Annotated in this window: 50 protein-coding genes and 1 other RNA gene (1 of these 51 cut by a window edge); 33 read left to right on the forward strand and 18 right to left on the reverse strand. The window is 69.6% G+C overall.

Going from position 1 to position 57,096, the window contains the following annotated elements; genetic code table 11:
• Positions 1-82, reverse strand: the beginning of a protein-coding gene (locus ABD093_RS02550) for a glycerophosphoryl diester phosphodiesterase membrane domain-containing protein (protein ID WP_343922225.1). The gene continues 1,055 nt to the left of window position 1, outside the view; only the first 82 of its 1,137 coding nucleotides appear in the window; the start codon lies at positions 80-82; the stop codon falls past the left edge of the window.
• Positions 83-278: 196 nt separating this feature from the next.
• Between ABD093_RS02550 and mtrA the strand changes: the two genes are divergently transcribed.
• The 7 genes from mtrA to secA all read left to right on the forward strand — a co-directional run bounded on the left by mtrA (position 279) and on the right by secA (position 10,915).
• Positions 279-974, forward strand: a complete 696-nt coding sequence (mtrA, locus tag ABD093_RS02555) for an MtrAB system response regulator MtrA (protein WP_193117392.1) — start codon at positions 279-281, stop codon at positions 972-974.
• Between the two features lie 16 nt (positions 975-990).
• Entirely contained in the window at positions 991-2,775 is a 1,785-nt protein-coding gene (mtrB, locus tag ABD093_RS02560; RefSeq protein WP_193117391.1) for an MtrAB system histidine kinase MtrB, read from the forward strand.
• Positions 2,772-4,475 (forward strand): LpqB family beta-propeller domain-containing protein, encoded by a 1,704-nt coding sequence (locus ABD093_RS02565; RefSeq protein WP_193117390.1) that lies wholly within the window; start codon positions 2,772-2,774, stop codon positions 4,473-4,475. Before mtrB ends, ABD093_RS02565 begins: the two co-directional genes overlap by 4 nt.
• Before the next feature lie 107 nt (positions 4,476-4,582).
• The gene (locus ABD093_RS02570) at positions 4,583-5,458 is read left to right on the forward strand and encodes a ComF family protein (protein ID WP_226850023.1); all 876 of its coding nucleotides are present in this window, start codon (positions 4,583-4,585) and stop codon (positions 5,456-5,458) included.
• A 164-nt stretch (positions 5,459-5,622) separates the two neighbouring features.
• Positions 5,623-6,315 (forward strand): ribosome hibernation-promoting factor, HPF/YfiA family, encoded by a 693-nt coding sequence (gene hpf, locus ABD093_RS02575; RefSeq protein ID WP_343922230.1) that lies wholly within the window; start codon positions 5,623-5,625, stop codon positions 6,313-6,315.
• Positions 6,316-6,406: 91 nt separating this feature from the next.
• Complete coding sequence (locus tag ABD093_RS02580) at positions 6,407-7,750, forward strand: winged helix-turn-helix domain-containing protein (RefSeq protein ID WP_193117388.1); 1,344 nt, start codon at positions 6,407-6,409, stop codon at positions 7,748-7,750.
• A 138-nt stretch (positions 7,751-7,888) separates the two neighbouring features.
• Positions 7,889-10,915: a preprotein translocase subunit SecA gene (secA, locus tag ABD093_RS02585; protein WP_193117387.1), complete on the forward strand. Its 3,027-nt coding sequence runs from the start codon at positions 7,889-7,891 to the stop codon at positions 10,913-10,915.
• A gap of 247 nt (positions 10,916-11,162) precedes the next feature.
• Here the strand turns inward: secA and ABD093_RS02590 are convergent, their stop codons facing one another.
• Positions 11,163-11,564, reverse strand: a complete 402-nt coding sequence (locus ABD093_RS02590; protein WP_193117386.1) for an Rv3235 family protein — start codon at positions 11,562-11,564, stop codon at positions 11,163-11,165.
• Entirely contained in the window at positions 11,564-12,607 is a 1,044-nt protein-coding gene (locus tag ABD093_RS02595) for a LysM peptidoglycan-binding domain-containing protein (RefSeq protein WP_343922234.1), read from the reverse strand. The genes ABD093_RS02590 and ABD093_RS02595 overlap by 1 nt, the downstream gene beginning before the upstream one ends.
• A gap of 299 nt (positions 12,608-12,906) precedes the next feature.
• Between ABD093_RS02595 and ABD093_RS02600 the strand changes: the two genes are divergently transcribed.
• Positions 12,907-13,452: a hypothetical protein gene (locus ABD093_RS02600; protein ID WP_193117384.1), complete on the forward strand. Its 546-nt coding sequence runs from the start codon at positions 12,907-12,909 to the stop codon at positions 13,450-13,452.
• Positions 13,453-13,513: 61 nt separating this feature from the next.
• Here ABD093_RS02600 and ABD093_RS02605 read toward each other — a convergent pair whose 3' ends face one another.
• Positions 13,514-13,753, reverse strand: coding sequence for a helix-turn-helix transcriptional regulator (locus tag ABD093_RS02605; RefSeq protein ID WP_193117383.1), 240 nt, complete (start codon positions 13,751-13,753; stop codon positions 13,514-13,516).
• 214 nt (positions 13,754-13,967) lie between these two features.
• Between ABD093_RS02605 and ABD093_RS02610 the strand changes: the two genes are divergently transcribed.
• From ABD093_RS02610 to ABD093_RS02620, 3 genes are read left to right on the forward strand one after another with little or no spacing between them, the layout of a single operon-like run.
• Positions 13,968-14,609, forward strand: coding sequence for an SAF domain-containing protein (locus ABD093_RS02610; RefSeq protein ID WP_193117382.1), 642 nt, complete (start codon positions 13,968-13,970; stop codon positions 14,607-14,609).
• A complete protein-coding gene (locus ABD093_RS02615) occupies positions 14,606-15,829 on the forward strand; it encodes a CpaE/TadZ family protein (protein ID WP_193117381.1) in 1,224 nt (407 codons plus the stop codon). The genes ABD093_RS02610 and ABD093_RS02615 overlap by 4 nt, the downstream gene beginning before the upstream one ends.
• A 43-nt stretch (positions 15,830-15,872) precedes the next feature.
• Positions 15,873-16,355, forward strand: a complete 483-nt coding sequence (locus ABD093_RS02620) for a DUF6912 family protein (protein ID WP_193117380.1) — start codon at positions 15,873-15,875, stop codon at positions 16,353-16,355.
• Positions 16,356-16,460: 105 nt separating this feature from the next.
• On the opposite strand, the gene ABD093_RS02625 is transcribed toward ABD093_RS02620, so the two are convergent.
• A complete protein-coding gene (locus ABD093_RS02625) occupies positions 16,461-16,967 on the reverse strand; it encodes a DUF2505 domain-containing protein (RefSeq protein WP_193117379.1) in 507 nt (168 codons plus the stop codon).
• 99 nt (positions 16,968-17,066) lie between these two features.
• On the opposite strand from ABD093_RS02625, the gene ABD093_RS02630 reads away from it, so the two are divergent.
• Entirely contained in the window at positions 17,067-18,557 is a 1,491-nt protein-coding gene (locus ABD093_RS02630) for a sensor histidine kinase (protein ID WP_193117378.1), read from the forward strand.
• A gap of 124 nt (positions 18,558-18,681) precedes the next feature.
• Here the strand turns inward: ABD093_RS02630 and ABD093_RS02635 are convergent, their stop codons facing one another.
• The gene (locus tag ABD093_RS02635) at positions 18,682-18,930 is read right to left on the reverse strand and encodes a WhiB family transcriptional regulator (RefSeq protein ID WP_193117473.1); all 249 of its coding nucleotides are present in this window, start codon (positions 18,928-18,930) and stop codon (positions 18,682-18,684) included.
• A 393-nt stretch (positions 18,931-19,323) separates the two neighbouring features.
• On the opposite strand from ABD093_RS02635, the gene ABD093_RS02640 reads away from it, so the two are divergent.
• A complete protein-coding gene (locus tag ABD093_RS02640; RefSeq protein ID WP_193117377.1) occupies positions 19,324-19,779 on the forward strand; it encodes a hypothetical protein in 456 nt (151 codons plus the stop codon).
• 156 nt (positions 19,780-19,935) lie between these two features.
• Here the strand turns inward: ABD093_RS02640 and ABD093_RS02645 are convergent, their stop codons facing one another.
• The 6 genes from ABD093_RS02645 to ABD093_RS02670 form a co-directional block, all read right to left on the reverse strand.
• The gene (locus tag ABD093_RS02645) at positions 19,936-22,449 is read right to left on the reverse strand and encodes an ABC transporter permease (protein WP_193117376.1); all 2,514 of its coding nucleotides are present in this window, start codon (positions 22,447-22,449) and stop codon (positions 19,936-19,938) included.
• Complete coding sequence (locus ABD093_RS02650; RefSeq protein WP_193117375.1) at positions 22,449-23,201, reverse strand: ABC transporter ATP-binding protein; 753 nt, start codon at positions 23,199-23,201, stop codon at positions 22,449-22,451. Before ABD093_RS02650 ends, ABD093_RS02645 begins: the two co-directional genes overlap by 1 nt.
• 224 nt (positions 23,202-23,425) lie before the next feature.
• On the reverse strand, positions 23,426-24,115 hold the full coding sequence (locus tag ABD093_RS02655; protein WP_193117374.1) for a response regulator: 690 nt from the start codon (positions 24,113-24,115) through the stop codon (positions 23,426-23,428).
• A complete protein-coding gene (locus tag ABD093_RS02660; RefSeq protein ID WP_343922240.1) occupies positions 24,112-25,518 on the reverse strand; it encodes a sensor histidine kinase in 1,407 nt (468 codons plus the stop codon). The genes ABD093_RS02655 and ABD093_RS02660 overlap by 4 nt, the downstream gene beginning before the upstream one ends.
• Before the next feature lie 76 nt (positions 25,519-25,594).
• Positions 25,595-26,341 (reverse strand): SOS response-associated peptidase, encoded by a 747-nt coding sequence (locus ABD093_RS02665; RefSeq protein ID WP_343922242.1) that lies wholly within the window; start codon positions 26,339-26,341, stop codon positions 25,595-25,597.
• Between the two features lies 1 nt (position 26,342).
• On the reverse strand, positions 26,343-27,536 hold the full coding sequence (locus ABD093_RS02670; RefSeq protein WP_343922244.1) for a YihY/virulence factor BrkB family protein: 1,194 nt from the start codon (positions 27,534-27,536) through the stop codon (positions 26,343-26,345).
• Positions 27,537-27,684: 148 nt separating this feature from the next.
• Here ABD093_RS02670 and ABD093_RS02675 point away from each other — a divergent pair, with 148 nt between their 5' ends.
• The 13 genes from ABD093_RS02675 (at position 27,685) to smpB (ending at position 39,186) form a co-directional block, all read left to right on the forward strand.
• On the forward strand, positions 27,685-28,911 hold the full coding sequence (locus tag ABD093_RS02675) for a TadA family conjugal transfer-associated ATPase (protein WP_343922246.1): 1,227 nt from the start codon (positions 27,685-27,687) through the stop codon (positions 28,909-28,911).
• A complete protein-coding gene (locus tag ABD093_RS02680) occupies positions 28,908-29,780 on the forward strand; it encodes a type II secretion system F family protein (protein WP_193117356.1) in 873 nt (290 codons plus the stop codon). Before ABD093_RS02675 ends, ABD093_RS02680 begins: the two co-directional genes overlap by 4 nt.
• Positions 29,777-30,721 (forward strand): type II secretion system F family protein, encoded by a 945-nt coding sequence (locus ABD093_RS02685; protein WP_193117355.1) that lies wholly within the window; start codon positions 29,777-29,779, stop codon positions 30,719-30,721. Before ABD093_RS02680 ends, ABD093_RS02685 begins: the two co-directional genes overlap by 4 nt.
• Before the next feature lie 165 nt (positions 30,722-30,886).
• On the forward strand, positions 30,887-31,153 hold the full coding sequence (locus ABD093_RS02690) for a hypothetical protein (protein ID WP_343922249.1): 267 nt from the start codon (positions 30,887-30,889) through the stop codon (positions 31,151-31,153).
• Positions 31,154-31,178: 25 nt separating this feature from the next.
• A complete protein-coding gene (locus tag ABD093_RS02695) occupies positions 31,179-31,643 on the forward strand; it encodes a TadE family protein (protein WP_343922251.1) in 465 nt (154 codons plus the stop codon).
• A gap of 170 nt (positions 31,644-31,813) precedes the next feature.
• On the forward strand, positions 31,814-32,206 hold the full coding sequence (locus ABD093_RS02700) for a hypothetical protein (RefSeq protein WP_319021628.1): 393 nt from the start codon (positions 31,814-31,816) through the stop codon (positions 32,204-32,206).
• Between the two features lie 38 nt (positions 32,207-32,244).
• Positions 32,245-32,652: a pilus assembly protein TadG-related protein gene (locus tag ABD093_RS02705; protein WP_264298768.1), complete on the forward strand. Its 408-nt coding sequence runs from the start codon at positions 32,245-32,247 to the stop codon at positions 32,650-32,652.
• Positions 32,649-33,875: a glycerate kinase gene (locus ABD093_RS02710; protein ID WP_193118389.1), complete on the forward strand. Its 1,227-nt coding sequence runs from the start codon at positions 32,649-32,651 to the stop codon at positions 33,873-33,875. The genes ABD093_RS02705 and ABD093_RS02710 overlap by 4 nt, the downstream gene beginning before the upstream one ends.
• A 133-nt stretch (positions 33,876-34,008) precedes the next feature.
• Positions 34,009-35,124, forward strand: a complete 1,116-nt coding sequence (gene prfB, locus ABD093_RS02715; protein WP_193118388.1) for a peptide chain release factor 2 — start codon at positions 34,009-34,011, stop codon at positions 35,122-35,124.
• 157 nt (positions 35,125-35,281) lie between these two features.
• Positions 35,282-36,202 (forward strand): cell division ATP-binding protein FtsE, encoded by a 921-nt coding sequence (gene ftsE, locus ABD093_RS02720; RefSeq protein ID WP_193118387.1) that lies wholly within the window; start codon positions 35,282-35,284, stop codon positions 36,200-36,202.
• Positions 36,199-37,116, forward strand: coding sequence for a permease-like cell division protein FtsX (ftsX, locus tag ABD093_RS02725; protein WP_193118386.1), 918 nt, complete (start codon positions 36,199-36,201; stop codon positions 37,114-37,116). The genes ftsE and ftsX overlap by 4 nt, the downstream gene beginning before the upstream one ends.
• A gap of 2 nt (positions 37,117-37,118) precedes the next feature.
• Complete coding sequence (locus ABD093_RS02730; RefSeq protein ID WP_343922259.1) at positions 37,119-38,459, forward strand: M23 family metallopeptidase; 1,341 nt, start codon at positions 37,119-37,121, stop codon at positions 38,457-38,459.
• A gap of 220 nt (positions 38,460-38,679) precedes the next feature.
• Positions 38,680-39,186, forward strand: coding sequence for an SsrA-binding protein SmpB (gene smpB, locus ABD093_RS02735; protein WP_193118384.1), 507 nt, complete (start codon positions 38,680-38,682; stop codon positions 39,184-39,186).
• Between the two features lie 11 nt (positions 39,187-39,197).
• Here smpB and ABD093_RS02740 read toward each other — a convergent pair whose 3' ends face one another.
• Positions 39,198-39,761, reverse strand: a complete 564-nt coding sequence (locus ABD093_RS02740; protein ID WP_343922262.1) for a tetratricopeptide repeat protein — start codon at positions 39,759-39,761, stop codon at positions 39,198-39,200.
• Positions 39,762-39,994: 233 nt separating this feature from the next.
• Between ABD093_RS02740 and ssrA the strand changes: the two genes are divergently transcribed.
• Positions 39,995-40,365: a transfer-messenger RNA gene (gene ssrA / locus ABD093_RS02745) on the forward strand.
• A 119-nt stretch (positions 40,366-40,484) separates the two neighbouring features.
• Here ssrA and ABD093_RS02750 read toward each other — a convergent pair.
• The gene (locus ABD093_RS02750) at positions 40,485-42,515 is read right to left on the reverse strand and encodes a glycoside hydrolase family 3 protein (protein WP_343922264.1); all 2,031 of its coding nucleotides are present in this window, start codon (positions 42,513-42,515) and stop codon (positions 40,485-40,487) included.
• A 227-nt stretch (positions 42,516-42,742) separates the two neighbouring features.
• Complete coding sequence (locus ABD093_RS02755) at positions 42,743-43,612, reverse strand: sugar phosphate isomerase/epimerase family protein (RefSeq protein WP_193118312.1); 870 nt, start codon at positions 43,610-43,612, stop codon at positions 42,743-42,745.
• 197 nt (positions 43,613-43,809) lie between these two features.
• Here ABD093_RS02755 and ABD093_RS02760 point away from each other — a divergent pair, with 197 nt between their 5' ends.
• A complete protein-coding gene (locus ABD093_RS02760; RefSeq protein WP_343922266.1) occupies positions 43,810-44,946 on the forward strand; it encodes a phosphotransferase in 1,137 nt (378 codons plus the stop codon).
• Between the two features lie 34 nt (positions 44,947-44,980).
• Here the strand turns inward: ABD093_RS02760 and ABD093_RS02765 are convergent, their stop codons facing one another.
• From ABD093_RS02765 to tdh, 3 genes are all read right to left on the reverse strand, one after another.
• Positions 44,981-45,628, reverse strand: a complete 648-nt coding sequence (locus tag ABD093_RS02765) for a hypothetical protein (protein ID WP_193118311.1) — start codon at positions 45,626-45,628, stop codon at positions 44,981-44,983.
• 166 nt (positions 45,629-45,794) lie between these two features.
• Positions 45,795-47,009 (reverse strand): glycine C-acetyltransferase, encoded by a 1,215-nt coding sequence (locus ABD093_RS02770; protein WP_343922269.1) that lies wholly within the window; start codon positions 47,007-47,009, stop codon positions 45,795-45,797.
• A gap of 109 nt (positions 47,010-47,118) precedes the next feature.
• Complete coding sequence (tdh, locus tag ABD093_RS02775) at positions 47,119-48,183, reverse strand: L-threonine 3-dehydrogenase (protein WP_343922321.1); 1,065 nt, start codon at positions 48,181-48,183, stop codon at positions 47,119-47,121.
• Between the two features lie 291 nt (positions 48,184-48,474).
• On the opposite strand from tdh, the gene ABD093_RS02780 reads away from it, so the two are divergent.
• The 5 genes from ABD093_RS02780 to ABD093_RS02800 all read left to right on the forward strand — a co-directional run bounded on the left by ABD093_RS02780 (position 48,475) and on the right by ABD093_RS02800 (position 56,966).
• Positions 48,475-49,089: a M23 family metallopeptidase gene (locus ABD093_RS02780; RefSeq protein ID WP_343922271.1), complete on the forward strand. Its 615-nt coding sequence runs from the start codon at positions 48,475-48,477 to the stop codon at positions 49,087-49,089.
• Positions 49,090-49,182: 93 nt separating this feature from the next.
• Entirely contained in the window at positions 49,183-53,070 is a 3,888-nt protein-coding gene (gene hrpA, locus ABD093_RS02785; protein ID WP_343922273.1) for an ATP-dependent RNA helicase HrpA, read from the forward strand.
• Positions 53,071-53,561: 491 nt separating this feature from the next.
• Complete coding sequence (locus ABD093_RS02790; RefSeq protein ID WP_343922275.1) at positions 53,562-54,164, forward strand: hypothetical protein; 603 nt, start codon at positions 53,562-53,564, stop codon at positions 54,162-54,164.
• 173 nt (positions 54,165-54,337) lie between these two features.
• Entirely contained in the window at positions 54,338-55,795 is a 1,458-nt protein-coding gene (locus ABD093_RS02795) for an NAD-dependent malic enzyme (RefSeq protein WP_343922277.1), read from the forward strand.
• Between the two features lie 133 nt (positions 55,796-55,928).
• Entirely contained in the window at positions 55,929-56,966 is a 1,038-nt protein-coding gene (locus ABD093_RS02800) for a D-glucuronyl C5-epimerase family protein (protein WP_343922279.1), read from the forward strand.
• The last annotated feature ends 130 nt before the right edge of the window (positions 56,967-57,096 follow it).

Genomic DNA, 57,096 nt, shown 5'->3' on the forward strand with positions numbered 1-57,096 from the left:
CGTCCGGGGGTCCGTCGGCGCGGCCGGTGGAGGGCAGGTCGGTGCTCTCTGTCGATCCGGGTGCGATCCAGCCGGTGCTCATCGGTCCTCCTGCAAGTCGTCCTGCCGCGTCGTGCCGCCCTCGGCCCGACGGAGGCCGGCGGGGCATTTCGAAGTCCTGGAGGACAACTTACGGACCCGGAGGGGTTTCACCGATCCGACGAACGTCGATGACCTCGCATCTTCCGGACACCCCCGCAAGGAGCGGATGCGAGGAAGGAGACCCCTGCGGTGGCACAATGGCCACCATGACGACGCCTTCACGGATACTCGTGGTTGATGACGACCAGGCGATCGCCGAGATGGTCGGGATAGTCCTGCGCGGCAAGGGCTATGAGGTCGCCACCTCGCCCGACGGCGCCTCCGCTCTGGAGACGTTCCCTCGACTGCGACCGGACCTGGTGCTCCTCGACCTCATGCTCCCCGGCATGGACGGCATCGAAGTATGCCGTCGACTGCGCCGGGAGTCCGGCGTGCCCATCATCATGCTCACGGCCCGCACCGACACCGCCGATGTGGTGGAGGGGCTCGAGGCCGGGGCCGACGACTACCTCACCAAGCCCTTCGAACCCGAGGAGCTGGTGGCCCGGATCAAGGCCCGCGTGCGCCGTGTCGATCCCCCCACCACCGAGCAGCTGGCGATCGGAGACCTGGTCATCGACGTCGACGGCCACGAGGTGAGCCGCGGCGGCGAGCTGATCTCCCTGACCCCGCTCGAGTTCGATCTGCTCACCCAGCTCGCCCGCAAGCCCTGGCAGGTCTTCACCCGCGATGTGCTGCTGCGCGATGTCTGGGGGTACCGCCACAGCGCCGATACCCGCCTGGTCAACGTCCATGTCCAGCGGCTGCGTTCGAAGATCGAGCACGATCCCGAGAACCCCAGCATCGTGGTGACGGTCCGGGGCGTCGGCTATCGCGCCGGGGGCGCGTCCTGAGAAGGTCGGACCGGCCATGAGCAGCCCGGCGAGCAATGCGGCGGGAGGGCCGACGCAGGAGACCGGTTCGGCGCTGAGATCACGGACGGTCGACCCGCGCACCTGGCCCCTCGCTCTGAGGGTCGTGCTGGTCACGACCCTGCTGTCGATCGTCGCGATGCTCGCCGTGGGCGCCTACCTGTCCTCGGTGATCGCGGACGGTCTCTACGAGCAGCGGCGGGACCGTGTGCTCGAGGAGACCGTGGAGGTGCGCCGTGATCTCACGGATAACCTGACCCAGCTGTCCGGCGCGACCACGACCCAGCGCCAGGATGCCGTCAACGCCTTCGTGCAGTCCGCAGGTGGCCAGGGCGGCGGCGACCGGCGGGAGGTGGCCCTGGTGCCGGTGGAGACCTCCGGGACGGTGTTCCCGGTGGCCTCCTCGGATCGCACGCTGCTCGAGGAGGTCGACGACGAGCTCGCGGCCGCCGTGGCGGCGAGCCCGGACTCGGTCTCCTGGCGATCGATCGGCCGTGAGGATCTCGAAGGGAACACGGTGCCCGCGCTCCTCGTCGGCACCCGGGTGATGGTGCCCGGCGTCGGGTCCTACAACCTCTACCTCGTCTACTCGCTCCAGGAGGAGCAGCAGACCCTCGCCTTCGTGCAGCAGGTGATCCTCGGCGGAGGTGGCGTGCTCCTGGCCTTGATCGTCGGCATCGCGATCGTGGTCGCCCGGCTGGTCACGACGCCGCTCAAGCATGCCGCGCACGCCGCGGAGCGCATCGCCGGCGGCGACCTCGACAGCCGTGTGGAAGTCTCCGGTGCGGACGAGCTCGCACGGGTCGGGGAATCCTTCAACGACATGGCACGCAGCCTCGCCCAGAAGGTCGACGACCTCACGGAGCTCTCGCGGGTCCAGCAGCGCTTCGTCTCCGATGTGTCCCATGAGCTCCGCACACCGCTGACGACCATCCGGATGGCATCCTCCGTGCTCGACGGACGGCGCGACGAGCTGCCCGGGGAGCTGCAGCGGACCTCCGAGCTGCTCTCCACCCAGGTGCAGCGCTTCGAGGTCCTGCTGACGGACCTGCTGGAGATCTCCCGGTACGACGCCGGCGCCGTCGAGCTCGAGGCGCACCGCGAGGATCTCGACGCGCTCGTGGTGCGGGCCATCGACGACGTGCGCCCGCTGGCCGGGGCGCGCGGCTGCCTGCTGGACGTGCACCTGTCGGGACGCGGTATGCACGCCGTGGTCGATGCACGCCGCATCGATCGGATCCTGCGGAACCTCCTGACCAATGCGATCGAGCACGGTGCCGACGGGCCGGTGCTGGTGCAGACCGCCTCGCACGAGGACGCGCTCGCCGTGGTGGTGCAGGACTACGGCCATGGGATCTCCCCGGAGGCGGCTCTGCGCGTCTTCGACCGCTTCTGGCGCGCGGACCCCTCGCGCGCCCGCACCCTCGGAGGCACCGGACTGGGGCTGTCGATCTCCGCCGAGGATGCGAGGCTGCACGGCGGATGGCTGCAGGCCTGGGGGCAGGAAGGCCGGGGCGCGGTGTTCCGGCTGACCGTGCCGCGCCGCCCCGGCGGGACTTTTCTGCGCTCGCCGCTGCGCCTGGAACGGAGCTTCGACCGTGACGCCGTCGGGGAGTATTCGGTGACGCCCACCGGCGAGATCCCGATCGCGCCGGGCCTGCTCCCGGACCTCTCGGGCACGTCGGCCGATCCGGAGGCGGAGGCCGATGCCGGTTCCGGCCAGGGTTCAGATCCGAGCTCCACCCGCGACCAGGAACCGCCGATGATCGGAGGCAGCCGATGAGTCCCGACCGTCGAACCGTGCTGCGCGCCGCCGGAGCGGCCACCGTGCTCGGACTCGGTGCCGCGTGCGCGCGCATCCCCACCACGTCCCCCATCGACAGCCGCCCGCTGGCAGGCCGCGCACAGCCCGGCGCGCCCTATGTGCAGGCGCTCCCGCCTCCGGAGGATGCCACCGCGGAGCAGGTCGTCTCCGGGTTCGTGCAGGCCGGGGTCGGGTCCGAGGAGAATTTCGGCGTGGCCCGCTCCTATCTCACGGAGGAGCTGAGCGGAGCCTGGAACCCGACCGCCGGCATCACGATCTATTCGAGCAGCCAGGAGCTGCAGGTGAAGGACGCCGGCACGTCGGAGATGGTCCTCGTCCTCCAGGTGCTCGCACTCGTCGACGGGGGCGGCACGCGCAGCCTGCTGTCGGGTCCGGTCGCACGGGACGTCGAGCTCACGATGGCGCAGGTGGATGGGCAATGGCGCATCAGCGCGGTGCCCGACGGAATCTTCCTGTCCGAGGCCGCGTTCGAGACGCTCTACTCACCGGCACGGCTCTACTTCCTCGACGCACGCACCCGGCACCTCGTCCCGGACCATCGCTGGTTCTCCCTGCAGCGCGGCGCCTCGGCTGTGCTCGAGGCGCTCGCCGACGGGCCGGCGGCCTTTCTCCGACGAGCAGTCCACAACGAGGTGCCCGACGTCCTGGGCGTGCTGGACGCAGAGGTCACCAGCGGGGCGGACGGGACGCCGGAGGTCACGGTGCCCGAAGCGATCCTCGACCTCGCTGCACAGCCTCGGGCGGCGGCTCTCGCCCAGCTGGAGTCCTCCCTGCGGTCCATGCGGACCCTCTCGGGCATCCGCCTGGTGCGGGACGGCCAGGAGTACGCCCCGGAGGACGAGGACGCGATCGAACGGGCGCTGCCGGGGCATCGTGCCATCGCCGCCGGCCCGACCGGCGTGATCCTGCTCGCCGATCCCACGACGGACGCGCCGGCCGACCAGCTGGTCCCGGACCTCGCGGACCTCCCGCTCACCTCCCCGGTGATCGCCCAGGACGGGGTGCTGGCCGCTGCGCTCGTCGACGGCGCCTCGAAGGTGCTGATCGCCTCGACGGACGGGTCCGTGCCGCTGCGTGAGGCCGCCACGGGAGGGCTCTTCGTCCCGCCCCGGATCGACGATGCCGGTTACGTCTGGACCTCGACCGTACGCAGTGCCGGCGTGCTGCTCGCTCTCGCGGGGCGGGGGCCGGCGGACGACGCCAAGGTCGATGCCCCCTGGCTCGTCGGCCGGGAGGTGCGGGCGCTGGACATCGCGGCCGATGCGACCCGCATGCTCGTGCTGTCCGCCGATGCCGCCGGGACTCGGCTCGACCTGTGCGCGGTGGTGCGTGACGAGCATGGTGCTCCGACCTCGCTCACCGAACCGGTCCAGGTACGGACCTTCCTGTCGGAGGAGACCCAGGCCAGCTGGTACGACGAGACGGCGGTGATCATGCTCGGCTCGGACCCGGGGACCGACGAGCTCCGCGGCCAGCTGGTCGACTTCGAGGCCGGGCGGGAGCCGCTGCCGGCGCTGCGTGCGGACACGGATCGCATCGCCGGGACGGTCATCGGCGAGACGATCTGGATCGGGGCCGCCGATGGATCACTCCAGCGCAGCGATGGCAGCGGCTGGGTCACCGTCGATCTCGACGCGCACGACCCCTGGTTCTACTGAGGCGTCCTGGGCCGGTCCGTCCTGGACCGTTCCTCCACACCATCCCTCGGTCCACAGCGGGGCCGCTCGGCCCCGCCGAGGGCGCGTGACGGTGCTGGAATCACCCCATGGACCATGCGATCACCACGACGGCCCCTGACGGCACGATCGGCGTCACTGGCGGGGCTGACCCTGCAGGCGCGGGCACCGAGGGCGGTTCGAGCAGCACCACCTGGAACCCGCTGCCCCTGATCCGGGAGATCGCCGCACAGACCTGCTCGCTGGTGACCCCGCGCCATTGTCCCTGCGGGGAGGAGGGCACGTGGCTCTGCCGCCGCTGCGCCGGGCTGCTCGCCGCGCCCGCGATCCGAGTCGAGTCCTGCTGCGATGCGCTGCAGCACCTCACCGCGGCCCGGGTGCATGCGGAGCAGCACGGCGGAGTGCTCCTCCCCGCCGGGGTGGACCACACGCCCATCCTCCCGGTGCTGGCGCTGGGGGAATACTCCGGACCCCTGCAGCGTCTCGTGCTCGCGTGGAAGAACGGCGGCATGCTGCACCTCGGAGCTCCCCTGGCACGAGCTCTCGCGCCCGTGATTGCGCGCCTCGCCGCCGATGCGGAGCAGACCTGCCCAGCGCTGGTCCCGGTGCCCTCCCGACTCGGCGCCCGGCTCCGCAGAGGGGAGGACCACACAGCCGAGCTGGTAAGAGAGCTCGCGCGCACCGGTGCCGGACGCCCGCTGCTGCTGCGCTCCACGCCGACCACCGCGCAGGAGGGGCAGGGGTCCAGGCAGCGTCGGACCCGGCAGATTCGCCTGGCGGGCCACGCCGCACGGCGAGCCGGCCAGGAGCGGAGCGCGGTGATCATCGTCGATGACGTCGTCACCACAGGATCGACTCTGCGGGGGATGCATGAGGCGCTCACCGGGGCGGGGATGACCGTGCTGGGCGCCGCGGTCGTCGCCTCGGCCCGACTCCCGGTGCGGGAGCAGGGAGAAATCTTCTGACCTGAGAGACGAACGGCCAGGAAACGTTGAGCAAAACATGGCATGCTGATGTGACTCGGCACACTCCGCCGAGTCTTCCTCTGATCAGGAGGTGCGCACCCCAGTCGACGAGCCACTGCGGCCGGGCTCAGAGCGGCCGCACCCGGATAGGAGGAGAACACCTCATGGAGATCAATGTCGTCGGACGTCATATGGACGTCCCGGACCGATTCCGTCGTCACCTCGAGGACAAGCTCGACAAGGTCACCCAGCTCGCGCCGGCGGCGCTGAGGGTGGATGTGGAGATCTCGCAGGAGAAGAACCCCAGGCAGGCGGAGCTCAGCGATCGCGTGGAGCTCACCGTGCACGACAACGGGTCCATCGTCCGCTCGGAAGCTCGTGCGGATGACCTCTACGGTGCCCTGGACATCGCCTACGGGAAGCTGCTCGAGCGTCTGCGCCGCGCACGGGACCGCCGCAAGGACCGCCATCGCGGTCGTGGCCGTTCCCATCAGGCATCCGGTGACAGCGTGCGCACCTTGCCCGCCGACCAGGATCTGCCCGCCACGCTCCCGGAGACCCTGTCGGAGCCCGACGATGCGCAGACCTCCCAGAACTCTCGAGCCGCGGAGACGGCCGAGGAGCCGGTGGTGACCGAGCAGGATCTCGCTCAGGCCGGCAGCCCCGTCGTGATCCGCGAGAAGAAGCACTCCGCGAAGCCCATGTCCATCGACGACGCTCTCTATCAGATGGAGCTCGTCGGGCATGACTTCTTCCTCTTCGTCGACGCCGAGTCCGGACACCCCAAGGTGGTCTACCGCCGCAAGGGATGGAACTACGGCGTGATCGAGCTCGACGCCGAGCTTCCGACGTCCTGACAGGTTCGACGGATCCGGGTGGGTGCACGCCGAGGCGTTCACCCACCCGGATCACGTCTGTCGCCCGACCCCATGCTGGAGAGAACTTCTGATGAGCACCGCACTGAGCTGGACCACGGCACGACGCATCGCGCTGCGTGCACAGGGGATGGGGCGCTCACGCCGCACCGAGATCCCGTCGCGTGCGGTCAGCAGGCGGTCGCTCCAGGCCACGGTGGAACGCACCCATCTGCTCCAGATCGACTCGGTGAACATCTTCGAGCGCGCCCACCACCTGCCCGTCTTCACCCGATCGGGCAGCTGGGACACCGCGGTGCTGGACCGGCACTCACGGCCGGGCCCATCCCGACTGGTGCGAGAGGCACTGGCCCATGAAGCCACCTTCGCCAGCCACGAGGTGCACTCCCTGCTCGACTTCCGCCGCCGCGCCGCCGCCACGAAGGACTGGGGAGAGGTCCGGGAGGCAGCGGCCTCCACACCGCAGCTGTTCTCCCGCATCTACGGAGCACTCGAGGAGCTCGGCCCGTCAAGCGCCTCCGCCGTCTCCCGGCACCTGGGAGACACCGAGCGGGGCGAGGGCTGGGGATGGCGGCGCACCTCCAGCCAGTGGGCGGTCGAGTACCTGTTCCGCGCGGGCGGCCTGGACTGCGTGGGCCGCAGCTCCCAGTTCGAACGGCTCTACGTCCCGGCGGAGGATCCCGGCTCCTGGCTGGTCGACAGAGGCGTCGGACCGGAAGGCGGTGCGCTCGAGTCGCAGGACGGTCGGGCCGGCACGGTCGACGCCGAGTCGCACGACCGAGACGCCTCGATCCTCGCCCTGATGGGACTGGCCGCGAAATCCTTGGGCATCGCGGAGGTCAGCTCGCTCGCCGACTACTTCCGCATCAGCGTCCGGGATGCCCGCACCGCCGTCGACCAGCTCCTGGCGGAGGACGTCATCACGCCGGTCCTCGTGGACCACCCGGCTGGGCCGCGGGAGATGATGCTGCATCGGGACGCGCCCTCGCCGTCCCCGCTGCGAACCGCCGCGCTGGTCAGCCCTTTCGACCCGATCGTGTTCCATCGCCCCCGTCTCTCGCGCCTCTTCGACGTCGAGTACCGCATCGGCATCTATACGCCGGCCGCCCAGCGCGCCACCGGCTACTACGCCCTGCTGTTCCTGCTCGGCGACGTCTTCCCCGCCCGGGTCGACCTCAAGGCCGATCGTGCGCGCGGGGTGCTCGAGGTGCGCGGCACCTTCCGCGAGGAGCTGCCCCACCTGCCGTCCCGGCAGCGCCCCGCGGACGGCGCGGTGGTCGAGGCGCTGCTCGGAGAGCTGGAACGTGCCGTGATCTGGCAGGGCCTGGACCGGATCGAGGTGCGCACCGGGCCAGGGACCGGGGCTCTCTCCACGGAGCTGGCCGCTGTGTGCGCGACGCGAGGAGTCGGCGTCTGACCGCGTCCCCGCGCCGCTCGGACCCCGTCGGGGACGTGAAGAAATGCGCGGGGAGTCACCTCTCCAGGCGGTGACCCTTACGATGGGTCAGGCATCAACTGTCCGCAAGGACGAATCCACAGAACTTCGGGAGCACGAGTGGTCAACCTCTTCGACAAGATCCTGCGCGCCGGCGAAGGCCGTGAGGTGCGTCGGCTCGAGTCCATCGCCAAGAAGGTAGGCGAGGTCGAGGACGTCTTCACCGACCTCAGCGACGACGAGCTGCGCGAGGAGACCGACCGTTTCAAGGAGCGGTTGGAGGACGGCGAGACCCTCGACGACGTCATGATCGAGGCCTTCGCCGCAGTGCGTGAGGCCGCTCAGCGCACGCTGGGCCAGCGCCCTTACGACGTGCAGATCATGGGCGGTGCCGCTCTGCACCGCGGCCGCATCGCCGAGATGAAGACCGGTGAGGGCAAGACCCTGGTCGCGACGCTGCCCGCATACCTCAACGCGCTCTCCGGCAAGGGTGTCCACGTGGTCACCGTCAACGACTACCTCGCGGGCTACCAGAGCGACATCATGGGCCGCGTGTTCCGCAGTCTGGGCCTGACCACGGGCGTCATCAAGTCGGGGATGACCCCGGCCGAGCGTCGCGAGCAGTACGCCGCGGATATCACCTACGGCACGAACAACGAGTTCGGCTTCGACTACCTGCGCGACAACATGTCCCTCTCGCCCGAGGACCGGGTGCAGCGCGGCCATAACTTCGTGATCGTCGACGAGGTCGACTCGATCCTCATCGACGAGGCCCGGACACCGCTGATCATCTCCGGCCCCGGCTCCGGTGACGCCAACAAGTGGTTCAGCGAGTTCGCCAAGGTCGTGAAGCTCCTGCGCCGGGATCGCGACTACGAGGTCGACGAGAAGAAGCGCACGGTCGGCGTCCTGGAGTCAGGGATCGACACGGTCGAGGACCACCTGGGCATCGACAACCTCTACGAGTCCCTGAACACCCCGCTGATCGGCTTCCTCAACAACGCCATCAAGGCGAAGGAGCTCTTCAAGCGGGACAAGGACTACGTGATCATCAACGGCGAGGTCATGATCGTCGATGAGCACACCGGCCGTATCCTCGCCGGGCGCCGATACAACGAGGGCATGCACCAGGCCATCGAGGCCAAGGAGGGGGTGAAGATCAAGGCGGAGAACCAGACTCTCGCCACGATCACCCTCCAGAACTACTTCAAGCTCTACGAGAAGCTGTCGGGCATGACCGGCACGGCCGAGACCGAGGCCGCCGAGTTCATGAACACCTACAAGCTGGGCGTGGTGCCGATCCCCACGCACCGCGAGATGCAGCGCGACGACGAGCCGGATCGTATCTACCGCACGGAGAAGGCCAAGTTCGACGCCGTGGTCGAGGACATCGTCGAGCGGCATGACCGCGGCCAGCCCGTGCTGGTCGGCACCACCAGCGTGGAGAAGTCGGAGTACCTCGCCAAGCTCCTCAGCGCGCAGGGCGTGAAGCACGAGGTGCTCAACGCCAAGAACCACGCCGGTGAGGCCGCGATCATCGCGATGGCCGGCGCGAAGGGCGCCGTCACCGTGGCCACCAACATGGCCGGGCGAGGCACGGACATCATGCTCGGCGGCAACGTCGAGTTCATGGCGCACGCCGCCCTCGAGGAGCGCGGCCTGGACGCCGAGGAGGATCCCGAGGGCTACGAGGCCGCATGGGACGAGCAGCTCGAGAAGGCCAAGGCGGCCGTCGCCGAGCAGCACGACGAGGTCGTGGAGCTCGGCGGACTCTATGTGCTCGGCACCGAGCGTCACGAGTCCCGCCGCATCGACAATCAGCTGCGCGGCCGTTCCGGCCGACAGGGAGACCCGGGCGAGTCCCGTTTCTATCTGTCCCTGCAGGACGATCTGATGCGTCTGTTCAACTCGGGCGCGGCGGAATCGCTGCTGGCCCGCGGCGGCGTGGACGAGTCGGTGCCGCTGACCGGCCGTATGGTCTCCGGCGCCATCCAGCGTGCCCAGAACTCGATCGAGTCCCGCAACGCCGAGATCCGCAAGAACGTCCTGAAGTACGACGACGTCCTCACCAAGCAGCGCAAGAAGCTGTACGAGGAGCGAGGCCGGATCCTGGAGGGCGAGGAGCTCGACGAGCACGTCGAGCGCTTCATCGACGAGGTCATCGGTGGCACCGTCGAGTCGCACACCAAGGGCAAGAACCCCGAGGACTTCGACTTCGAGGAGCTGTGGGGCGCGCTGCGCCCGGCGTACCCGGTGTCGATCACGGCCGATGAGCTCATCGCCGAGGTCGGCGGCAAGGAGAACCTCGGCGCGGATCTGCTCAAGGAGGAGATCCTGGGTGATGCCCGCGTGGCGTACGAGACCCGTGTCGAAGAGCTCGGCGACGAAGGCCTGCGTCAGCTTCAGCGCCGTGTCCTGCTCTCGGTCATGGATCGCCGGTGGCGCGAGCACCTCTACGAGATGGACTACCTGAAGGAAGGCATCGGCCTGCGAGCCATGGCCCAGCGCGATCCGCTCATCGAGTACGAGCGCGAGGGCCACCTGATGTTCAACGACATGATCGCGGGCATCAAGGAGGATGTGGTCGGCTACATCTACAACCTCGAGGTCCAGGTGGAGAAGGCCGAGCCCGTCGTGCCCAAGGCGGTCAGCGACCTGCTGCAGGCCGGCACCGGGAAGAGCAAGCTCGCGACGGCTCTTGCCCAGGCCACCTCTGGTGCGGGGGCCTCGCGACCGGCCTCGGCAGAGTCGGCGACGACGGGGACGACGAGCCCGGTGGAGGATTCGTCGGAGAAGCCGGCGAACACATCGTCGGAGGTCGACGAGGAGCCGAATGGGTCCGCAGGGGAGTCCGAGAAGGACTCCGAGGAGAGTTCTGCATCGGATCCGCTCGACGAGGAGAGGAGCGTGGTGCTGACCGCCAAGGGCCTCGATGATGGCCCGAACTCGCGGCAGCTGCGCTACTCCTCCGCCGAGGGCAGCGGAGTCCAGGATGATGCGACGCTCTCCCGCGCCCAGCGCCGCCGTCGGGCGAAGCAGAGCGCCCGGGTCGATTCGGCCGCCGCGGACAAGACCTCCGACAAGCCCGAGGGTGCGCCGGTGGCGGAGAACCGCGGGCCCCGCCGAGGCAGGCGACGCAAGAGCTGAGGCGATGTCGGGGCGAGGCGGCTGAACCGCTGAGACCCTGATGACGAAGGGCAGGGACGGCTCCCGTCCGCTCATCGCGGACAGAAACCGTCCCGGCCCTTCGTCGTCCTCGGGGGAGCGGCGAGCAGCGCTGATGGACGCGCTGTACCGACGTGCGGGCGGGACCTCGCCGGAGCTTTAGTGACCCGGAGCGGCAGCGCCCCAGAGCGGTAGCGACCCGCGCCGGATAGCCCGGCCGCGCCGTACGTCAGCCCATCTCGAGGACGGTGACCCGCCATCCCGAGTGCCGCAGCTCCCACCGCATCGCGAGGAACCGCGCCCGCTCCGGTTCGCGTAGCACGCAGCTCGCTTCGACGGTGTGCTCGTTCACGATGCACGTGCGCACTCCGCTGACCTCCAGGCGCGTTGGCGGGGCGTAGCCGGTGGCAGCCCGAAGCCGACGCGTCAGCGCGGCCCGTCGGGACAGCAGCTTCTCCACCTCCGGAGTCACTATCCGGGTCAGGGCGTTCTCCGGGCGCATGTCGCGCACGATCTCCACGGCTCGACGAGCGACAGGCTCGACCATCCGCTCGACCACTCGGGGATCGCTGAGTTCGAGGCGTTCAGACGTATCGGGTGTGGCATTCGGGTGCTGGTCGGTCGTCGTCATCACTGCTCCTGGGAGGAAAGGGGTGCGGGCACGAGAAGCTCCTGCCCGGGTTCGAGAAGATCTGGGTCTGTGCCGATCACGTCGAGATTGGACTCATGGAGGAGGGGCCACACCGCAGCGATCTCGGACGGCGAGTCCGGGACCGGACCGAGGAGGTCGTCCGTGATGCTCCACAGGGTGTCGCCGGACTGCACCACCACGGTGCTCGGGGCCGGCGCGGACTGCGCAGGCGCAGGGGAAGAGTCATGTCCGGGAGGGGAAGGCTGGACAGGCAGACGAGGGTCGGCGTCGGTCGTGGACGACGGTGCGGACTCGCCGGCCTCGTTCTCTGAGCTCTCGGGGGCTGCGGCTCCCGAATCCTCTGCGCCGTCGCCCTCCGGCTCGGAGGGCACCTCACCCTGGTCCTCGCCGCCCCATCCCAGCGCGGGCAGTGGGCCCGGCTCCGTCCCCTGGCCATCAGACGCAGCGGTCGAGGAGGGGTCGTCGGCCCCGGTGCCTGCTTCGGTATCGGTATCGGTATCGGTATCGGTATCGGTATCGGTATCGGTATCGGCTTCGGTTTCGGCCTCGGCACCGGTGCCGGGCTCGGAGCTGTCCGACGGGGTGAGTTCGGAGGACACGGCAGCAGGGATCGGGGACACGGCGTCGGCGCCGAGCGAGCGATCCGCCGCTGTGGCGGGAGCCAGGGCGAGTCCGGTCGCTGTCGCGGCAAGTGCGGTGCTGACGACCACGCGCCGCGCGACCCGAGGCGCGAGGACACGCAGCGCGATGAACAGTGCGGCTCCGAGACGGCTGGCGGGCCCTGCGGCCATGACCGCGGCGGCGAGCCCCCAGATCACCGTCAGGTACACGCAGAACAGCACGCCGATAGCCGCGCAGGCGACGAGGACCCAGGCGATCAGGACATCTTCGCCGAGCACATGTGACACCGGAGGGCGCAGCGTGTGCGCCGCGCCCGCCATCGCCAGGGCGGCCGCCCCGGAGAGCAGCGCACCCGCCAGAGCTGTCGCCGGCTGTGCCGGTTCAGGTGCGTCGTCGTCCATGGGTTCCTCCCGGTGGGCACTCTTCGCACTGCAGACCATGTCGTTTGATGCAGTTTGATGTGCTTCGTGTGTCGTGACGCCAAGTTAGTGTGTCATGGGGCACAGTGCAAGGCTTGCTGGTCACCGTGTGGATGGCGCGGCACTGGGGAGGAATGGTCCGGGACATCCGCTCCGGCCAGCACTCGCCCGTGCCCCGGAACGCGGACTCCTGGTCGTCCGGTTGCTTGGCCGCCCGCGCGCTTCTGTCGGAGTTCTCCATGAGCCGCCATCACCCGTGCGGGGCGGAATAGGGTGTCGGCATGCGATTCGAGCGGATCTTCGACGACCTCGAGGGTCGTTTCGCCCATCAGGAACGGGAGGAGATGCGTGCAGTCTCCGAAGACCTGGCGCGCGCCGAGCGGGCACAGCTCTCGCTCGCGGACCGCCTCCGAGGCGCAGGAGCCCACTCGCTCACGCTCCACCTGGGTGCCGCACTGCGCCTCGAGGGGACCGTCGAGGAAGTGGGGGAGGGCTGGCTCTCGATGCGCGAGGCAGGTGCCCGTCAGCGAGCCGTGGTGCCCCTGCCGGCGATAGCCCTCGTCCAGGGGCTGCCCACTCGGGCGCGACCGGCCGAGGAGACCCTGAGGTCACCTCTCGGTCTGGGATCCGTGCTCCGCGAGATCGCCAGGGATCGCAGCGTGGTGCGTCTGGAGACCACGGCGGGCGGGATCACCGGCCGGATCGCAGCGGTCGGCGCGGATGCGCTGGACGTGCAGTCCTTGCCCACCGGTGAACGAGGGACGGTGCCTGGGTCGTCGCGCGTCACCGTGGCCACCGCATCATTGCTGGCGATCACTGCACGCTGATCGGTCCCCGGGGGTCTGATCGGACCCGAGCCGTCGTGCCGCTGGGTGTCGGGCCGCTGGGTCAGTGCTTCTGGTCGTGCTTCTGACGGTCGAGCTCACGCTCGTGGGCCAGGATCGACGCGGTTGCGGCATAGCTGCGCTCGATGTAGGACTCGATCTCCGTGACCTCGACCCGCCACTGCCCTCGCCCGCCGACCTTGATGGCCCGCAGTTCCCCGGAACGGACCAGGGCGTATGCCTGCGATGCGGAGATGGAGAGCATCTCGGCGACATCGGACAACGGGACGAATCGCGGCGCCATCGACGTACCTTTCCGGTCAGGGAAGAAACCTTGTGACACGGATGCTCTCATACCCTCCCGTGCCCAGCTGGGGGCGCGATGTGGAGGAACAGCCTCGCCGCCTCCTTCGACGAAGTTTTCCACAATTGTCGGAGTGGGCCTCCCCGCAGTCCCCCGTCCCGTAGCCTCTGGCAGAACTCGGTCACGGGGATCGGGCAGGGAGCTGGAGGACGACGTGGCGGGTGCTGCACCGGTGATGAGACTGCGCCGACCACGGTGGAAGGATCCTCGGCTGATCGTGGGCATCGTGCTCGTCGTCGCCAGCGTCCTGATGGGGGCGCTGCTGGTCTCCCGCCTGGCAGAGACCACGCCGGTCCTGGTGGCGCGCTCACCGATCGTCCCGGGGGACGTCATCGGGCCCGAGAATCTTGCCACGGTCGAGATGCGACTGGGCGAGCAGGACGGCCTCTACGTCGGAAGCCTCGACGCCGTCCCGTCCGGAGCGGTGGCCACTCGAACCGTCCAGGCGGGGGAGCTGATCCCGCTCTCTGCCGTCGGTCAGGCCTCCGACGTCCCGCTGCGGCCGATCGTGATCCCGGTGGACGCGACCGTCGCCGAATCCGTGGCTCCCGGCGCGACGGTCGAGCTGTGGCACACCAGTCCTGAGGCTGACGACGGCACCAGCGCCGACGCCGAGCTGCTGGTGTCCGCGGGCATCGTCCGGAACATCGACGAGGGAAGTTCGCTGGGAATGCGGTCCATGGCCGTCGAGGTGCTGGTTCCCCAGGCGGATCTTCCTGCGGTGCTGAAGGTCCTCTCCCGTGATGAGCGCCTGGACGTGATCGGCGTGCCCGGAGCGCATGGGGTCGCCCCGTGATCGATGTCGTCCTGTGCGCCTCCGGGAGTGACGAGGTGCGCATCGTGCATGACCTGGCCCAGGAGAAGAGCGGCACGGCCAGAGTGGTGCGTCGATGCGCGGATCTCGCCGAGACGATGGCCGTGGTCGCCGCCGGCGTCGGGGACGTCGTCCTGATCGATGTCTCGGTCCGTGGTCTGGGGCGAGATCCTTTGGCGACGCTGATGCGTGGAGCAGCCGTGGTGGGGCTGCGTTCCGAGGAGGCGCCGGACCAGACGTCGCTGGGCCTGCGTCACCTGCTCCCGTCCTCCGCGCCCATCGCCGAGATCCTCGCCGTGCTCGACGCCGCCGTCGCGCCGACGGAGCGCGAGGAAGCCTGGGTGCAGGAGCCGGCGATCGATGGCCCTGACGAGGCGGGCCGCCTCGTCGTCGTCTGGGGCCCCGGAGGTGCTCCCGGGCGGTCGACGATCGCGGTGAACCTGGCAGCAGAGGCTGTGCTGGCCGGAGAGCAGACCGTCCTGGTGGACGCCGATACCTATGGTCCGGCGCAGAGCCAGATGCTCGGGGTGCTGGACGAGACTCCGGGACTGGTGGCGGCCTGCCGAGCGCACGACCGGGACACGCTCGACGCGGAATCGCTCGAGGCGCTGCTCCCCAGCGCTCAGCCGGGGCTCCGACTGCTGAGCGGGATCGGGGTCCCCGCTCGCTGGTCCGAGGTGCGTCGCACCTCGATGGATGGCCTCTGGCAGGCGCTGGCACGTCGTGGCGACCTCGTCGTCGCCGATGTCGGACCGGTGCTCGAGGAGGACGAGGAGCTCAGCTACGACACCGCTGCGCCGCAGCGGAATGCCGCGACGATCAGCGCCCTGGAGAGCGCCGATGTCGTGATCGCCGTGGTCGCCGCCGACCCCGTCAGCATCACCCGTCTGCTGCGGGACCACTCCCGGCTCGAGGAGCTCGGGGTCCACGAACTCCATGTCATCGTCAACAGGGTCGGCTCGCCGATCCCCGGCGATCGGGTGCGGGACCTGATCACGTCCCGGATGCAGGTCGCCTCGGTGCACCTGCTCCCGGACGATCCCATCGCCTGCCGGACCGCGGCATGGGATGGCGCCCTGCTCTCGGAGTCCGCGCCCCGTTCGGCTCTCCGCAGAGCGCTGCGCGATATCGCAGCCTCCGAGGCGATCCTCGGGGCGAAGGAGACCGATCCGGTGGTCGTGGACGCGACATCCGAATCGTGAGGCTGCCGAGGGAGATGGGTGCAAGGGTGAGAAGATGGTGGCCATGAGGATCTACCTGCCGCTGAGCGCCGAGGACCGGACCACCCTGGAGAACTCCTCCTCGGGGCTCGAGCTGATCGCGGGGCGAGCAGCCTGGGGCGTCACGGGGCCTGCGCGCACCGGCAACCCAGATCAGGACGAGGAGGATCTCGAGTACGAGGCCATGCAGGACGCCGTGCACGTCGCTCTGCTCTCCGCCGACGCAACGGCCCGCGCTCTCGTGATCGCCGCCGATGCCCCCGATGGGGACGTCGCGGCCGCCGAGGAGAACGGCGGTGCGTTCGGTGTCGAGATCCGTGGGACGACGCGGGCACGCATCGCCAGCTTCCACGTGACCGAGCTGGACGCTGCCGCCGCAGAGCAGGACGACACCGACCCTGCCCTGCTCTGGTTCGACGCCTCCGAGGGAGCTGACGCGCTCGCATATCTCGAGGGCTCCGCCGGGAGCGGGGCGGTCCCGCCTATCCCGAACGCCCCCCTGGCCTGAACCCGCAGGAATCTCCGGCCTGGACGCGGGCATCTCCGGCGAGAGACCGCAGGCCAGGCAGGTCCCGACGGGCGCCCGTGACGCCCGTCGGAGTGCGAGCGCGGATCAGCTGCTGGCGCGATCCTGGTACTTCTTGGCGGACTTCTCCTCGGCGCGCAGCACCTTCGAGACGTAGGGGAGAGCCGCCTTCTCGAGCTTGGAGCCGAGCAGCGGGATCTTGGCCACCAGATCGCCGTCGATGTCGACGCTGCTGGTCAGCTCGCCCGTGGGGGCGAGCCGCAGCGAGGCCTTCATCCCTGCGGGGGTGCCGACCACCTCGAGCGTCATGGTGCCTGTGCGGCTGCCGTCCGGTTCCGGCGCGGACCAGGACTGCTCCTCGCGGATCGTCACCGAGGATCCGACGAACGGGCGCACGATGTCCGGAACCTTGTCCGTGGGCATCGCGAGCTCGGTGCGCACGGTGAAGGCTCCGATCGGATCCCCTTCGACCGTCGCGGCGGCGCTCTTGGCTCCGAGCGTCTCCTTGCGGATCGCGGTGTACTCCTCGTCGGCGTACATCGTGGCAGCGGTGCGCGCGGACAGCGGCAGGTTCAACGTCTCGCGAAGCTTCATTCCTCGTCCTCCCCGGTGGATCGGTCGGTCTCAGCCTATGTCAGGAGCGCCCGTGGGCACGACGTGCTCGTCCCTCGTCCTGGCCACTATCCTGATCCCATGCCGAGCCTGTCCAAGTTCCTCTCCGACAACCGTGGACTCTCCGAGAAGGAGGCCGACTGGTTGCAGCATCTCGTCGGGGACTGGAACCTCGTCTCCGACCTCCTCCGCGCCGACCTCGTGCTCTGGATCCAGGGGGTGGAGGGTGCTCACGCCGTCGCCCACTGCCGGCCAGCGACCGGTTCGACCGTCTACTACGAGGACCCCGTAGGGATCGTGATCACGGACGAGCAGGAATCCTCGATCCCGTCCCTTCTCGCCGGCGCCGAGCCCACCAGGGAGCCCGAGCCCATCGAGCGCGAGGGCCGCGAGGCCACCGGCCTGCTGGTCCCTGTGCGCAAGGACGGGCGAACGCTGGCGGTGCTCGCCGCGGAGAGTCCCCTCAGCGACGGTTCCCGCTCGGCGAACGAGGTGCACCAGCACGAGCTCGGGCGCCGCCTGCTGCGGATGCTCGAATCCGGGGCGTTCCCCATCGAGGGGGCCCCGATCCCGCCGCGACGCGGTGCGCCGCGCGTCGGCGACGGCGTCGTGCAGCTCGACGCCAACGGCGTGGTCCGCTGGGCCTCTCCCAATGCGCTCTCCGCTTTCCACCGATTCGGCATCGACGGCGCGATGGAGGGAATCACCCTGGCCGAGCTGTCCACGGACGTGCTGCAGTCCCGATCGCCCGTGGACGAGTCCCTGCCCCTGGTGCTGATGGGTCGCGCGGCCTGGCGCTCGGACATGCAGGCACGGGGAGGGACGCTGTCCTTGCGCGCCGTCCCCTTCACAGAGCGCGGCGTGCGCACCGGTGCCGTGATCCTGGTGCGCGATGTGACCGAGCTGCGCCGCCGCGAACGGGAGCTGATCACCAAGGACGCGACCATCCGCGAGGTCCACCACCGGGTGAAGAACAACCTGCAGACGGTCGCCGCGCTGCTGCGCATGCAGTCGCGTCGGATGAAGTCCGATGAAGCGCGTGAGGCGCTCAGCGAGGCGATGCGCCGGGTCTCGACCATCGCCCTGGTCCACGAGTCCCTGCTGCAGGGATCGGAGGAGGCGGTCCACTTCGATGAGGTGATCGATCGCTGCCTGCGGCTCGCCGTCGATGCCGCCAGTGCCACGGTGCACAGGGCGGGGGCGCCGCGTCTCACCGAGACCCAGGTCGAGGTGCACACCGAGAAGATCGGTCGGGTCGGCTCGATCCGTGCGGAGGAGGCGACACCATTGGCCCTGGTGGTCACGGAGCTCGCCACGAACGCGGTCGAGCACGGGCTCTCGGAGACCGGCGGAACGCTCACGGTGCGCAGCGAGCGCGTGGGGTCCCATCTCGTGATCAACATCGAGGACGATGGCGACGGGATGGGAGCGGCCAAGCCCACGGGGCTGGGCACGAACATCGCGATCACCCTCGTGCAGGGTCAGCTGGGCGGGACGCTGACCTGGCAGGTCCGCCCGGGGGGCGGTACGTGCGCTGTCGTCGACGTCTACCTGGACCCGCTCAGCCTCTGATCGGGTCAGCTGCAGGCAGGACTCGCGTCGGAGTCTCCACCGGGGTGTGCTTCGGCGCGGGGGTGTCCCGCGGCGCTGGAGTGTCCTGCGGCGCCGAGCAAGGTCGCGCCGCAGGACGAAGCGGTCAGCTCGCGCGGCGGGCGCGGGCGTTGCGGCGCTTGAGGGAGCGGCGCTCGTCCTCGGACAGGCCTCCCCAGACACCGGAGTCCTGACCGGACTCGAGAGCGAACTTGAGACAGGCGGTCATGACGTCGCACCGCTGGCACACCGCCTTCGCCTCCTGAATCTGGGTGATCGCCGGGCCGGTGTTCCCAATCGGGAAGAACAGCTCGGGATCATGGTTGAGGCACTCGGCACGGTGGCGCCAGTCCATCGTCACTCTCTCTTTCCAGAACGCCACGCCTCACCCCTCGGGGCGCGACGCGGCGAGGGTCGCTCCGGGTGGGGCGTTCTCGGGTCTCCGGCTCTGGGGCGCGGCTCCGAGGGCGGCTGATGCTGCTGCGGAGCGCGGCGTCGTGGACGAGCCGACTTCCATTCTCTGGGCCGGTTGCGGCCTCGACAAGGGCTTGCGTGCCCGACCTGGGTGGCACTTCCCACACGGGTCCGCAGGGGCGTGATGCCCCGCACTCAGGCGTTGCGAAAGCGCTCGCGGAGTGCTTGGGGTGTGCTCCAGCTCGGCGTCAGGCTGGCGTCGGGCTGGCTTCGGGTCGTCGTCGGGCCTGCGCCGAGGGCGGGTCCCGACGGTCTGCCCGGATACAGTTCCTCCATGCCCATCGATTCCCAGACTCCTGGATCCGGCGCGTCCCGACGCGCCGGTGAGCGACCGGCGGATGCCGACGATCCCGGCCCGCGCACCCGTCCGACGGTCGCCGCGCTGCTCGGCGTCGAAGCCCTCATGCTGGCTGCCGCCGCCACCTACTGCTTCCTGCTGGTCCCGGCGGGGGAGATCCCCTCCAAGCTCCTGACCGGTCTGGGGATCTTCCTGCTCGTCTTCGCCCTGGGAGCTGCCTTGGCGGCGCGGTCGATCCTGGTGAGAGGCCGTTTCGGTCTGGGCTATGGCATCACCTGGCAGCTGTTCCAGGCACTCGTGGGCGTGAACATGCTCCGCGGAACGCTGTACTGGCAGGGCGCGCTCGCCCTGGTCCTCGCCGTCGTGCTGTTCCTCCTCCTCCTGCGCCTGGTGCGTTCCACGCCCCTGCCCGAGAGCGTGCGCCGGAGCTGACCCTCCAGCCTGGGCCAGGGCCAGGGCCAGGGCCAGGGCCAGGTCCGGTACCGGTGTCGATGACGGCGTTCCGCGTTCCGGGGCCTGGGGCCAGCAGAGTGCGGGTCCCAGGCCCCGTCCGGCGCACCACCGCGTGGGGCGGGCGGGTTCAGGCCCTCATTCGTTCGCCGCCAGTGCAGCGGCGGGAGCCGTCCGGGCCGCGGTGCGTCCCGGCAGCACCGAGGCCAGTCCTCCCGCGAGGACGGCCAGCACCAGCACCAGGCCCACCTGCGCCCACGGGATCGTGATCGAGACCGGATAGGCCGAGCCCAGCAGCGCCTCGATGCCGAGCACCCCGTAGGCGCTGCCGAGGACGATGCCGAGCACCGCTCCGACCAGCGCGAGCAGCATGCCCTCCCAGCCGAGCATCGCCCGCATCTGACCGCGGGTGGTGCCCAGTGCCCGCAGCAGGGCGTTCTCCCCGGTGCGTTCGATGACCCCGAGGCTCAGCGTGTTGGCGACGCCCACCAGGGCGACCAGCACCGCGACGGCGAGCAGGCCGACGGTGATGCCGAGCAGGATCGTGAGGATCTGCCCGTAGGACTCCCGTTCCATGCCTCCGAAATCTGCGGATGCCTCCGAGTACCCGTTGCCGTTGATCTGCTCGTTCACGGCGTCGACGAGGTCCAGTGCGGCCACGCCCTCACGGGCCGGCGTGCCCGGGTCCGCGAAGTCGGCGAGCACCACCGGTGAGGTCTCGTCCCCGTGCAGCTGCTCCAGGGTGGAGGGCGTCACGAGGGACATCTGCAGGTTCGCATCGATCTGCACCCGCAGCTCGTACGGGGAGCCGTCGGCTCCGTCGACCGACAGCACCTGGCCGTCGGTGACGCCGAAGCTCTCGGCACGTTCCTGCCCCAGGAGCACCACACCGTCCACGAGCTCGTCGGCCATCTCCGGTCGATGCGAGACCTCCCGCACCGTCTCGGGGGTGGCGCTGTAGAGGGTCATCGGCTCCGTGGACCCGACCTCGATGTCGCCGCGGGCGGAGGCGATGGCGGTGTCCATGCCCCGGATCGCCATGATCTGCGCGGCGGCGTCCTGCGGCATGTCGGCTGCGGAGACCACCATGTCGATCGGGCGGCGGGAGTCGAGCTCCGAGGTGAGGGTCTCCTCGGCGGTCCGGGCCCCGACGGCCATCATGGTCATCAAGGTGGTGCCGATCAGGAGCGCTGCGATGGTGGCGGCGCTGCGTCGGGGGTTGCGGGCCACGTTCGCGCTCGCGATCCTCGCCGGGAGGCCGCCGACGCGACTGATGATCCGGCCGACGATGGCCGACAGCGGGCGGGTAATGATGACCAGCGTGAGCAGGACGCCCGAGAAGCTGATGACGCCTCCGGCCAGCGCGAGGAGGATCCCGAGCGAGGCGACCTGGTTCACGGCGAGGACGGTGCCCGCCACCATGATGGCGATGCCTGCCGCGACACCGATCAGGCCCAGCATGCCCCGGATCCCGAGTCCACGACGCAGGACCGGCGGAGCCGGGCGCAGCGCCTGCAGCGGTGCCACCCGGGTGGCGGAGCGCATCGGGGCGAGGCTCGCCGCGAGCGTGATCGCCACGCCGGCGAGCACCGGGAGCGCCACGGACCAGAGGCCGAGGGGGACCAGCAGGACGCCATCCAGCCATCCGAGCCCCGCGGCGGCGGCGAGCGCGGCCTGCGTGAGGAGGTGCCCTCCGAGCATGCCGAGCACCGCACCGATCACTCCGACGGTCAGGGACTCGCGCAGCACCACGCCGCGCACCTGTGACCGGGTCGCGCCGAGGGTGCGCAGCAGCGCGAGGCTGCGGGTGCGCTGGGCGACGGTCACCGCGAAGGTGTTCGCGATGACGACGGCGCTGGTGAACAGGGCGATCACCACGAAGACGGCGAGCATCATCGCGAGGGCCCCGAAGCCGCGCATGATCTGCGAGGCGGACTCCTCCTCGGCCTCGTCGACGGTGCGCACGGTGGTCCCGTCGCCCGCGGCCTGTGCCGCGACGGTCGCAGGATCGGTTCCCGCGGGAACGCTGGCGAGCCAGCGGTCGGTGATCGCCCCGGCCGTCGGCCCGAGCAGCGCCTCGGCGTTCGCCTCGGAGACCAGGATCTGCGGGGTTCCCCCGAAGACGGCGCCCGTGGGGGCCGGGGCGATGCCGACGACCGTGAAGCGGTGCTCCGCGCCGCTGGCCGAATGATCGGCGGGCAGCACGACGGCGTCGCCGACTGCGACCTCGAGCGCCTCGGCGGCGTTCTCGTCGAGCACCACCTCGGAGGCGGACGAGGCGGCCGTCCCCTCGGAGAGGCCGTCCTGGCCCGACGCGCCCGGCGGACGCATCGAGGCCGAGAGGACGGCACTGGAACCGGTCGCGGAGTCGAGCTGGATGTAGTCCATCAGCTGGGGCCAGACGGCGTCGGCCCCCTCGATCTCGGGCGGAGCAGGCGGGGTCTGCGAGGACCACTGCTCGTCGGTCATGGGACGCTCGATCGCGAGATCGGCGCCCTCGTACTGCTGAGAGGCCTGGGATCGCAGGGACGCCTGCATGAGGTTCCCGGCCAGCACCATCACGGCGACGAAGGCGCAGGACAGGGCGATGGTGACGACGGCTGCGAGATGCCGGCGCAGCGGGGTGAGCTTGACGGGGACGCGGCGGGCCATCAGCGCTGCCCCCGCAGGTCCTCATCGCTGGCGATCCGACCGTCGGCGAGGGTGACGATCCTGTCCGCACGCTCGGCGGCATCCCGCTCATGGGTGACCATCACGACGCTCTGGCCGAACTCGTCGACCGAGAGCCGCAGGAACTCCAGGACTTCCTCGGTGGTGCGCGAGTCGAGGTTGCCGGTGGGCTCGTCGGCGAAGACCACGGCGGGGGACGTGACCAGCGCGCGGGCGATGGCGACGCGCTGCACCTGGCCGCCGGAGAGCTGCGAGGGGAGATGGGTGAGGCGGTCGCCGATCCCGAAGGCCGAGGTGATGGTGTCCAGCCAGGCACGGTCCACCCGTTTGCCGGCGAGTTCGAGGGGCAGCAGGATGTTCTGTTCGGCGCTGAGCATCGGCAGCAGGTTGAAGGACTGGAACACGAAGCCGATCCGTTCGCGGCGGAGCTTCGTGAGGGCGTCGTCGCCCAGTGTGGTGATCTCGGTGCCGTCGATGCTGATGGAGCCGCCATCGACGACGTCGAGCCCCGCCAGCGTGTGCAGGAGCGTCGACTTGCCCGAGCCGGAGGGGCCCATGATCGCGGTGAACGCGCCGCGGGCGACGTCGAGATCGACCGCATCCAGGGCGGTGACGACGCCGGCACCGGTGCCGTAGGTGCGGGTGACCCCGCGGGCGACGATGGCGGGGGCGGTGGACGTCGCGCCGGTGGGGTCGCCGGGGGAGGGCTGTGCGGCGAGGGACTGGGCAGTCATCGGGATCCTTCACGAAGAGGTAGGCGGTCATCGACCATGCTCCTGCCCCGATCTGCTCCGCGTCGTCAGTCCGTGGTCCCGTGCAGGGCAGCGTTGTCCGACCTCAGGATGCTGTCATGTCATACCCGGGAATGACGCGCGAGGCAGATCCCGATGCTGCATGGCGGCAGACGGGGTCGCCCGCTCTGAAGCATGTGGCCGTCGGCCCACGCCTGTCCGTCGCCTCAGCCGGCGCCGGGGCTCACCAGGCCGGTCTCGAAGGAGACGATCACGGCCTGCACCCGGTCCCGGGCGCCGAGCTTCGCGAGGACACGGCCCACATGCGTCTTGACGGTCGCCTCGGCGACGAACAGCTCCGCGCCGATCTCCTGGTTGGAGTAGCCACGGCCCATGAGCGCGAGGACCTCGCGCTCGCGCTCGGTGAGCACGTCGAGCACCGAGGTGTCCTTCTCCTGGGGCTCAGGAGCGGCGATCACGCGGGCGAGCAGGCGGCGGGTGGCCGACGGGGCGATCACCGCGTCGCCGCTGTGCACCGTGCGGATCGCGCCGAGCAGGTCCTCGGGCTGCGCATCCTTGAGCAGGAAGCCGCTGGCGCCGGCGCGGATCGCGGAGACCACGTACTCGTCGAGGTCGAACGTGGTCAGCACGATGATCTTCGGGGCACGGCCCTCGGGGGACTGGGCCAGGATCCGAGAGGTCGCCTCGATGCCGTCCATCCGGGGCATGCGGACGTCCATCAGCACTACGTCGACGGTGCGTGCGCGCAGCTCCTCGACCGCCGCCGCGCCGTCGGAGGCCTGGGCGACGACCTCGAGGTCGTCCTGGGAATCGATCACCATCGCGAAGCCGGCCCGCACGAGAGGCTGGTCGTCGACCAGGGCGATGCGCAGCGGGCGGTCCAGTGGTGAGGTCATCGGGGAGCTCCTCCGGGGTGGTGGGGTGGCTTGGTGCGCTGCGGTGCGGCGCGCGGTGCCGTGTGGGTGACTGTATGCGTCGGGGTCGCCGCCGGCCGGATGGGGTCGACGGACGGTTCGGGCTGGGAGAGCTGGTGCCGGGGTCGGTCGGCGGTCTGCGACGCCGCGAGAACGCATCCGTCCAGCGGGATGATCGCCTGCACCCGATAGCCGCGTTCCAGGAGCGGCCCGGCCCGGAGCACCCCGCCGAACACGGCCATCCTCTCGCGCATCCCGGTGATCCCATGGCCCTCGCCGTCGGACTCCGGGTCGGTGCCCTGGCCGTCGTCGAAGACATCGATCTCCAGCCTCTGCGGTGTGCGGTGGATCCGGACCCTCGCGGAGGCTCCGAGCCCGGCGTGCTTGAGCACATTGGTCAGGGATTCCTGGATGAGCCGGAACACGGACATCCCCAGGGCTTGAGGGAGGTCCTGGATCCGGCCCTCGAGGTCGAGGGACACGTCGAGGCCCGTGGCCCGGACCCGCGCGATCAGGTCCTCGAGCATCTCCGGCCCGGGCTGCGGGCCGAAGCTGGTCTCATCCTCCTGGCGCAGAACTCCCAGCAGGGAGCGCATGTCGGCGAGCGCGGCCCGCCCGGTCTCCCCGATGGTGGAGAGCACCTCGGCGGCCTTCTCCGGCTTCTGGGCGGCGACGAAGCGGCCGCCGTCCGCCTGCGCGATGATCACGGACAGCGAGTGGGCGACCACATCGTGCATCTCGCGGGCGATGCGCGCACGCTCGTCGGCGACGGCCAGCGCGGTGCGCTGCTCCCTCTCCCGGATGGCCTGCTCCGCCCGGTCACGGGTGAGCGCGAGCTGCCGCACCCGGGCGCGCTGGAGGCTCGCCAGGGCCCAGATCGCGACGATGGTGATGCTGCCGACGAGGATCAAGGTGCTGAACATGATCGCCGCCTCGAGCGGACCGCCGTACTCGTCGCGCACGGCGCCCACGGCCCACGAGGTCGCCTGGACCAGGACGCCGAGGAATCCGGCGCCGACGCCGAGACCGTGCACGAGGCGCGAGCCGTAGGCGACCGCGCAGAACATCGCGTAGAACGTGAGAGCGTCGCCCATCACGACCGGGATGCCGACGAGGACATGGAGCAGGGCCAGGCCGCCGATGACCAGGACCCCGAGGGCAGGACGTGTCCGGCACACGGCGCCCGTCAGGATCATCGGCACGGAGAACACCGTCCACCAGCCGAACGATCCTGTCCAGAAGCCCGAGACGAGAACCAGGAAGGCGGCGGCGCCGAAGGCGATCAGGTCGACGGTGCCGGGGTTCTCGATGATCCAGCGGAAGGGGTCGGAGCGGCGGACGCGCCCGTCCGGCACGTCGGTCCGCGCATCGGGTCCGTTCGTCATGGGATCGAGCGTACGGGGACGAGCATGCGCCGCGCGTCAGACCGCAGTCGGACAGTCCGTCGTGGGACGGATCGGGTCAGAGCAGGGTCTGCGGCGGCTCGAGCAGCTGCGGGCCGTCGTTGCCCACCCTGCCGACAGCCGGATCCACCTCGCGCACCTCGAGCGTCGAGTCGTCGAGCAGATGCGCGTCGTCCAGGATCCATCCCTGCGCCGCGTGGCGATCGTCCATGGCGGTGTCCAGCCAGGCATCGATCTCGCCGCGGCGCAGCATCACCGGGGTGCGGTCGTGGAGCTCGGCGAGATCACCGGTGGCTTCCCGGGTGATGATCGTGGCGCTGAGCAGGTAGGTGCCGTCCTCCGTGGCGGCGGGCCCTTCATGCTGCCCGGGACCCTTCCACCAGGAGACCAGGGCCGCCATGTACAGAGGGGTCCCGTCGGCCGGGGCGATGAAGTACGGCTGCTTGCGTGTGCCCTTGTCGTCCCGCACCCACTCGTAGTACCCGTCCATCGGGACGATCGCCCGATACCGCCCGAGGCTCCCGCGGAAGCTCGGCTTCTCCCCGAGGGTCTCCCGTCGGGCGTTGAAGGTGCGTGAGGAGAACGAGGCCTCCTTCGCGAACGGGGGCAGCAGGCCCCAGCGGGCGACCCGGAGGGCACGGACCACCTCACCGGTCTCCTTGTCCACCGATTCCGTGACCACGTGGATCGGCGCCGTCGGAGGGATGTTCCAGCGGCTGCGCAGATGCGGATCGGTGAGGTCGACAGCGCCCAGGTCGTCGACCAGCGGGTCGATCTCCTGGAAGAAGGCGAAGCGCCCGCACATGTCAGGAGTCCTTGGCGGAGGGGCTGTCGTCGGACGGCACGGTCGGCACGCCATGGCGAGGGGTGAGCCGGGCGTCCTCGCCCGTGTAGGCCTCGGCATCGCGATGCAGGTTCTTCAGCCGGATATCGCGGCCCTGGTCGATGAGGTCCTCCCGCTTGGACTCGGCCTTCTCCGCGCCCTTGGACTCCCGCATGGGCAGGTCGAGGGTGTCTTCCGCCGGCTTGCCCGACTCGAGCTCGCGGGCCCGCTCGAACTCGGCGTCGACCTCCGCACCGAGGATGATCACGATGTTGATGATCCACAGCGCGAACAGCACGGCCATGATGCCGCCGATGGCGCCGTAGCTCGAGTATCCGGCCACGGTGCCCATGTAGATCGACAGGGCGACGGCGGCGACGGCGACGCCGACGATCGCGAACACGCCGCCGGGGGAGATCAGCCGGAACGGCTTGGCGATGTTTGGAGCGCCCCAGTACAGCAGGGAGACGAGCACGAAGGCGAGGAGCAGGATCACGGGCCACTTGACCCAGGCCCAGATCGGCAGGAACGACTCGGTGAGGAAGGCGAGCACCCCCTCGGCGCCGATCGTCGAGGCGATCGGCCCCAGCACGCCCTCCACGAGCGACTGGTTCAGGAGGACCGAGACCATCACCAGGAGGATGCCGAGGATCATCGCGATGGTCAGACCGAGCATCGAGAGGGTCAGGCGGATCGGTCCGCGACCCTCCGGCACCTCGTAGACCTGGTTCGTGACCCTGCCGAAGGCCTTGATGTAGCCGGAGGCGGACCACAGGGCGGTGGCGATACCGATGATCAGCGCGATCGTGCCGCCGGTCGCCGATCCCATGAGGGAGGTGATCGTCGAGCTGACGGCCTCGCCGGCGCCGAGCTCGGACCCGCTGGCTGCGGACGAGATGCCCTCCGTGATGAGCTCCGCGATCTGGTCCTTGATGGGGGCCAGCAGCAGTGTGGCCAGGGAGAACAGGGCCAGCAGCGTCGGCGCGATCGAGAGCACCATGAAGTAGGTGAGCTTCGCGGCCTGGTCGGTGCCGCCGTCGCGCGAGAACTCCGAGAGCACGCGCTTGGCCATGTACTTCACGGTGGGGAGGCTGAGTGACGAGAAGGACGAATCGGGGGAGTCGGCCATGAGGAGGGCTCCTGAGGTGTGGAGGATCTCGAGGACAGGTGCTGTCATCCTGCCATGGGCCGACGCTGGGAGAGTTATCCACAATTCCTGACATCTGCCAGCGAAGGCCCTCGGTTCGTCCTACAGTGACCGGCGTGCGTGTGAAGCGTATTCCACGATCGGAAGGGACCGGTCGGTCGGCTCGAGAGGGGACTGGATGGACACCGCCGCCATCATCGAGGCCGAATCGCGGGAGTTGATCCGCCGCCGAGGCCTCGACGCGCAGGCGGACCAGCTCGAGCCGTTGATCAGGGAAGTGGTGGCCGACTACGACCGTCGCTCCTCCTCCGGTGAGGTGCCGGTCCTGCACGACGACGATTCGACGGTGGCCGAGGTCGCAGCCCGCATCGGCGGCTACGGGGCGCTCCAGGAGATGCTGGATGATCCATCGGTCGAGGAGATCTGGTTGAACTCGCCGAGCCAGGTGTTCTGCGCCCGCAACGGACGCAGCGAGCTGACCACGATCGTCCTGTCGGACACCGAGGTGCGCGGGATCGTCGAGCGGATGCTGGTGAGCTCCGGGCGCCGACTGGATATGAGCACGCCCTTCGTGGATTCCCTCCTTCCCGACGGATCGCGCCTGCACGTGGTCATCCCCAGCGTCACCCGGGCTCACTGGGCGATCAACATCCGCAAGTTCGTCGCGAAGGCCTATGACCTCGGAGGGCTCGTCTCCCTCGGGTCGCTCACGACTCAGGCGGCGGACTTCCTCGATGCGGCGATCGCCTCGGGTCTCAATGTGATGGTGAGCGGGGCGACCGGCGCCGGGAAGACGACCTTCCTGCGGTGCCTCTCCCAATCCGTCGGCGCCCGGGAACGCGTCGTCACGATCGAGGAGGTCTTCGAGCTGGACCTGGGCCTGAGGGACGTGGTCGCCATGCAGACCAGGCAGGCGAACCTCGAGGGAACCGGTGAGATCTCGATGCGTCGCCTGGTGAAGGAAGCACTGCGTATGCGGCCCAGCCGAGTCATCGTCGGAGAGGTCCGGGAAGCGGAATCGCTGGACATGCTGATCGCCCTGAACAGCGGGTTGCCCGGCATGGCCTCGATCCATGCGAACTCCGCGCGCGACGCCGTCACCAAGCTCTGCACCCTTCCTCTCCTCGCCGGGGAGAACATCTCCAGTCGTTTCGTCGTCCCCACCGTCGCCAGCGCCATCGACCTCGTCGTGCACCTCGACATGCTGGCCGACGGTCGGCGCCGGGTCCGGGAGATCGTCGGGCTCAGCGGACGCGTGGAGGACGAGGTCATCGAGATCTCGGAGCTGTTCGCGCTGCGCGGGGATCGACTCGTGCGGGGAGACGGACGCCCGCCCCATGCGGAGCGGTTCGCCCGTGCGGGCCATGACCTGGGAGCGCTGCTGGGTCGGGCGGAGGCGGCATGAGCGACGGCGCCTTCCTCGGACTGATCACCGGGCTCGGAATCTTGTCGATCTGGTGGTCTCTCTGGGAGCAGGAGGGAGAATCGACTCGGCGCGGAAGGATCGCACGGATCATGGATCACCTCCGAGATGACCTGGTCACCGTCGGTCTGACGTCTGTCCCGCCCGCGGCCGTTCCCGCGCTGAGCGCAGGCCTCGGCCTGGTGGTCTCCGCTGCTCTCTGGGCCGTCTCGAGCGCAGTCGTCCCATCTCTGACCATCGGCGTCGCCTCGATGGTCGTTCCGGTCGTGTTCCTGCGCTCGGCGGCACGGCGCCGCACGACAGCGATGCGCGAGGTCTGGCCGGAAGCCGTCGATCACATCAATTCAGCGATCCGCGCCGGGCTCTCGCTTCCCGAGGCACTGGTCCAGCTCAGCAGGAAGGGGCCGGAGGACCTCCGCCCCGCCTTCCACGAGTTCTCCCTCGACTACCAGGCCAGCGGTGACTTCGCCGTGAGTCTCGACCGGCTCAAGGTCCGGCTCGCCGATCCGGTCGGGGATCGGATCGTCGAAGCGCTGCGGATCACCCGGGACGTCGGCGGGACCGACCTGGGAGGGCTCCTGCGCACGTTGGCCGCCTTCCTCCGGGAGGACGCGAGGACCCGTGCAGAGCTCGAGGCCCGCCAGTCCTGGACGGTCAACGCGGCACGACTGGCCCTTGTCGCGCCCTGGCTGGTGCTGGCCCTGATGTCGACGCGTCCGCAGGCCGCTCAGGCCTACGACTCCCCGATGGGAATGGCGATGATCCTGATCGGGGCTGTGGTGTCTCTGATCGCGTACCGGGTCATGCTGCAGATCGCGCGCCTGCCCCAGGACGAGAGGGTCCTGCGATGACCGCGTCGGGCACCACCCTCACAGGCGCCCTCCTGGGCCTTGTGCTCGGGCTCGGTCTCGCGCTGATCGCCGGCCATCTGCCCTGGCTCCGATCGCGGGACCTCGATGCCCGGATCGATCCGTACCTGCGACGTTCGCGGTCCTCATCGCTGTTCAGCCCGTCCGCGGCCACGAGTCGAGCCCGGGTGGTCGCAGAGAACCTGCTGGGGCCCGTCGCACACCACGTCCTGGGAGTGCTCGAACGGCTCACCGGGGGAGCGGACCAGCTCGAGCGTCGACTCCGTCTGGCCGGACGGCGCTCCTCTGCGGACTCCTTCCGCATCGAGCAGGTCGTCTTCGCCGCCTTCGGCTTGATCCTCGGGATGGTCGTCGCCCTTCTCGCGATGAGCACCCGTGGAGCGAGTCCCGTGCTGGGCCTGCTCATCGTCGCTCTCGGCGTGATCCTGGGGGTGCTCCTGAGGGACTACCTGCTCGGCGTCGAGATCACTCGTCGCGCTGCGCGGATGGCCAGGGAGTTCCCCACGGTCGCCGATCTGCTCGCCCTCGCCGTCGCGGCCGGGGAGAGCCCGATCGCGGCCATGGAGCGCGTGGCCCGGACCTCCACCGGCGCTCTGCCGGACGAGTTCGCGGCGACCGTCGCAGACATCCGCTCCGGGACCAGCGTCGCCCAGGCGCTGGCGTCCCTGGGCATGCGCACTCCACTGCAGTCCCTGAGCCGTTTCGGGGAGGGGGTCTCCGTCGCCATCGAACGCGGAACACCTCTCGCCGACGTGCTCCGTGCACAGGCGCAGGACGCTCGCGAGGCGTCCAAGCGCGACCTGATGGAGACCGCTGGTCGCCGGGAGATCTACATGCTCATGCCGGTCGTCTTCTTCGTCATGCCGCTCGTGATCGTCTTCGCCATCTTCCCAGGGCTCGCCGTCCTCCAGATCTCCGTCTGAGCGTCCCGCTCCGTCTCCAGCAGCCACCGCCCCCGCTCCAGTCCCCGTCCTCCGCCCAACCCCAGGCGTCACCGCCCCGATCCACCAGACCGAAGGACCGCACGATCCGCCCGTCCACCGTCCAGATCCGACGATTCCACCGCACCATTCGATGAGGAGCCCGACATGACCGTTCACCGCACCCGACTGCACCGCCCGACCCGCCGCGTGCGACCTGCCGCCCGGGTCACGCAGCACGCCGGCACCACCGAACCGAGACCTCTGGCGCGCCTCCTGGCACGCCTCGGCTCGGACCGCGGGGATGTTCCCGGATGGGTTCTCATCACGCTGATGACCGCGGGGATCGTCGTCGCGCTCTGGGCCGTCGCCTCGGACCAGATCGTCCAGATCTTCGAGAACGCCATGGCGCCCTTCCTCGGCGGAAGCCTCTGAGCGCGAGAGTCCCGAGCCCATCGCCGTGATCAGCACCCCGCCTGCGCAGCGCGCTGCCCGTGCCCGTTCGGGCGGTCGCCGGCTCCGCGCACGTGGCGGCGCAGGGCGGCTCACCGGTGCCCTGCGACGTGACGACGGATCCGCCGTGGCGGAGTTCCCGATGATCGCGGTCCTGATCATCGTGATCGCGCTCGCCGTGGTGCAGGCGGCCCTGATCCTGCACACCCGCAACACCCTGATCGACGCGGCGGTGCAGGGCGCCCATCACGCGTCCCTGGTCGGAGCGACGCCCCAGGAGGGAGCCGCCCGTGCCGAGCAGCTGATCGAGGGCCGGTTCGGAGGCGCCTTCCAGGCCGAGGCGACGGCGACGAAGGGGGCGGACGGCACCATCGAGGTCGAGGTGAGCGCGACGCTCCCGCTGGTGGGACTCTTCGGGCCTGCCGGAGGCATCACGGTCGACGGCCGTGCACTGGATGAGGAGTCCTGGTGACCGGGACGCGCGGGGCGATGCTCACGACGCCTGATCTCCGGCAGGGGCGAGCACGGGGACGAGGTCGAGGACCGGGACGGCACCGGCCCCGGCCACCGATCTCGCCGCGCCACCGCCGCTCACCCGCGTCCCGGACGGGACTGCTGCGCCAGGACGCAGGGAACGCGCTCGTGGAGTTCGTGGTGCTCTCCGCGGCGCTGCTGATCCCGTCTCTGTACCTGGTGCTCACCTTGGGGTCCGTGCAGGCCGCCGTGTTCGCTGCGGACACCATCGCCCGCGACGCGGCCCGTATCCATGCCGTCGCCCCTGACCAGGTTGCCGCTGCCCAGCGGACGCAGCAGCACACGGCCATGATCCTCGAGGACTTCCAGCTCTCCGGAACCGATGTGGTGCAGATCAGCTGCAGCGAGACGCCCTGCTCGACCCCGGGAGGCATGGTCACGGCCGAGGTGCGCATCCCTGTTCCGGTCCCGGGGCTCGGCCCGATCCTCGGCGAGACCGGACCGGTCACCGTGGGAGCGGCGCACGCCGTCCAGGTCGATCAGTATCGGGCGGCCGGCTGATGCGTCTCCTTGTTCGACTTCGGGACTCCCGCGGGTCCATGACCATCCTGACCACCGGCGTCCTCGTGGTGATCCTCATGGTGATCGGCGTGGGCACCGCGGTGACGGGCGTCCACCTGGAGCGCACGGAGCTGCAGCACGCCGCAGACAGCGCCGCCCTGGCCGCGTCGCAGGCCATGGACCCCGCTCGTCTCTACGACTCCGCCGGGGGAGACGCCCTGCACGAGGGGTCCGCCCGCCGCGCGGCCGAGGACCACCTGCGCAGCTATCCGCTCGACACGACTCGCACCGAGAACCTCCACGTCCAGTCCGTCGAGGTCGACGAGGACCGCACCGTTCGCGTGGTCCTCTCTGCGCGCACACACCCACCCCTGGCAGGGTGGTTCACGCGAGGGACCGGCCTGTCGATCCCTCTGACCGTCTACGGAGAGGCCCGAGCCCGATGACCCCGACCGCCCCACCTGCTCCGAGAACTCCAGCGGCCCCGAGGACCACGCCGACCACCGTCCTGCTCGCTCCGGACAAGTTCAAAGGAACCCTCAGCGCCGCCGAGGTGATCGACGCCCTTGCCCGCGGCATCCGGGAGAGCGCGCCGCAGGTCGAGCTGCTGTCCTGCCCTATCGCCGACGGCGGCGACGGCACGGTCGACGCCGCGCTCGCCGCCGGTTCGGAACTCCGCTCGAGCACTGTCACCGGCCCGACGGGGGATCCGCGCACCGCGCGCTGGGCCCTCTCCGGCCAGACGGCGGTCCTCGAGCTCGCGGAGGTCGTCGGCCTGCGTGCGCTGCCGGGCAGGACCCTCGCCCCGGGGGCCGCCTCCACGCGCGGACTCGGCGAGCTGATCCTGGCCGCGGTCGAGGCCGGCGCGAGCACCGTCATGGTCGGGCTCGGCGGCAGCTCCTCCACCGATGCCGGAGCCGGGCTCCTGCAGGGACTCGGAGCCCACCTGCTCACCGCGGACGGCGCAGTCATCGCCCCCGGGCTCGACGGCCTCACCTCCCTCGCCTCCGTCGATCTCGCGCCGGCACGGACGGCGCTCGACGGCGTCGCCCTGATCGCGGCCAGCGACGTCACCAACCCGCTCGTGGGCCCGGACGGCGCCGCCGCGGTGTACGGACCGCAGAAGGGCATCCCGGAGGCGGATATCGACCACGCGGACGGCGTGCTCGCGGCCGCCGCCGAGGTGCTGGACCCCGACGCCGCCTTCCGGGACGCCCCGGGAGCAGGAGCCGCCGGAGGCACCGGCTTCGCGCTCTTCCTGCTCGGCGCCGAGCAGCGATCCGGCGCCGACGCCGTCTTCGAGCTGGCCGACGTCGACGCCCTCCTGGAGCGCGCGGACGTCGTCGTCACGGGGGAGGGGAAGCTCGACGAGCAGACCTTGCACGGCAAGGGCCCCGCCGAGATCGCCCGTCGGGCCCACGGCCGGGGCCTCCCGGTCGCCGCGGTGGCCGGCGCCGTCACCCTCGATGACGACCTGCTGCACGCGGCAGGCATCGTCCGTGCTTGGGATCTCACATCGCGCGCCGGCAGCGTGCAGGAGGCCATGGAGAACACCGGGACCTGGCTGACCGAGGTGGGCCGCGACCTCGGGGTCTGGCTCATGAGCGGGCCGACCGCCGAGGAGCTGGCCGCCGAGGAGCCGATCGCCGGGGCATCGAGCGCGCGGTAGCCGTTCGAGGATTCCGCTGCAGGCTGGGTCCCGGTGCGAGGAGGGCCGACGTGCTGCGCGAGCCCCCTGCGGCCGCGGCAGTCGGGCCGGATCTGTCGGCCCGTTCAGAGGACCTGCCGTAGACTCTGGCCTTGTGTCTTCCACCGACTTCTCCGTAGAGATCCCCCAGCTGCGCTCCACCCTGTCGTCGATCGAGCAGGTGACGGACGTCGAGGCGCTCGACGCCAAGATCGTCGACCTCGAGGCGCAGGCGTCGGCCCAGGACCTCTGGGACGACGTCGAGAACGCGCAGAAGGTCTCCTCCTCCCTGTCCCACGCGCAGTCGGAGCGTCGGCGGATCAGCGAGCTCTCCTCACGCATCGAGGACCTCGAGGTGATGGTCGAGCTCGCCGCCGAGGAGGACGACGCCGACACCCTCGCGGAGGCGGAGCGCGAGCTCATCTCCATCCACAAGACCCTCGACGAGCTCGAGGTGCGCACGCTGCTCGCCGGCGAATACGACGAGCGCGACGCCGTGGTGACGATCCGCGCCGGAGCAGGCGGCGTCGACGCCGCGGACTTCTCCGAGATGCTCCTGCGCATGTACCTGCGCTGGGCCGAGCGTCACGGCTACGCCACCAAGGTCATGGACACCTCCTACGCGGAGGAGGCCGGGCTGAAGTCCGTCACCTTCGAGGTCTCCGCCTCGTACGCCTACGGCACCCTCTCGGTCGAGGGCGGCACCCACCGCCTGGTGCGCATCAGCCCCTTCGACAACCAGGGCCGTCGCCAGACCTCCTTCGCCGCGGTCGAGGTGATCCCGCTGATCGAGTCCACCGACGCGGTCGAGATCCCCGAGAACGACCTCAAGGTCGACGTGTTCCGCTCCTCGGGCCCCGGCGGCCAGTCCGTGAACACCACGGACTCCGCGGTGCGGATGACGCACCTCCCCACCGGCACCGTCGTCTCGATGCAGGACGAGAAGTCGCAGATCCAGAACCGCGCCGCGGCGCTGCGCGTCATGCAGTCCCGACTGCTGCTGCTGAAGAAGGCCGAGGAGGCCGCCGAGCGCAAGGAGCTCGCCGGTGACGTCAAGGCCAGCTGGGGTGACCAGATGCGCTCGTATGTGCTGAACCCGTACCAGATGGTCAAGGACCTGCGCACGGAGTACCAGGAGGGCAACCCCTCCTCCGTGTTCGACGGCGAGATCGACGAGTTCATCGACGCCGGGATCCGCTGGCGCGCGGAGCAGAACAAGATCCAGGACTGAACGCGATAGCCGGGCCGTCAGCCCGGCATGTCGACGTGAGCATCGGCACTCGGCCTTGACCAGGTTTTGACCAGGTCGGGGAGTGCTCCTCCAGAGAATCGCGCGGTATCGCCCCTACGCTGGGAACGCACGACTTCCCCGATGCGAACAGGCACCCGTGATCCGTTTCGACAACGTCACCAAGACGTACATGCGAGGCCAGCACCCCGCGGTGGAGAATCTCGACATCGAGTTCTCCCGTGGGGAGTTCGTGTTCCTCGTCGGAGCCTCCGGCTCCGGCAAGTCCACCATGATGCGCATGGTGCTCAAGGAGGTCGCCCCCACCCGCGGCACCGTGTACGTCGCCGGCCGCGATCTCTCCCGCATCCCGTCGTGGCGCGTCCCTGCGCTGCGCCGCGACATCGGCATGGTCTTCCAGGACTTCCGACTGCTGCCGTCCAAGACGGCCTATCAGAACATCGAGTTCGCCCTCGCGGTGATCGGCACCCCTCGCAAGGTGGTGCGGCGCCTGGTGCCCGAGATGCTCGAGATGGTCGGGCTCGAGGACAAGGGCAAGCGGCTCCCTCATGAGCTCTCCGGCGGCGAGCAGCAGCGTGTGGCCATCGCCCGCGCCTACGTCAACCGGCCCACGATCCTGCTGGCGGACGAGCCGACGGGAAACCTCGACCCGTCCACGGCCGAAGGGATCCTCGAGCTGCTCTCCGAGATCAACGAACGCGGAACCACCGTGGTCATGGCCACCCACGACCAATCAGCCGTGGACAGGATGCGCCGCCGCGTCGTCGAGATGGTCGGCGGCAAGGTGGTCCGGGACGAGCAGGACGGCCGCTACGAGACGGAAGGCGCGCTCAGCGTCATCTCCGGGAACCTGCCCGATGATTCGGCCCACCGCGAGGAGCACCCGCTGGACGATGTCGAGAGCCGAGACGGGTCCGGCGCCGGGCAGGACGTCTCCGCCCGGGAGGACGAGCCCGCCTCGGATGTCCTCGAGGAGGAGCTGATCGACGAACGGGAGGCGCGTCTCGCCCAGGAGGAGGACGCGTTCTCCGAGGACGAGGACGAGGAGGGTCTGCGATGAGAGCGCGGTACATCCTCGGCGAGATCCTGACCGGACTGTGGCGGAACGTCGCGATGGTCATCTCGGTCGTCATCGTCACCGCGGTGTCCCTGACCTTCGTGGGGGCCGGTCTGCTGATGCAGAAGCAGATCATGGATATGAAGGACACCCTGGTCGAGCAGTCCCAGGTGACGATCTTCCTGTGCTCACCGCATTCGACCGCGGCCTCGTGCGCGGGTGGGGCGGCGACCGACGCCCAGATCGACTCGGTGCAGCAGGCGCTCGAGGGCGACGTGCTCTCCCCGTACATCGCGTCCTACGAGGAACGCTCCCAGGAGGAGGCGCTCGCGATCTACCAGGAGCAGTTCGCGGGGGAGGGGTTCGTCTCGAACTTCACCGCCGAGGACATGCCCGTCTCCTTCCACATCACGCTGAAGAACGCCGATGAATCCGCTGCGGTGGTCGAGTTCTTCCAGGGCCGGGAAGGGGTCGACGAGGTCTCCGACCTGCTCAGCACCTTCGCGCCGTTCATCGACGTGCTCAACCAGTCCACGCTGTTCGCCCTCGGCCTCGCCGTGCTGATGCTCATCGCCGCCCTGCTCCTGGTGGCGACCACCATCCGGATGTCCGTGGCGGGTCGCCGCCGCGAGATCGCGATCATGCGGCTGGTCGGCGCGTCCAACCTCTTCATCCGCCTGCCGTTCCTGCTCGAGGGGGCGGTCGCCGCGATCATCGGCGGGGTGATCGCCTCGGGGATGCTCTGGATGGGACTGCACTACATTGTGCAGGGGTGGCTCGAGCCCACCCTCGGCGGGCAGCTGATCACCGTCGGGGTCGCCGACCTCCTCTGGGCGGCGCCCGTGCTGATCCTCCTGGGTGCCTTCCTCTCGATCGCCTCCTCGGTGGTCTCCCTGAACCGTTACCTGAAGGTGTGACCATGTCCCTGAGATCTCCGAGCGTCCTGCACCGGCCGCTGGCCATCGCCGCCACGGCGATGTTGGTGCTGACCACGATGGTGGCCGGGCCCCTCTCGCCGGCGACGGCCGACGGGGACAAGGATCAGAAGATCTCGGAGCGGGCCACCATCGACCAGCAGCTCGAGGATCTGCGCATCGACCTCGGCGGAGTCAACGACGACCTCGCGGACACCTACATGGCGCTGGCCGAGACCGAGCTCCTCATCCCGCAGGCCCAGCAGGACCTCGAGGACGCCCAGGCCGAGCTCGAGGCCGCGCAGGAGAACGACCGGGAGATCGGCGAGCGGCTCACCGCGGCGCAGGACGAGGAGGAGCTGCTCTCCGGCCAGGTCGAGAGCGGCCGGGACGAGGTGGACAGCAGCGACGAAGAGCTCTCGCAGATCGCGATGGATGCCTACAAGGGCGGCGGGATGCCCAGCCCGTCGAGCGTCTACATCGGTGGCGGATCCCCGCAGGACACCGTGGACCGGTCTATGAACTACCAGCTCACGCTCGAGTCCCAGGGCAGCAGGCTGGACACCCTGCGCTCTGATCAGGCCGTCACAGAGAACTCCGCCGACCGTCTCACCGCTGTCCGGGAGGAGATCGACGCCCTCAAGGCCGACGCCGAGGACGCCGTGGATCGCACCGCTGCGGCCGAGGATGCCGCGGCGACCGCGAAGCAGGACCTCGACGACCTCTACGCCACGCAGCAGACCCAGCGGGACGACCTCGAGGCCAAGAAGGCCACCTACGAGGAGGACGAGGAGAGCCTGGAGAGCCGCAGCTCGACCCTCGACGAGGAGATCCAGGAGCTCGCCCAGCAGGAGCGTGAGCGCGAAGAGGCGGAGCAGGCCAAGAAGGACAAGCCCAAGCCGGCGCCGGCACCGGCTCCCAACGGCGGCGGGGGCGGCTCCTCGAGCTCGAGCGGGGGATGGGTCTACCCGGTCAATGCCCGCCTGAACTCCAACTTCGGCTGGCGGTACCACCCGATCTACCACACCCGGAAGCTGCATGCCGGGGTCGATTTCCCGGTGGCCTGCGGGGTCCCGGTGGGTGCCGCACACTCCGGTCGTGTCCTCGCGCACACCTACAACAGCGGCGCCGGCAACAAGCTGATCCTCAGCCACGGCATCCAGAACGGCAAGCTCATCACGAGCTCGTACCACCACCTCCAGGGCTACGCGGCCCCGGTGGGCGCGCAGGTCTCCGCCGGCGACCCCGTCGGCTACGTGGGGACGACGGGCTCCTCGACCGGTTGCCATCTCCACTTCGAGATCCAGGAAGACGGCAACTCCGTCAACCCGACCAACTACATCTGATACCCACCTTCCGCCGGTCCCCACCGATCTCTGATCCCGCACTCGCCGGGCCGGGACGGAATGGGACGGGACGGAACGGGCCGGGCCTGGTGCCAGGAGCGTCGAGCAGGACATATTCGCTCGCCTGCCCCGGTGACCACGGCGTAAGCTGGGACATCGGCCGTGGCATGAGCCCGGCCTGCACACGAGCAGCAGAACCACTGCGGAGCGGAGGGACCCCATGGCGGCGAAGAAGTCGGCGGCGAAGAAGGCCGCCCCGGAGGACGGTCCTGCGAAGAAGCTCATCGCCTCGAACAAGCGCGCGCGTCACGACTATTACATCGACGCGACCTGGGAGGCGGGCATCGTGCTCACCGGCACCGAGGTGAAGTCGCTGCGAGATCGCGGTGCGTCCCTGATCGACGGGTACTGCTTCGTCGAGGGCCGTGAGGTGTGGATGGATGCCGTGCACATCGCGCCCTATGTGAAGGGCACCTGGACGAACCACGCTGCGCGGCGCAAGCGCAAGCTGCTCCTGCACAAGTCGGAGATCGAGAAGCTCGCGAGCAAGTCCCGCGAGAAGGGCTTCACGATCGTGCCGCTGGAGATCTATTTCCTCGGATCGCATGCGAAGGTCGTCATCGGCCTGGCGCGCGGCAAGAAGGAATGGGACAAGCGTCAGACCCTGCGCGAGAAGCAGGACCTGCGGGAGACCCAGCGCGCGATCCGTCAGCGCGAACTGGTCTGAGTCGCGCGCGGTCAGCTCCTGCGCTCGAGCCGTGCCAGGGTCTGTCTGCTCGAGTCCAGGACGCTCTCGTCGTTCTCGCCGAGGCTCTCCCGCATGACCAGCGCCCTGCGAGCATCCTCGAGGGCGCTGTCCCACAGTGAGGCCGCGGTCCTGGGGGACCCAGCTTCCTGCGCGGCGAGGGCATGGTCGAACCGGCACTTCGCGCGGTGCTGGAAGACGGAGGCCAGCAGCGCCAGCGAGGACGGCGAGGTCGGGTCCTCGAGCCCGGTCTCCTCGGCTGCCAGGTCGAACTGCTCCTCGGCCGAGGTGAAGGCACCCTGCCACTGCAGGACATGGGCGTAACGGGTGCGCCGCACCGCGCGTACCAGTGCCGAGTGCTCCGCCTGCTCCAGGGACCTGCGAGCGGCGATCGCCGCCTCGTCGAGCCGCCCCAGCATGCGCAGGTAGGCGACGCTCCGGGGATCCTCCGGATTCTGCGCGCACCACCGGCTCAGCGCGTCGGGATCCTCGACGATCTCGCGCAGAGTGTCATCGTCCAGGGTGACCTGCACGCCTGCAGCGGAGAATCCGACCATCCCCACATCATGCCATCTGTCATGGCGGGCAGTGGGGTGGGCTGACCAGGCCAGAGCCCGGAACAGGGCGTTCACCGTGAGCTGACGGATATTCGCTTCTGTTCGTGGGGCTGTCGCGGTAGAGTCGAGGACGACGCACGGGTTCGCCCGTCGTTCGTGGGTGTTTGACAACTGAAGAGTGAGTGCAAGGACGATCCCTCAGGATCGTCGATATCTGCTGCATACCCACGCTGGGGGCCGATCGGTTTCGACGGTAGTTGTCCAGCAAGGGGAAGCGGGCCGAGAACCCAGAGTCATCTCGTTAATGTCCTCTGGAAACCAATAAGTGCCGAAACCAAGCGCACTGACTTCGCTCTCGCTGCCTGATCAGCGATAGCAGTCTGGAACCCCGGGCTTGCTTCTGACCCGGATCGTTCCATCATCTAAGAAGCCACTGCTGCCGACCCTCGTCATCGGGGAAGGATGAACACCTCAGAGTGACTGAGTCCGTCGACGACGTGTCCGTGCGAACGTCGGGACTGAGAAAACGCTAATACGGACTGCGCCCGGAGAAGCCCTGGCTCCGCACTATCGGACGCGGGTTCGATTCCCGCCGGCTCCACCATTGCACTCACTGCACAAGGCCCCCTCGCCTGCGCTGATGCGTAGGCGAGGGGGCCTTTTGCGTGCCCGGGACCAGTGGGCTCCCCGGCCTGTCTGCCGGCCGGGAAGCCCGCGGGACGGTCAGGCGACGTCGTACGTCAGGCCGTGTCCGAGCTCGTAGCGGTTCCCGTCGACGTCCACGTAGACGTAGGGACGCCCGTCCATGTGCCGCTCCTTGGCATAGCCGGGCACATCATTGGGGGAGGAGCAGCGACCGTCCTCGTCGACCGCGATCGCCCCGGCATCGATCGGGAAGGTGATCGGGAGGCGTCCGCTGGGCGCGTAGCCGCCGAGCACCGCGTCGACCATCGTCGCGTCGTCGGACTCGAACCCGATGAGCAGGCCGTCCGCCAGCGGCTCGATCACATCGAGCAGCCACGGGTACATGGCGTTCAGCCCTATGACCATCGTGTCGACGCTCTCCCGGATCTGGTGCACCTTGGCGATGTCCACGTGCGAGTGGTCGTCGATCGCGAGATCGGCGATCCCCACGAACTCGAAGTACGCGCCCACGAAGGGCTTCATGAGCACGATCGCGACGTCCGCGCGGCGGAAGTCGGTGGTGAACTCGACCTCGGGGTGCGCCTGCTCGAGGCGGCCGCGCAGCGCGTCCAGCGTCTTGACCGTGATGCCCTGCTCCATCAGCTCGACGTAGACCGTCTTCCCGGCGAGGGAGTCGGGTCGCAGCGGCAAGGTCGCGTCATGATTCTTGGCGAGCACCACCGAACGGCGGTGCGCCTCCGCCGCTGCGGCGGTCGCCTCGGCGCTCGCGACCACCCTGTCCGCCTCCTCGGGGTCCGCGTACGGATTCTCGAACAGGCCGAGCGCGAAGAGCTCCTCGAGCAGCAGCTGTGCCGCCTCGTCGAGCCGCTCGGAGGTGAAGTGGCCGCTCACGAAGGCCTCCCGCACGGAGGCGATGTCATTGGTGTCGGCGAACATGTCGGTGCCCGCCATGACGGCCCGGCCCACCCGCTGCGCCGTGGTGAGCTCCTCGACGCCCCAGGCCATCTTCGAGAGCACCCCGGAATCGGAGTTGATGTAGCCGCGGTGGCCCATGGTGCGCAGCAGGTCGAGCACCTCGCGGTTGAAGGCGAAGCCGACCTGCTCGAACTCCGTGAGCCGTCCCTGCGGGGTCGAGGACTTCTCGTCCGAGGGGATCGCGTAGTACGGCATGATCGAGGAGGTGCCGGCGTCGATCGCCGCCTGGAACGGCGGCAGGTGGTACTGCTCGAGCGACCCCGGGGTGGGGTAGATGTTCAGGCTGCCCTCGGCGTAATGGGGATCGGTGCCGTTCTCGCGGGCGCCGCCACCGGGGAAGTGCTTCGTGGTCAGGGCCACGCCGTCGGCCGACGGACCCGCCTCGCCCTGGAAGCCGCGCACGATCGCCGACATCGCCGTCGCCACGAACTCCGGGTCCTCCCCGAAGGTCCCCTGGCCGCGGAACCACCGCGGATCGGTGAACACATCGGCCATGTACATGTAGCCCTTGCGCAGACCCGAGGCGACCCACTCGGCGCGCGAATGCTCGGCGAAGGACTCGATGAGCTCGATCGAGCCGGTCGCCGCGAGACCGAGCGTGCCCGGCCACTGGGCGAACGGCTGGTCCTGCGGGGTGCCGCCCATCTTGAAGCCGCCGGCTTCGTTCTTCGAGTTCGCGGCGACCACCACCGGGATGCCCCAGCGGGTCCCCTCGGCGACCTCGTTCATTGTGTTGATCCAGGTCGCGATCCGGGAGCCCGTGGGCTCCTCGCGCAGGATGAAATGCCGCATGTGCAGCGACTCGATCATCTGCGTGGTGCCCTCGAAGGGGATGCCTGCGCTGGTGTGCGGATCGAGCTTGATCGGCAGGTACTGCTCATCGAGCACTCCGTCGTGGCTGGTGAACTCCGGGTTGTGCTGGGAGATGCCCATCGGCCTGGAGCTGATGACCATCAGGCCGATCTTCTCCTCCGGCGACATCCTCGAGACGAGATCCGCGGCGCGCTCGGCAGGGCCCAGCCGCCAGTCCTCGAACGGGGTGAGCGCGCCGTCGCCGTCGAGGTCCCGGAAGCGCAGACCGTCGACCTCGATGATCTGCTTGACGCGGGTGGCGAGGGGGACCTGCTGTGCCATGGATGCTCCTGTCGGCGGGCGCGCACGGGCGGGCGTGCGGTGCACGTACGTGTGTACGGGCGTAAGTGGGTGAGTGGGTGAGTGGGTGAGTGGGTGAATGAGCGCGGGCGTGCGGGCGCGAGGGCGTGCGGGAGGGCGGTGACGGTGGCCGGGGGCTCGCGGCAGGAGGTGTGGGGCGTCCGACGGCCACCAGCGGGCAGGACCGCGCGGTGATCGAGGAGCCGCGCTCAGCCGGTGATGAGGGGCTCGAATCCCAGGGTGACCAGGTGCTGCCGGCTCATCGCGAGGGACTCGAAGATGTCTCGTCCGTAGGTCTGGTCCTGCTCGATGAGCAGGTAGCGGGCGCCGGAGGCGATGCCCTGGTCGATGACCCGCTTCCACTCCAGGGTGCCCTCGCCCACCTCGGCGAACTGCACGATCCCGCCGCCCCAGTACTCCCCGAAGGCCGAGCGGTCCCCTCCTGCGGCGGCATCGAGAACCTCCGCCGGGGGCATGACGATCCGGTAGTCCTTGAGATGCACGAGATCGAGGATCCCGTCGAACTCGGCGAGCGTGCGCTCGGGGTCCTTGCCGCCGCGCTGCACCCAGTGGCAGTCGATCTCGTACCGCAGGTTCGGGGCCTTCTCCCGCAGCTGGTCCAGCAGGGTGACCCCTCCGAGCTTCGCGAACTCGATGTGGTGGTTGTGGTAGCTCAGCTGCAGGCTGGCCTCCGCCATCCGGCGGGCATAGCCATCGGCCTCGAGAGCGAAGGCGTCGAACGCCTCCTGGGATGCCATCGCGCTCATCGGCATCATCCCGATGCGGATCAGATCGGTTCCCAGTCGTCGAGCATGCTCGACATGCAGATCGAAGTCCTTCTCGAGAGTGAGCTCCTCGCTGTCCGCGGGGGCCGAGGTCTTCGCGGAGATGGCGGCGTACTCGATGCCGAGATCCTGACGCGCGGTGACCATCCCGGCCACGTTCTCCTCGGTCATCGGGATCTGGGAGACCTCGACGACGTCGAATCCGGTGTCCTTGACCCGCTGGAGGACGGGGAGGATCCCCTCCTCCGCGACGTGCTCCTTGAGCATCATGAGCTGGATGCCGATCCGTGCCATGCGAACCTCCTGGGGTCGATCCGGGCTGCGTCGCCCGAGGAGCAGGATCGTCCTGCCCCGTCGCGTGCCCCTCACCGTATCCAGCGGTGAGGGAGTCCTTCGAGGTTTGCCGAAGGTTGCCTCTCGAGGACCGGCGTGCCGCTGAGGCTGCGGTGGCCTGCGGCGTGTGTCCTCGCCGGGCCTCGTACCCTGGGGCGATGTCCAGAACTGATGGAGCGGCCGACGCAGGAACGCCCGATACCGGAACGCCCGATACCGGAAAGCCCGATACTGGAGCGCCCGATACCGGAGCGCCAGACGGGCGAGAGTCCAACGCGGGGGAGATCGAGGCCGGAGCACAGCTCGATGCGGCGGTCGACGAGCGGAGGTCCTGGTCCCCGGAGCGGATGAAGGTCGCAGAGGTCGCTCCGGCGCCTCCTCCTGCCGACCTCCCCGTCGACATCACGCGGGTCCGACGGATCGCGGAGCGCTGGATCCCGGAATCAGGGATTCCCTGGGCACGATGCACCTGGACCGTCGGCACCCGGCCCCTCGGCGAGGGCTGGGACAACGTGCTGTGGCCGGTGGGCGAGCTGGACGGGCGGACGCTGGTGGCACGAGTGGCCCGGCGAGCCAGCGCACGGGCGCTGCTGTCACGGGAGCTGGTCGTGCTGCGCTTCCTCGCGACGCAGGGCGCCGAACTGACGATGCAGTTCCCGAGACCCCTCGCGACCGGCCCTGATGCCATGGTGATCCCATGGATCCAGGGGGTGACAGCTGCCGCAGCGGATGACGCAGGACGCGCCGCCGTCGCACGGGAGCTGGCGCGCATGCTCGGGCAGGTGCACTCTCTGCCGGCGCCGCCGATCGAACGCAATCCGGTGCGCGGCGTCCCCCTCGCCGCGCGGGCCGATGCCTTCGCCGCAGACCTCGGACGCGCGGACCTCGGCCCCGGGCAGCGTCGACGGGCCCTCGCCCAGTGGGAACAGGGGATCATGGCGCCGGTGTGGAGCCACGAGGACCGGCTGCTGCATGGCGACCCCCATCCGGGGAATGTGGTCGTGCCCGCCGGCCCAGGCCGTTCCGCCTTGATCGACTGGGGAGATGCCACGACCGGTGACCCCGCGAGCGACCTGGGGGCTCTGCTCCTGCATGACCCCTCGGCCGAGGTGCTCGGTGACTACCGGGCCGCGGCGAGCTGGCCGGGGATCGAGGACGACGGGGTATGGGACGCGCTGATACGGCGCGCAGGCGCCTGGGGGACCCGTATGGCGCTCTCCCTGCACGGGGCCTATGGGCCGGATCATCCGCTGGGCCGATCCGGGCGCCGACTGCTGGGCGAGCGCGCCGGCTGAGCTGATCGCCCGAGAGCGTTCCGCCGGTCCACGGTCAGGAGGCGGCGTCGAGGACAGTGCCGGCAATGTTCTCCTCGAGCGCGGCCGGGGCACTCGCCAGTCGTCGACGGGCGAGCTCCGGACCCCGGCAGATCCTCTCCCGGGACGCCGACAGATCGGCGAGGACCGTGGAGGGGTCGACCCCGAGGATCGCATCGGTCGACGGCACCTCGTCGACCCAGTACGCGTCCGCCATGCTCAACATCCGGTGAGCTGCCAGGTCGAAGCCGTGCAGGCCGTGCTCATGGGCGATCTGGGTGAGGAGGGCGATCGCCCGTCGGTGCGGGCCCCGCAGACGAGGCAGGAAGACCTCCGCCGTGGCGGTGCCGGCGACGTCGCCGGAGCCCCACGGGCACGCCTCCTCCTCCGCGGGCGCCTCTTTCCCCAGGTCTGCCGGATCGCGGACGCTCGCCAGCGACTCGCCGCTGCCGAGGTCCCCGGCCCCTGCCGGGTCCTCGGCGCTCTCCGGCAGCTCGGCCAGCACGGCGTCGACGAAGCGGCGCACCTCGGGCACCGGAGGCGGCTTGCACCCGGTGGCCTGCCTCCTGTGCTCCGCGGCATAGATCCGCGTGTGGAGGTCGGCGCAGGCCGATTCGTCGTCGGCCGGCACCGGCCCTGTCCAGAATCCGAGGCGATAGATCATGACCGGGATCCTCCGCCATCGCCCCTCGACGGGAGCCGGTGCATGCACATCGTGCAGGTCACGCGGGGACGTGACCGTTCCTCCCCAGTGCCGCAGAGCCCCAGTCACCAGGGGACCTGGTGACCCGCCGAGCCGACTGCCCGCCGACCCGTCGAGCTGTCGGGTCTCAGCCCTGAACAGCTGCGCGTGAGGCGATGAAGGCCTGGACCGCGGCCTCGACGTCTGCCTCCGTGTGGGCGGCGGAGAGCTGCACGCGGATGCGGGCCTTGCCCTGGGGGACCACGGGATAGGAGAAGGCGGTGACGAACACGCCGTGGTCGAGCATGGCGTCCGCGATGCGACCGGCGAGCGCGGCATCGCCGAACATCACGGGCACGATCGCGTGCTCGCCGTCCAGCAGATCGAAGCCCTCCTCGCTCATCCGGCGGCGGAACAGCTCCGCGTTGCGGAACAGGGTCGCGCGCAGCTCGGCGCTGCCGGCGACCAGGTCGAGCGCCGCCAGGGTGGCGGCGACGATCGAGGGGGCCAGGGAGTTGGAGAACAGGTAGGGGCGGCCCTTCTGGCGCAGCATCGCGACGATCTCGCGGCGCCCGGAGACGTACCCGCCGCTCGCCCCACCCAGCGCCTTGCCGAAGGTTCCGGTGTAGAGGTCCACGCGGTTCGAGACGCCGAAGTGCTCGGGGGTCCCGGCGCCGGTGGCGCCCATGAAGCCGACGGCGTGGGAGTCGTCCACCAGCACCAGGGCGCCGTATTCGTCGGCGAGATCGCAGATGCCGTCGAGGGGAGCGAGATAGCCGTCCATGGAGAACACGCCGTCGGTGACGATGATCGTGCGCCGGGCACCCGCCCCGTCGTTCTGGTCCCTGGTCGCGTCCAGCTGGGTGCGCAGGTCCTCGAGATCGGCATTGCGGTAGCGGTACCGGGCTGCCTTGGACAGGCGGATCCCGTCGATGAGCGAGGCATGGTTCAGTGCATCGGAGATGATCGCGTCCTGCGTGCCGAACAGCGGCTCGAACACCGCGCCGTTGGCGTCGAAGCAGGACGAGAACAGGATCGTCTCCTCGGTGCCGAGGAAGGTGGAGACGGCCCGCTCGAGCTCGAGGTGCAGATCCTGGGTGCCGCAGATGAACCGCACCGACGCCATGCCGAAGCCGCGCTCGTCCAGCGCCTTCTTCGCCGCGGCGAGCAGATCCGGATGATCGGCCAGCCCGAGATAGTTGTTGGCGCAGAAGTTCAGCACCTCCGCCCCGTCGCGGCCCAGCGGCCCGGCGGTGATGCGGTTGCTCTGCGGGGTCGAGATGACCCGTTCGTGCTTGAAGGTGCCGGCCTGCTCGATCTCGGCGAGCTCGGCGGTCAGCTGGTCCTTGAGGTCCGTGTACACGGTGGTCCTTCCATCGAAGTGCGAGGGATGAGGGGGTGGTGACGTAGGTATGTGCGCAGGTACGGGTGCAGGTGCAGGTGCAGGTGCGGGCAGAGCGGAGGACCGGCGTTCAGCCGATGGTCTCCCAGTCCAGCAGGACCTTGCCGCCACGGCCGGAGCGGGCGATCTCGTAGGCCGACTCCCATTGCGAGGCCGGGACGACGTCGGAGACGGTGGCGAGCACCCGTTCGCGCAGCAGCGGGCTGGTGGAGATCATGGCGCTCATCGCGTTCCAGGTCTCGTACATCTCCCGGCCGTAGATGCCCTGCAGGGTGAGCATGTGGGTGATGACGGTGGTCCAGTCCAGCTCGAAGTGGCGGGCCGGCAGGCCGAGCAGGGCGATCCTGCCGCCGTGGTTCATGTTCGAGATCATCTCCTGCAGGGCGCTGGCCTGGCCGGAGATCTCCAGTCCCACGTCGAAGCCCTCCTTCATGCCGAGCTCGCGCTGCGCCTGGGTCATCGTGGTGGTGGCGACGTTCAGGGCGAGATCCACACCGCCGGCTCGGGCCATCTCCAGGCGATGCTCGTGGACATCGGTGATCGCGACATAGCGCGCCCCGGCATGCCGCGCCACGGCGGCGGCCATCAGCCCGATCGGTCCGGCGCCGGTGATCAGCACGTCCTCCCCGACGAGGGGGAACTTCAGCGCCGTATGGACGGCGTTGCCGAAGGGGTCGAACAACGCGCCCAGCTCCGGGGTGATCACCTCGGTGCGGCTGTCGTGCTCGTGCACCCACACGTTCAGATGGGGGATCACGACGTATTCGGCGAAGGCCCCGTCGCGCTGCACGCCGACGCTGCGGGTGCGGATGCACATCTGCTTGCGGCCGGCACGGCAGTTGCGGCACACCCCGCACACGACATGCCCCTCGCCGGAGACCCGGTCGCCGATGCGAGCGTCGGGGACCTCGGAACCCGCCTCGACGACCTCGCCGTAGAACTCGTGGCCGGGGGTGAAGGGGACCGTGTCGCACATCGCCTCCGCGGAATCGTCCCAGCCCAGGATGTGCAGGTCGGTGCCGCAGATCCCGGCACGCAGGACCCGGATCTTCACGTCCCAGGGCCCGCAGGCCGGTTCGGGGACCTCGGTCAGGGTCAGCCCGGGACCGGGCTCGGTCTTGCGCAGTGCACGCATCATCGCGGCAGAACTCCTCGTCGGTCGTCGGGCCGCGGCGGCAGGCCCGCCCCCGATGGTAGACGGGTGGATGGCTCGGATCAGCCGATGCCGTGGGCTCGCCCTCGTGCTCGGTCCGTCCGTCTGCGAGCATGAACACGCCTCGTGACCGAGAGCACGGACGCCGGAGCCGCACAGCTCTCCGGCACGGCTCTCCGGCACAGCCCCTCGACACAGCCCCTCGACACAGCCCCTCGACACAGCCCCTCGACACAGCCCCTCGACACAGCCCCTCGACTCCCAGGAGCGGATATGGCAGCACTGGAGCTCGCCCATCCCGGTACCGGCCTCTGGAGCGTGCGCAACTCCCCGGCGGATCGGGTGCCCAGCCACGGCACCACGCTCTTCGCCACCGCGCAGGCGATCGATCTGGTCCCCGTGGGGCCAGACGGTCGCACGGCGCCGTTCGGCCTGCGGTCCCTGCTGCGCCCCGAGCCCGCCCACCGTTTCCCCGGCTTCGGCCGCACGGTGCTCGCGCCCGTCGCCGGGGTGGTCGTCGCAGCGCATGGCAGCTCGCCGGACCACCCGGCGCATCGCGGGCTGCCCTCTGTCGGCTATGCCCTCACGCAGCGACGGCGGGCGGCCGGAGGATGGGAGGCCCTGGCCGGGAACCACGTGATCCTCCGCACCACGGGCGGGGAGTTCGTCGCCCTGTGCCACCTGCGCCACGGCTCGCTCCGTGTGCGCAGCGGGGAGCGGGTCCAGGTCGGCCAGGAGCTCGGGGAGTGCGGGAACTCGGGCAACAGCATGGAGCCGCACGTGCACCTGCAGGCGATGACCAGCGCCGATGCGTCCTCGGCCGAGCCGGTCCCCGTCGTGCTGCCCTCCGGGCTGCCCCGCAACGGGTCCGTGATCGATGCGGGGTGAGGGCGCCACCTCGATCACGTCCTGGCCTCGCGACGTGCCCGCGGACGATATTGCGAGGCACGGCGCGGCGGGTGCCGCTTAGAGTGGTGCACCATGACTGATCGCCCCTCCGTTCCGGAGCAGACCGTGCCCTCCGGCCCGAGGATCTCCTATCCCGCCGAGCTGCCCGTCTCCGGGCGCCGCGAGGACATCATGGAGGCGATCCGCGAGAACCAGGTCGTCGTGATCGCCGGCGCCACCGGCTCGGGCAAGACCACCCAGATCCCCAAGATGCTGCTCGAGCTCGGGTACGGGCAGAAGAATCGGCTGATCGGCCACACCCAGCCCCGGCGGATCGCCGCCCGCTCCGTCGCCCAGCGCATCGCGAGCGAGCTCGGCGAGAAACTGGGGGAGGGGACCGTCGGCTTCCAGGTGCGCTTCACCCGCGAGACCGGCCGCGGCACCCGGCTGAAGCTCATGACCGACGGCATCCTGCTCGCCGAGATCGGTCGCGACAGGCTGCTGAAGCGCTACGACGCGATCATCATCGACGAGGCCCACGAGCGGTCCCTGAACATCGACGTGATCCTCGGCTACCTCCGTCAGATCCTGCCGCAGCGACCGGACCTGAAGATCATCATCACCTCGGCGACGATCGATCCCGAACGTTTCGCCGAGCATTTCGGTCGGAGGTTGCCCTCCGGCGAGCGGAAGAGCGCCCCGATCATCGAGGTCTCCGGTCGTACCTATCCGGTCGAGATCCGCTACCGCCCGCTCGTGCTCGAGGCGGAGGTCGAGGAGGACGACGAGCTCGAGGACATCCACTCCGTCGAGCGCGATCTCACCCAGGCGATCACGGAGGCGGTCGACGAGCTCGCCGCCGAAGGCCCCGGGGACATGCTCGTCTTCCTCCCCGGGGAGCGGGAGATCCGCGAGATCTCGGAGGCGCTCACCGCCCATCTCGAGCAGGGACGCAGGGGCCGCACGGCGCTGCCGGTGGAGGTGCTGCCGCTGTTCGGCCGTCTCTCCGCCCAGGATCAGCAGAAGATCTTCAGCCCGCCCCCGTCCGGCACCTATCGCCGGATCATCCTGTCCACGAACGTCGCCGAGACGTCGCTGACCGTCCCCGGCATCGCCTATGTCATCGACGCCGGCCTCGCCCGCATCTCCCGCTACTCCCAGCGCACCAAGGTGCAGCGCCTGCCGATCGAACCGATCTCGCAGGCCAGCGCGAACCAGCGCTCAGGACGCTCCGGGCGAACCTCCGCCGGCATCGCGATCCGGCTGTTCTCCGAGGAGGACTTCGAGGGCAGGCCCGAGTTCACCGAACCGGAGATCCTGCGCACCTCGCTCGCCTCCGTGGTGCTGCTGATGACCTCGCTGGGGCTGGGGGACGTGGAGTCCTTCCCCTTCGTGGAGCCGCCCGCCTCGCGTGCCATCACCGACGGTGTGCGCCTGCTCGACGAGCTCGGGGCGATCGAGGCCGCTCCGGGCGAGCCCGGCGGCCGCCGCCTCACCCGCGTCGGCACCGCGCTGGCCCGCTTCCCGCTGGACCCCCGCATGGCACGCATGCTCATCGAGGCGCATCGCCTCGGTGCGCTGCGCGAGGTGCTGATCATCGTCGCGGCGATGTCCATCCAGGACCCGCGCGAACGGCCGCTGGGCCAGGAGCAGCAGGCCAAGGAGAAGCACAAGCGCTTCGAGGACGAGACCAGCGACTTCCTCGCCTACCTCAACCTCTGGAACCATCTCCAGGAGCGCCGCAAGGCCCTGTCTAACTCCGCGTTCCGCCGCGAGGTGCGCTCCGAGCACCTGCACTACCTGCGGATCCGGGAGTGGTGGGATCTGCACTCCCAGCTCAAGGACATGGCCAAGGACTCGGACCTCTCGCGCAACGACAGCGAGGCCTCCCCGCAGGCGATCCACCAGGCGCTGCTGTCCGGCCTGCTCTCCCACGTCGGTCTGCAGGACGACCGCACCCGCGAGTACTCCGGCGCCCGCGGCGCCCGTTTCGCGCTGTGGCCCGGATCGGCGCTGGCCAAGAAGCGCCCTGATTACGTGATGGTCGCCGAGCTGGTGGAGACCTCACGGCTCTGGGGCCGCACTGCGGCCCGCATCGACCCGGCCTGGGCGGAGGAGACCGGCGCGCATGTGGTCAAGCGCTCCCACTCCGCGCCGCACTGGTCCTCGAAGCAGGCCAGCGCCATGGCGCACGAGAAGGTCACCCTCTACGGGGTGCCGATCGTCGCGGACCGCGTGGTCGGCTACGGACGCATCGACCCCCCGGCCGCCCGCGAGATCTTCCTCCAGAAGGCCCTGATCGAGGGCGACTGGCGCACCCGCCACCACTTCTTCCGGGACAACCGCGCCCTGATCACCGAGCTCGAGGAGCTCGAGGCGAAGACCCGGCGCCGGGATCTGCTGATCTCCGACGAGCAGCTCTTCCGCTTCTACGACGAGCGGATCCCCACCGAGGTCGTCTCCGGCGCCCACTTCGACAGCTGGTGGAAGAAGCAGCGCCACCAGACGCCGGACCTGCTCACCCTCACCGAGAAGGATCTGCTGGCTGCCGATGAGGGCGTGGCCGAGGCGATCGAGGCGGACTTCCCCGACACCTGGGTGCAGGGCGACATCACGCTGCCGCTGAGCTACTCCTTCGGGGACGTGGGCGCGAAGGGCACCGACGGGGTCACCGCCACGATCCCGCTCGCGGTCCTGAACCGCCTGCAGGACCGCGGCTTCGACTGGCTGGTCCCCGGAATGCGCGAGGAGCTGGTCACCGAGCTGATCCGCTCGTTGCCCAAGACGATCCGCCGGCACCTGGTTCCCGCGCCGGACCGCGCGAAGTCGGTCGCCGCGACGCTGCACGACGACGACCCCGACGCCGGGGAGGCCTTCCTCGAGGCGGTCGCCGACGAGCTCGTGGCCCTGCCCGGCGTCCCGGACGATCTGCAGCTCTACGGCGCCGAGTTCGACACGGCGAAGCTCCCCGCCCACCTGCGGATGCATTTCCGGGTGGTCGACGACAAGGGCCGCGAGATCGGCTCCGGGGACGGCCTGGAGACGCTCAAGGACCGGCTGAAGAAGAGGGTGGACGCCTCGGTCACCGCGCAGGCCGACGGCCTCGCCCGGAAGGACGTTCCCGGGTTCCCCGAGGACGGCGTGGCGATGATCCATGAATCCACGGTGGGCGGGCTGAAGGTCACCGGCTATCCCTCGCTGGTCGCGCGCCGAGGCGCCGACGGCCGGCTGGAGAGGGTGGACCTCGCCGTGCTCGCGACCGCCGACGAGCAGGCTCTCGCCCATCCGCAGGGCGTGATCGCCCTGCTCGACCGCGATCTCGGCTCCGATCTCTCCACCGTGCTCAACGCCCTGCCCAATCCGACCAAGCTCGCGGTCGCCGGATCGGACTACGGGTCCACGGCGGCCCTGCTCGCAGATGCCTCCCGGGCGGCGACCGTGCACCTGGCCGGCTCGGCCCAGGTGCGCACGCGGGCGGAGTACGACGCGCTCGCGGCGACGGTCCGTGCACGCCACGACCAGGTCGCCGCGCAGGCGGTGAAGGACGCCGCCGCCGCGCTCGCGGTCAACGCGAAGCTGGCCAAGGAGCTGGGGAGGGCCCCGTCGCTCGCGGTGCTGTCCCACCTCACGCAGATCAAGGAGCACGCCGCCTCCCTGCTCGGGAACGGGTTCATCTCCCGCACGGGCATCGACCACCTGCCCGACCTGCGCCGCTACCTCGAGGCCGACGCGATGCGGCTGGACAAGCTGCCCGAGAACCCGCGCCGCGACGAGCAGCTCGCCTGGCAGATCCGCGACCTCGAGCAGCACTGGGCCACCGCGAAGGCGAAGCTGTCCGCACGGCGCCGTGCCGAGCCGGCGGCCCGGGAGATCGACTGGCTGATCGAGGAGTTCCGGGTCAGCCTGTTCGCACAGACCCTGGGTACGAAGCAGACGGTCTCCGACAAGCGCATCCGCAAGGCGATCGCCGACCTCGGCTGAACTCCGGAGGCCGTGCCGCACTCCGTGGGCCGGGTCGTGGGCGGTGTGCCCGTCGGTGGGTCCGCGTGCCCGGGGCGCCGCTGCGTGTCGCCGTTGCGCGTCCCCGGGGCGCCGCTGCGTGTTCCCGGGACGTCCCGGTGCGGTCCGGCATGTGCCTCGGCGTCAGCACAGAGCGTGGTGCGCGGCACGCCGGGGCTGTCCCCGCGGTCACAGTGCAGAACTTTTACAACTCCTCTCGGTGCGGTCGGCCCGGCGGAGTCGGAATTCCGGCCCGACGCCCGATGCGCGGCGACGACCAGGAGCGATGCCCCGAACCCACGGTCACAGCGCAGGTCGGGTTCAGGTCAAGGCGATGAAAAGACCGATGCCGTTCTCGCCCCGTGCTCCGGACCAGGCCCTTCACGCGCCGTGATCATCTCGTTACGTTGGCACGGCCCGGAGCGAACCGGGCGGCTCCCCCTGCTCCCGCACCGTGTAAGGACCTCTGCTCCATGGCTGACTCCCTGACCGCTCCGCTCACCCGTCGTCGGCTCCTGCTCGCCGGCGCGCTCGGCCTCGCGGCCGCCACCTCGGTGGCGACGATCGCCCCTGCCAGCGCCGCCGACGAGGAATGGACCGAGGAGTTCATGACCCGCCCGGAGACTCGCGAGGGCTTCCTGGTCGACGACATGGACGACTGGCAGGTCGACAACGCCCGGTTCATCATCGCTGTGTGCAAGGGGCATGGTCTCGGAGAGTCCGCCGCGGTGATCACGCTGATCACGGCGATCGTGGAGTCCTGGCTGTACAACTACGATCCTGCCGTGGACGCCGATTCGGGCGGCCTGTTCCAGCAGCGCCCGTCGATGGGCTGGGGAACGGCCGCCGAGGTGCGCCACAAGAAGAAGGCGGTCGACGCCTTCCTCGGGCTGTCCGAGCATTCGCAGAACGCGGGCCTCACCCAGCTGGTCGCGGATCCCGAATCCTGGGATCCGGGCACCGCGGCGCAGACCGTGCAGTCCTCCGCCTTCCCGGACCGCTATGCCGAACAGGTCGCCAACGCGCGACTCCTCTGGCAGCGCCACGCCGCCGACGTGGACGCCTTCACCGACTGATCGGGACCAGGACCGAGCTGCTCAGCGACGGCACGACGCCGTCTGTCACGGAGGAGGGGCCGTGCCTCGGCACGGCGGTGTCCCCGGTCGTGGGGCCAGGAGTGATGTGGATGTCCGGTGAGCGTCGGAGCGGCGCGCCCCCACAGACCACGTGACGTCGTTACGCTGAGCCCATGTCACCGTTGCCATCTGTGAGTTACTCCATCACGATCCGACTCGAGTTCGCGGCGCGATCCGCCGCGGTCAGCGACATCACCAGCAGGATCGAGAAACGCGGGGCCACGGTCACCGCGCTCGATGTCTCGGCCTCCGGGCCCGAGCGGATGCGCGCTGATATCACCGTCCTCACCGCGGGTCACGATCACGCCATCGAGGTCGTCGACGACCTCAAGCAGGTCGAGGGGGTCGAGCTCGGGAAGGTCTCGGACCGCACCTTCCTCGCCCACCTCGGCGGCAAGCTCACCGTCGAGTCCAAGCTGCCGATCCGCCACCGTGACGACCTCTCGATGATCTACACCCCGGGCGTCGCCCGCGTGGTCAAGGCGATCGCCGAGAACCCCGAGGATGCCCGCCGCCTGACCATCAAGCGCAACACCGTCGCCGTGGTCTCGGACGGCTCCGCGATCCTGGGACTGGGCGATCTCGGCCCGCTCGCCGCGATGCCGGTGATGGAGGGCAAGGCCGCCCTCTTCAAGCGCTTCGCCAACATCGACGCCTTCCCGATCTGCCTGGACGCCCACTCGGTCGACGACATCGTCTCCCACGTCAAGGCGATCGCCCCGGTGTTCGCCGGCATCAACCTCGAGGACATCTCGGCGCCCCGCTGCTTCGAGATCGAGGACCGGCTGCGCGCCGAGCTGGACATCCCCGTCTTCCATGACGATCAGCACGGCACGGCGATCGTCGTCGTCGCCGCGCTGCGCAACGCCCTGCGCGTGGTGGAGAAGGACATCTCCACAGCGCGGATCGTGCTCTCCGGCGCCGGGGCGGCCGGGACGGCGATCCTGCGGCTGCTGCGCGCCGCCGGCGCTCGCGACGTCATCGTCACCGACATCGACGGGATCGTCCACGAGGGGCGCGAGCAGCTCGAGGGCCGCCTGCCCTGGATCGCCGAGGTCACCAACCCGCGTGAGCTGACCGGCACGCTCCACGATGCGGTGGCCGGGGCCGATGTGTTCATCGGTGTCAGCGCCGGGGACATCCTCACCGCCGATGACGTCTCGACGATGGCCGAGCGATCCATCGTGTTCGCGATGGCGAACCCCACCCCGGAGATCGATCCGGCCGAGGCCGCCAAGTACGCCGAGGTCGTCGCCACCGGGCGCAGCGACTTCGCCAACCAGATCAACAACGTGCTGGCGTTCCCGGGCGTCTTCCGCGGGCTGCTCGATGCCCACGCGACCCGTGTCACCGATCGGATGCTGCTGGCGGCCGCGAAGGCGCTGGCCGACGTCGTCTCCACCGAGGAGCTCAACCCCACCTACATCGTGCCGAGCGTCTTCCACGAGGGCGTCACGAAGGCGGTGGCCGCGGCCGTCGAGCAGGTCGCACGGGAGGATGCCGGGACGATCGACACGATCACCGGTGCGATGCCCGCGATCTACGCGGACGAGATCACCCTCGAAGGGTGATCGGCCCGGTCCAGCACCACTGGGCGGGGGCGAACACCGGATCCGTGTTCGCCACCGCCCATGAGGTTGCTGGATCCTGCCCAGGCGCCACCGTCGTGCCTGGACACCCACGAAGCTCGATTAGGCTAGCCGTATGCAAAAAGGTATTGCTCTGGTTCGCCGCCGTAACGCGCTCCGTGGCATGGCCGCTGTGGGGCTCTTGGGCGTAGGTGTGGGAGCGGTGGGAGGGGCAGGTCTGGCGAGCAGGTGGCCGCTCGGACCGAATTGGGTCGAGCGAGATCTCGAGTTCAACCTCGATCTCGCCTCGCCCTACGTCATCACGTACGAGGGCACCTATCCGCCGAAGAAGGACATCGATTCCGATGGAATCGTCATCACGGAATATGCAGGTTCCCGCGTCTATCATCCCGTAGATGCCTGCTGGTACCTGTTCCCACAGTTGCACAGCTACGAGGCTGATGGCGATAAGGCCCGACTGGAATCCGTGTTGAACACTACCCAGCACTTGCTCGACGGAGCGGAGGAGCACGAGCTCCCGCGGGAGGTGGGCGAGAGCAAGACGGACGTCTCCACGTGGTTCCCCTACCACTTCGAGCATCGCCCGGGCGGTCTCGAGAATGGTCCTCCGTGGTACTCCGGCATGGCGCAAGGGATGATGTTGTCTCATCTTGTCCGCTTGTACGAGGTCACCGGTGAGCAGGAGTGGCTGGATCACGCGCACCTCGTCTTCAACTCGTTCCGCCACTATCGAAACGGCGACGAGGCGAACGAGGGCCCTTGGTTCGTCTCCTTCGTTGATCGGGACGACCGCAGGTTCACGACATTCGAGGAGTACCCCTCCCGGAACCCGGATCAGCTGTCGAGCGTGGTGAACGGGAACGTCTATGCCATGTGGGGCGTCTACGATTATCTCCGCGTGACGGAGGATCGGTACGCCGGCAAGATTCTGGGCCGTGCTATCTCCTCGCTGATCGAATCGTTCGAGGACTACCGAGCTCCGGGAAACCCCTCCTTGTACGGGTTGAGCCCCTGGAGCCATGTTGTCTGGTTCAATCCTGAGAGTTATCACAACGGTGTGGTGTCGATCCTGCGAAGGACAGCAGATTTTTGTGGCGATGAGCAGTTGAGGGCCCAGGCGGATCTCCTTGCTGAAGACTCGAGTGCTGAGTAGCGATGCGACATCAGGGAATTGTTCTGTCGCAGTTCTCATCAGATCTCATGCGGCGGTCGACGCTGCGCCCGTCAGCGAATTCGCGGGTGACCCTGCGCGCTGACCGCCCGCGCTTTCCACACCAGCTCCC

The sequence above is a fragment of the Brachybacterium tyrofermentans genome (assembly GCF_039526165.1).
GTDB classification, from domain to species: Bacteria; Actinomycetota; Actinomycetes; order Actinomycetales; family Dermabacteraceae; genus Brachybacterium; species Brachybacterium tyrofermentans.

Bases quoted from the DNA above. Each gene is read 5' to 3' on its own strand.
- mtrA (WP_193117392.1), top strand. From the start codon at position 279: ATGGCCACCATGACGACGCCTTCACGGATACTCGTGGTTGATGACGAC.
- mtrB (WP_193117391.1), top strand. From the start codon at position 991: ATGAGCAGCCCGGCGAGCAATGCGGCGGGAGGGCCGACGCAGGAGACC.
- ABD093_RS02565 (WP_193117390.1), top strand. From the start codon at position 2,772: ATGAGTCCCGACCGTCGAACCGTGCTGCGCGCCGCCGGAGCGGCCACC.
- ABD093_RS02570 (WP_226850023.1), top strand. From the start codon at position 4,583: ATGGACCATGCGATCACCACGACGGCCCCTGACGGCACGATCGGCGTC.
- hpf (WP_343922230.1), top strand. From the start codon at position 5,623: ATGGAGATCAATGTCGTCGGACGTCATATGGACGTCCCGGACCGATTC.
- ABD093_RS02580 (WP_193117388.1), top strand. From the start codon at position 6,407: ATGAGCACCGCACTGAGCTGGACCACGGCACGACGCATCGCGCTGCGT.
- ABD093_RS02590 (WP_193117386.1), bottom strand. From the start codon at position 11,564: ATGACGACGACCGACCAGCACCCGAATGCCACACCCGATACGTCTGAA.
- ABD093_RS02595 (WP_343922234.1), bottom strand. From the start codon at position 12,607: ATGGACGACGACGCACCTGAACCGGCACAGCCGGCGACAGCTCTGGCG.
- ABD093_RS02600 (WP_193117384.1), top strand. From the start codon at position 12,907: ATGCGATTCGAGCGGATCTTCGACGACCTCGAGGGTCGTTTCGCCCAT.
- ABD093_RS02605 (WP_193117383.1), bottom strand. From the start codon at position 13,753: ATGGCGCCGCGATTCGTCCCGTTGTCCGATGTCGCCGAGATGCTCTCC.
- ABD093_RS02620 (WP_193117380.1), top strand. From the start codon at position 15,873: ATGAGGATCTACCTGCCGCTGAGCGCCGAGGACCGGACCACCCTGGAG.
- ABD093_RS02625 (WP_193117379.1), bottom strand. From the start codon at position 16,967: ATGAAGCTTCGCGAGACGTTGAACCTGCCGCTGTCCGCGCGCACCGCT.
- ABD093_RS02630 (WP_193117378.1), top strand. From the start codon at position 17,067: ATGCCGAGCCTGTCCAAGTTCCTCTCCGACAACCGTGGACTCTCCGAG.
- ABD093_RS02635 (WP_193117473.1), bottom strand. From the start codon at position 18,930: ATGGACTGGCGCCACCGTGCCGAGTGCCTCAACCATGATCCCGAGCTG.
- ABD093_RS02640 (WP_193117377.1), top strand. From the start codon at position 19,324: ATGCCCATCGATTCCCAGACTCCTGGATCCGGCGCGTCCCGACGCGCC.
- ABD093_RS02645 (WP_193117376.1), bottom strand. From the start codon at position 22,449: ATGGCCCGCCGCGTCCCCGTCAAGCTCACCCCGCTGCGCCGGCATCTC.
- ABD093_RS02650 (WP_193117375.1), bottom strand. From the start codon at position 23,201: ATGACTGCCCAGTCCCTCGCCGCACAGCCCTCCCCCGGCGACCCCACC.
- ABD093_RS02655 (WP_193117374.1), bottom strand. From the start codon at position 24,115: ATGACCTCACCACTGGACCGCCCGCTGCGCATCGCCCTGGTCGACGAC.
- ABD093_RS02660 (WP_343922240.1), bottom strand. From the start codon at position 25,518: ATGACGAACGGACCCGATGCGCGGACCGACGTGCCGGACGGGCGCGTC.
- ABD093_RS02665 (WP_343922242.1), bottom strand. From the start codon at position 26,341: ATGTGCGGGCGCTTCGCCTTCTTCCAGGAGATCGACCCGCTGGTCGAC.
- ABD093_RS02670 (WP_343922244.1), bottom strand. From the start codon at position 27,536: ATGACAGCACCTGTCCTCGAGATCCTCCACACCTCAGGAGCCCTCCTC.
- ABD093_RS02675 (WP_343922246.1), top strand. From the start codon at position 27,685: ATGGACACCGCCGCCATCATCGAGGCCGAATCGCGGGAGTTGATCCGC.
- ABD093_RS02680 (WP_193117356.1), top strand. From the start codon at position 28,908: ATGAGCGACGGCGCCTTCCTCGGACTGATCACCGGGCTCGGAATCTTG.
- ABD093_RS02685 (WP_193117355.1), top strand. From the start codon at position 29,777: ATGACCGCGTCGGGCACCACCCTCACAGGCGCCCTCCTGGGCCTTGTG.
- ABD093_RS02690 (WP_343922249.1), top strand. From the start codon at position 30,887: ATGACCGTTCACCGCACCCGACTGCACCGCCCGACCCGCCGCGTGCGA.
- ABD093_RS02705 (WP_264298768.1), top strand. From the start codon at position 32,245: ATGACCATCCTGACCACCGGCGTCCTCGTGGTGATCCTCATGGTGATC.
- ABD093_RS02710 (WP_193118389.1), top strand. From the start codon at position 32,649: ATGACCCCGACCGCCCCACCTGCTCCGAGAACTCCAGCGGCCCCGAGG.
- ftsX (WP_193118386.1), top strand. From the start codon at position 36,199: ATGAGAGCGCGGTACATCCTCGGCGAGATCCTGACCGGACTGTGGCGG.
- ABD093_RS02730 (WP_343922259.1), top strand. From the start codon at position 37,119: ATGTCCCTGAGATCTCCGAGCGTCCTGCACCGGCCGCTGGCCATCGCC.
- smpB (WP_193118384.1), top strand. From the start codon at position 38,680: ATGGCGGCGAAGAAGTCGGCGGCGAAGAAGGCCGCCCCGGAGGACGGT.
- ABD093_RS02740 (WP_343922262.1), bottom strand. From the start codon at position 39,761: ATGGTCGGATTCTCCGCTGCAGGCGTGCAGGTCACCCTGGACGATGAC.
- ABD093_RS02750 (WP_343922264.1), bottom strand. From the start codon at position 42,515: ATGGCACAGCAGGTCCCCCTCGCCACCCGCGTCAAGCAGATCATCGAG.
- ABD093_RS02755 (WP_193118312.1), bottom strand. From the start codon at position 43,612: ATGGCACGGATCGGCATCCAGCTCATGATGCTCAAGGAGCACGTCGCG.
- ABD093_RS02760 (WP_343922266.1), top strand. From the start codon at position 43,810: ATGTCCAGAACTGATGGAGCGGCCGACGCAGGAACGCCCGATACCGGA.
- ABD093_RS02765 (WP_193118311.1), bottom strand. From the start codon at position 45,628: ATGATCTATCGCCTCGGATTCTGGACAGGGCCGGTGCCGGCCGACGAC.
- tdh (WP_343922321.1), bottom strand. From the start codon at position 48,183: ATGCGTGCACTGCGCAAGACCGAGCCCGGTCCCGGGCTGACCCTGACC.
- ABD093_RS02780 (WP_343922271.1), top strand. From the start codon at position 48,475: ATGGCAGCACTGGAGCTCGCCCATCCCGGTACCGGCCTCTGGAGCGTG.
- hrpA (WP_343922273.1), top strand. From the start codon at position 49,183: ATGACTGATCGCCCCTCCGTTCCGGAGCAGACCGTGCCCTCCGGCCCG.
- ABD093_RS02790 (WP_343922275.1), top strand. From the start codon at position 53,562: ATGGCTGACTCCCTGACCGCTCCGCTCACCCGTCGTCGGCTCCTGCTC.
- ABD093_RS02795 (WP_343922277.1), top strand. From the start codon at position 54,338: ATGTCACCGTTGCCATCTGTGAGTTACTCCATCACGATCCGACTCGAG.
- ABD093_RS02800 (WP_343922279.1), top strand. From the start codon at position 55,929: ATGCAAAAAGGTATTGCTCTGGTTCGCCGCCGTAACGCGCTCCGTGGC.